This window comes from Halomonas sp. ABH4_019 (assembly GCF_056159885.1).
The window spans coordinates 730664-786077 of sequence record NZ_JBSWWC010000002.1 but is presented as its reverse complement, the minus strand read 5'-3'; the positions used below and the strand labels follow the sequence as shown (position 1 = coordinate 786077).

Genomic DNA, 55414 nt, shown 5'->3' with positions numbered 1-55414 from the left:
TGACTACGTCACCAAGCCCTTCCACCTGCCGATCCTGATGGCCCGCGTCCAGGCGCTGCTGCGGCGCGGCCAGCGTGCCGCCCCGGCGGAAGACGAGGTCGTGCCGGTCGCCCCGATCGTCCGGGGTGGGCTGGTCATCGATATCGACCAGCATCGCGTCACCCTGGACGAGCGGCCGGTACAGCTGACCGGCAAGGAGTTCGCCCTGCTGGCGCTGTTCGCCCGGCATCCCGGCCACAGCTTCAGTCGCGGCGAGCTGCTCGACCGGGTGTGGGGGAAGGAGTTCGATGGCTTCGACCATACCGTGAACACCCATATCAACCGGTTGCGCAACAAGGTCGAGGCCGACCCGGCTCGGCCGCGCTTCATCCAGACCGTGTGGGGCGTGGGCTATCGCTTCGTGGCCGAGGAGGAGGGCGCATGAGGGCGCTGGGTTGCCGCCTGGTGGCCTGGGGACGCAGCCTGTTTGCGCGGATCGCGCTGGTCTACCTCAGCGGGCTGCTGTTGCTGTCGGTGGCGGTGGCCTGGCTTGCCATCAGCCAGTTCGACCAGCTGAGCCGGGAGCTCCAGCAGCGTCAGGCGGTGGGCCTGGCCGACGACCTGGCCCGGGTCATGCGCCCGGCGCTGCACGAGGGGGCCGACAGCGCCGCGGCGCGGCAAACGGCCCGCCATATCCTGGCCATCAACCCCTCGCTGTCGCTCTACGTGATCGACGCCGAGGGCCGGGTGATCGTCGACTATACGCCGCCCGGCTGCGGGCTGGGCAGCCGGGTCGAACTCGATGCCCTGGAGGCGCTGCTCGGCGATTCGCCGATGCTGCCGGTGACGGCCGCCTCGCCGTGCGGCGGCGAGCCGGGCGTGTTCTCGGTGGCGCGGATTCGCTACGGGGCCGATGACCGGCCGGGCTACCTGTATGCCGATCTCAACAAGGCCAGCCAGGCGTCGATGCTGGCCATGCTGCGCACCAGCTCCATCACCCGCACCCTGGTGGCGGCGGGCGGCCTGGCGGTACTGATCTCGGGCCTGCTGGGCCTGGTCTGGTTCGCCCTGCTGACGAGGCGCTTCTCGCGGCTGACCGCCGCCGTGCGGCGCTTCGCCGGGGGGCAGCTCAAGGCCCGCCTGGCCGACCCCGGCCACGACGAGCTGGGTCGGCTGGGAGAGGCCTTCAACCACATGGCCGGCACCATCGAGGCGCAGGTTCGCGCGCTGCGCGAGACCGACCGCCAGCGCCGCGAGCTGGTGGCCAACCTCTCCCACGACTTCCGCACGCCACTGACCTCGCTGCGCGGCAACGTCGAGCACCTGCTCGAGCGCGACGACCTGCCGGTGGAGGAGCGTCGCCGGCGGCTGGTCGGCGTGCTCGACAACGCCTCGCGGCTGACTCGGCTGGCCCAGCAGCTGTCGACCCTGGCGCGGCTCGATGCCTATGACCGGCCGCTGCAGTGCGAGGCCTTCTCGCTCGCCGAGCTGGCCCACGACATCGTCGGCAAGTTCCAGGATCAGGCCCGGGAGGCGGGCGTCGGCCTGGTGGTCGAGGTCGCCCCCGAGCTGCCCTGGGTCGAGGCCGATCTGGGGCTGATCGACCGTGCCCTGGCCAATCTGATCGACAACGCGCTGCGGGCGACCCCGGCGGGCGGGCGAGTGTGCCTGTGGGCCGAGGCGCAGCGAGATCGGGTGCGTGTGGGGGTGAGCGACGATGGCGTCGGCATCGCGCCGGAGGAGCTGCCGCTGGTGACCCAGCGCTTCCATCGCACCGAGGCAAGCCGACGCCGGGGCGAGGGCTCGGGGCTTGGCCTGTCGATCGTGCGCGAGATCGGCGAACGCCATGGCGCTCGGCTGACGATCGACAGCCGCCCCGGGCACGGCACCACGGTCGATTTTCGCCTGGCCCGTGCCGATCGGGATGGAGAGCGCTCGATGCCCTACGGCTGAGGCTCGGCCGCGGGAGGTGGCTCGACCAGGCGCAGCAGCTGTTCCAGTTCGGCGCGATGGGGGCCGAGCATATCGGCCAGGGTGTAGCGGTCGAGCACCGCGAGGAAGGCGGCCAGGGCCTCGCCGAGCACCGACTTGAGGCGGCAGGCCGGGGAGATGACGCAGGCGCTGTGGTCGCCGAAGCATTCCACCAGGCAGAGGTCGGGTTCGGTGTCGCGTATCAGCGCGCCGAGCGAGATGTCGGCGGGCTCGCGACCCAGCAGCAGGCCCCCGTGCTTGCCGCGCACGGTGGTGAGGTAGCCGAGTCGGTTCAGCCCCTGCACGACCTTCATCAGGTGGTTGCGCGAGATGTCGAAGCGTTCGGCGATCTCGGCGATGGTCGCCCGGCGCTCTCCCTTGACGGCCACGTGGATCAGCACACGCAGCGAATAATCGGTGAACTGGGTCAGGTGCATGGGGCCTCCGGGCGCGTCGTCGCCGACGATTCTACCAGCAAGCCCGGGGACTGGCCCGGCGTCTCGCGAGGCCCCGGGGTGCAGCCGGGCGTGGCCGACAGTGGCCATGAGAGCCCGGTATGGGTTTTCTGATCATTTCGCTGCAAGAGTGCGCCTGATACTTCTCCCTCAATTATCAGCCTCTTTTCTGATGGTGAACTTTGCAGTTGATTACGATGCTTGAGCTGTATGTAACAAAATGTTGTCTGGCGTAATGTGTCGTCGACGGTTCCTGGCCGGCGACGAAGGAGGGGGTAGCTATGCAAGGGTTCAAATTGGCTGCCTTGGTCGTTGCGGTAGGCTGTTTGTCAGCTTCCGGGGTGCAGGCCCAGTCGGCTTCGGCGCAAGGAACGAGTGGCACGCTCTCGGACGATGAGATGGCAGGCATTGCCAACGATCAGCTGACGCAACCGGCTGAGGGAACGGGGGCGGGTCGCCTGACCGATGAGGAGCTCGCCGAACTGCTCGACGATCTACCGGCACCCGCTGCCGGTGGCGGCGGCGGGGGGGGCTGCGGTGGCGGCTATCTGGAGGGCTGCGATGGATCGTCCTTCCTGAGGCTGGTGGCCGTGGTGCCTTCCGAGCCGGAGCCGCCCTCCGACGACGACGAGGGCGACGACGGCGGCGATGACGGCGGCGATGACGGCGGCGACGACGGCGGCGATGACGGCGGCGATAACGGCGGCGATAACGGCGGCGGTGACGGCGGCGATAACGGCGGCGGTGACGGCGGCGGTGATGGCGGCGGTGATGGCGGCGGTGATGGCGGCGGCCCCGGCGGCGGCGGTGACGGCGGCGGTCCCGGTGGCGGCGGTGACGGCGGCGGTCCCGGTGGCGGCGGCGGTCCCGGTGGCGGCGGTGACGGCGGCGGTCCCGGCGGCGGTAACGGGAACGGCGGTGGCGGTAACGGCGGATCCGGTGGCGGTGGTGGTTCCAGTGGAGGTAGCGGCTCTGGTTCCGGTGGTGGCTCCGGCAGTGGTTCCGGCAGCGGTTCCGGAGGCAGCGGCTCAGGCGCCGGCGGCAACGGCGGCAGCCCCGGTGGCGGCGGCGGTGCCGGTGGCACCGGATCCGGCATGGGCGGTGGCAGTCCCGGTGGCCCCGGTGGCGGGGCAGGCGGCCGCTTCTAGGCCGGCCATTCGGCAAGCCGACACGGCAGGGCGCTCGATCGAGACGATCGGGCGCCCTTTTCTGTGGGCACGCCGGTGACGCTCCCGCTCGGAAGCCTATATCGTGTGCTAGATTCGGTCCTATCATCTATATGTGGTGTATCGGTCTCGTAATAGACGCGACATGACCATGGAGGCCCCATGGTCGAGGGGAGCGATCAATGCGTACGACGGCCAGGGGTGCCCCATCCGTCGACGAGGTGCCGAGGCAGGCGCCGTCTCTCGACATCTGGGACGCCAAGTATCGCCTCAAGGATCGCCACGGCGCTCCGCTGGATGCGGATATCGACGCCACCCGAGAGCGCGTGGCCCGGGCGCTGGCCGCGGTGGAAGCCGACCCTCGGGCCTGGCGGGCGTGCTTTCGCTGGGCCCTGGACAACGGCGCCATTCCCGCCGGGCGCATCCTGGCCAACGCCGGCGCCGAGTCCGTCAAGCCGGCGGTCAGCCTGATCAACTGCACGGTGTCGCGGACCCTCCGCGACTCGATGCGCGACATCCTCGAGGGCGTGGTGGATGCCGGGATGACGCTGAAGAGCGGCGCGGGGATCGGCTATGACTTCTCACCGCTGCGGCCCCGCGGGGCCTTCGTGTTCGGCGCCGGCGCCGGCACCAACGGCCCCCTGGCGTTCATGGATATCTACGACCGGATGTGCTTCACGGTGGCCTCGGCGGGCGGGCGTCGCGGCGCCCAGATGGGCACCCTCGACGTGGGCCATCCGGACGTTCGAGCCTTCATCGAGGCCAAGCGCGAGGCCGGCCGCCTGCGCCAGTTCAATCTCAGCCTGTTGATCAGCGACGCGTTCATGGAGGCGGTACGCGCCGACGCCGACTGGGCGCTGGCCTTTCCCCTGCACCCCGCCGAGAAGGCCGATGTCGACGAGCGCGAGCTGGTCTATCGCGACTGGCCGGTGGTCGAAGAGGGCTACACCCTGGATGCCGACGGTCGGGTGGCCTGTCGCATCGTCGAGGTGGTGCGCGCCCGCGCGCTGTGGGACATCATCATGCGCTCCACCTACGACTTCGCCGAGCCGGGCTTCATCCTGATCGACCAGGTCAACCGCATGAACAACAACTGGTTCTGCGAGGAGATCCGGGCGACCAACCCATGCGGCGAACAGCCATTGCCCCCCGAGGGCGCCTGCCTGCTGGGCTCGATCGACCTGACCCGCTTCGTGCTCGAGCCCTTCGGCGAGGCGCCGCGCTTCGACTGGGCCCGCTACCGCCGGGTGGTGGCGATCTTCACCCGCATGCTCGACGACGTGGTGGAAATCAGCGGCCTGCCCCTGGAGGGCCAGCGCCGGGAGCTCGAGGCCAAGCGACGCCATGGCATGGGCTTCCTGGGGCTGGGCTCGGCGCTGACCCTGCTCAAGATTCCCTACGGCTCGCCGGAGTCGCTGGCCTTCACCGAGGAGGTCAGCCGGGTGCTGGCCGTCGAGGGTTGGAAGCAGGCGTTGGCGCTCTCCCGGGAGAAGGGCATGGCCCCGGTGCTGGCCGAGGCGTTCGAGCTGACCCCGCGGATGCTGCGCGAGCGGCCGGAGCTGGCCCGCGACGGCTTCGCGGTGGGCGACCGGCTTCCCGGCCGGATCCTGCACGCCCGTTACAGCCGCTACATGCAGAAGCTCGCCGAGGTGGAGCCCGAGCTGGTGGCCGAGCTCGCCGAGCATGGGGCGCGCTTCACCCATCACAGTTCCATCGCGCCTACCGGCACCATCTCGCTGTCGCTGGGCAACAACGCCTCCAACGGCATCGAGCCGTCCTTCTCGCATCGCTACTTTCGCAACGTGATCCACGCAGGGCGCAAGACCAAGGCGCAGGTCGAGGTGGTCTCCCTGGAGTTCGCCGCCTACCGCCATTGGGTGGCGCCGGAGGCGGTGGAGAGCGATCTGCCGGACTATTTCGTCACCGCCGACGGCGTCTCGCCCGCCCAGCATGTGGCGGTGCAGGCCGCGGCCCAGGCCTGGGTGGACTCGGCGATCTCCAAGACGGTGAACGTGCCCAGCGACTTCGCCTTCGAGGACTTCAAGGACCTCTACCTGGAGGCCTACGCCAGCCGGCTCAAGGGCTGCACCACCTTCCGCTTCAACCCCGAAGCCTTCCAGGGCGTGCTGGTGCGCGAGGACGACCTCAAGAACACCCTGTACGTCTTCGAGCTGGAGAACGGCGAGACCGTCGAGCTTTCCGGCGACGAGTCGGTGATCTACGAGGGCGAGGAGCACACCGCGGCGAACCTCTACGAGGCCCTGAAGGAGGGCACCTATGGCAAGTGGTAAGCCGATGCTCGCTCAGTTGCCTGTTGCGAGGCGCGCCGGGGGCAAGTCGAAGAGGAGGTCCTGCGCCATGGGTGAGGAGCATCGCTCCGAACGGGCTGGCCATGGATGGCCAGCACCGGTCCTGCGAGCGGCGTAGGACGCGAGAGCGGAGCAGGGCGCCGGTAGCGTACAGGGAGGTATTTACAGCGCCTCCTCGCTGGTCCGGCACCCCGGGACTTGTTGCCGGATCAGCGCCGAACAGCGGAAACCACAGATATCAGTTGCGATGCCACCCTCTTTCACAGGAGCCCCGTCATGAGCGTCGAGATCACCTCGAGGATCGTGTCGTCCCGCGTCAAGCGCGGGGAGGACACTCCGCCGCCGGTGGACGAGGACCCGCTGACGGTGCGTATCGCCTCGCGCCCCGAGGGCACCCTGGAGGCCGTCTCGGAGAAGATCGCCTATGTCGGCGCCGAGGGCCGCAAGAAGGTCTACCTGCTGGTGTCCTTCATGCCGGTGGAAGGCGTACTGGGCGGCAAGCGGGTGGTCATCGAGCGCCCGGTGGAGTTCTTCTTTCCCTCCGGCCAGCTGTCCAGCGAGCACCAGTGGATCACCGCCACCATGCGCAGCCTGTCGTTGGCCGCCCGGGGCGGTTATGTCACCCAGGCAGTGGCCGACCTGCGCAAGGTGGCGTGGGACAAGGGGCTAGTGCGCTGCGGCATGAACCGCTGGGGCAAGCCGATGTTTCACGACTCCGAGGTCGCCGCCATCGCCTGGTCGATCCAGCGGATCCTGCATCGGCGCGGCTTCCTCGATCAGGAGGGGCATCAGGTGCCGGTGGAGACGCTGGTGGCCCGTTATGCCCGGCGCCAGGCGGGCCAGGCCAGGCCGCCGCCGAGCGCCGAGGAACCGGCCCGCGGCGAGCACGACGCCGAGACGCGGTCGGGCCAGCCCGCCGTGGTTGGCCGATGCCCCGAGTGCCGGGGCGACCTGATCATGCTGGATGGTTGCCCGACCTGCTATGCGGGGTGCGGCTGGTCCAGGTGTGGATAGAGCCTCGGATGATCGTCGGCGTTCGGGATGCCGGGCCGGAAGCGAGACAAACGTTTAATGGCAAGCCGGCCTCGAGGCCCCCATGGTCTGTTATGTTCGGAAGTGCTGAACCAAGGCACGAATCGTATAACACCAGCCATGGAGTCATAGGCATGCGCCACAACAACAAGACGCTCATCGCACTGTCCATCACGACCCTCGGCCTGGGAATGGCCAGCACCGCCTCGGCGGCCACCCTGGACGAAGTGACCTCCCGCGGCGAGCTCCACTGCGGGGTCAACGTGGGCCTGTCCGGCTTCTCCTCGCCGGACGAGAACGGCAACTGGCAGGGGCTCGACGTAGAGACCTGCCGAGCGGTCTCCGCCGCCGTGTTCGGCGACGCCGACAAGGTGGTCTATACCCCGTTGACCGCCAAGGAGCGCTTCACCGCCCTGCAGTCCGGCGAGATCGACGTGCTCTCGCGCAACACCACCTGGACGGCGACCCGGGACAACTCCCTGGGCCTCAACTTCACCACCACCACCTTCTACGACGGCCAGGGCTTCATGGTGGCCAAGGAGCTCGGCATCGAAAGCCTGGAGGACCTTAACGGCGCCTCCATCTGCATCCAGTCCGGCACCACCCACGAGCTGAACCTGGCGGACTACTTCCCCGCCAAGGGCATCGACATCAACACCGTGACCTTCGATACCCCGGACCAGACCGCCTCGGGCTTCGCCAGTGGCCGCTGCGACGTCCTGACCTCGGACACCTCCCAGCTCAGCGCCCTGCGCCTGCAGCTGCCGGAGCCCGACAGCGTGGAGATCCTGACCGAGCTGATCTCCAAGGAACCGCTGGGGCCGGTGGTCGCCCAGGGTGACGATCAGTGGTTCGATATCGTCAAGTGGACGGTCTTTGCCATGGTCAATGCCGAGGAGCTGGGGGGTCACCCGCGACAACGTCGAACAGATGAAGAACGATCCGCCCAACCCCCAGGTGGCGCGCCTTCTCGGCGTCGATGGCACCTATGGCGAGCAGCTGGGCCTGTCCAATGACTGGGCCTACAACATCGTCTCCCAGGTGGGCAACTACGGTGAGGTGTTCGCCGACACCGTGGGCGAGAACTCGCCGCTGGGCATCAGCCGTGGCATGAACGCCCTGTGGAACGACGGCGGTATCCTCTACGCCCCGCCGGTTCGCTGATTCGATGCTTGTACGAAGCGTGCCGGCATTCCTTGGCGTTTCGTACCGAGCCTAGCCCGATGCGGCTCCGGCCTTGGCCGGGGCCGCTTGACCCATCTGGACCGAATGACGGCGCCAGGCCCCGGATCGGCCGCGGGAGGATCCCCGCGAGCCGCCCGAGTCCGTGCGGGCGTCGTCCAACGAGAGGCTCGCCATGTCCACGCCCCCCATCGAAAGGACGCCGCTATGGCGGCGTCCCGCCTTTCGTGCGCTGATCATCCAGGCGCTGCTGCTGGCAGGCCTCGCCGCCCTGATCGCGATGATGATCGGCAACGCCCTGACGAACCTGGAGGCCAGGGGCATCACCACCGGTTTCGATTTCCTCGGCGAACGCGCCGGGTTCTCGATTCCCCAGACCTTGATCGACTATACCGGCGACAGCAGCTACGCCCGAACCTTCGTGGTGGGGCTCCTGAATACCCTGCTGGTGTCTGCACTGGGCATCCTGGCCGCGACCCTGATCGGTTTCGCCGTGGGCATCGCCCGCCTGTCGCCCAATTGGCTGCTGGCCCGCCTGGCGGCGGCCTTCGTCGAGACCTTCCGCAATATCCCGCTGCTGGTGCAGATTCTGTTCTGGTACTTCGCCGTGCTCCAGGCGCTGCCCAGCCCGCGCCAGAGCCTGTCGCTGCTCGAGGCATTCTTTCTCAACGTGCGCGGATTGATCGTGCCGGCGCCGGTGCCGGAGCCGGGCTTCGGCCTGACCCAGCTGGCGCTGGTGGCGGCGATCCTGGCGGTGGTCGTGCTCGGCACCTATGCCAAGCGACTGCAGCAGTACACCGGCAGGGCGCTGCCGGTGTACTGGCTCGGCAGCGCCCTGCTCATCGGCCTGCCGCTGTTGACGTTCCTGGGCAGTGGCAGCCCGCTCGGCTGGGAAGTGCCCTCGCTCAAGGGCTTCAACTTCGCGGGCGGCATCACCGTCATTCCGGAGCTGATGGCGCTGTGGCTGGCGCTGTCGATCTACACCGCCTCCTTCATCGCCGAGATCGTGCGCTCGGGGATCCAGTCGGTGCCCAAGGGCCAGATCGAGGCCTCCCGGGCGATCGGCCTGCCGGGCAACATCACCCTGCGCAAGGTGGTGATCCCCCAGGCGATGCGAGTGATCGTGCCGCAGATGACCAGTCAGTACCTGAACCTGATCAAGAACTCGTCGTTGGCCACCGCCATCGGCTATCCCGACCTGGTGGCGGTATTCGCCGGGACCAGCCTCAACCAGACCGGCCAGGCCATCGAGATCATCGCCATGACCATGGCGGTCTACCTGACCATCAGCCTGGTGGTGTCGGCGCTGATGAACGTCTACAACGCCCGTACCCTGCTCAAGGAGCGCTGAGATGACTGACTCCCCCAAGCCTCCTTCCCAGTCCCCGATCAATCCGCCGGCCGACGGTCCCGTCGTGCCGGATGCGGTATCCACCGAACACACCATGATCGCGGCCCGGCCGGCACCGGTGTCGCGTCATGGGGTCACTGGCTGGCTGCGCAGCCGGCTGTTCTCGACGCCGCTCAACTCGCTGGTCTCCTTGATGACCCTGGCGGTGCTGGTGTGGGCGCTGACCCCGCTGCTGCAGTGGGCCATCATCGACGCCGACTGGATCGGCACCACCCGCGAGGCCTGCAGCGGCGAGGGCGCCTGCTGGGTGTTCATCAGCGCCCGCTTCGAGACCATCGTCTACGGCTTCTACCCCGTGGCGGAGCGCTACCGGGTCGACATCACCCTGGCCTTGCTGGTCGCCACCATCGCCTGGCTGATGATCCCCCGGCTGCCGGCCAAGCGCTGGGTGGTGATCTTCGCCCTGGTGGGCTTCCCGCTGATCGCCTGGCTATTGCTGCTGGGCGGCCACTTTGGCCTGCCGGCGGTGCCGACCCGGGAGTGGGGCGGCCTGATGCTGACCCTGACCGTGGCCATCGTCGGCATCGTCGGCTCGCTGCCGCTGGGGGTGATCCTGGCGCTGGGTCGGCGCTCGCAGATGCCTCTGGTGCGCAGCCTGTCGGTGGTGTTCATCGAGTTCTGGCGAGGCGTGCCGCTGATCACGGTGCTGTTCATGGCCTCGGTGATGCTGCCGCTGTTCGTGCCCAGCGAAGTCGAGTTCGACAAGCTCTTGCGTGCGCTGATCGGCATCATGTTCTTCTGGAGTGCCTATATGGCCGAGGTGGTGCGCGGCGGCCTGCAGGCGATTCCCAAGGGCCAGGAAGAGGCCGCCAAGGCACTGGGGATGGGCTATTGGCGACGCATGGGACTGATCGTGTTGCCCCAGGCGCTGAAGCTGGTGATCCCCGGCATCGTCAATACCTTCATCGCGCTGTTCAAGGACACCTCGCTGGTGCTGATCATCGGCCTGTTCGACCTGCTGGCGATCATTCGCGCCGGGCTCACCGACACCAACTGGCTGGGTTTCGCCACCGAGGGCTATGTGTTCGCCGCGCTGATGTTCTGGATCTTCTGCTTCGGCATGTCGCGCTACAGCCAGTACATCGAGCGGCGCCTGCATACCGGGCATTGAGGCTCTGCGGCGCCGAGGAGAAGGGGCTCGCGAGCGCGTGTGTCGCGCTTCCGGGCTCACAACATCGAACGGCGCCTGCATACCGGCCACTGACCACCAGGGCCTCGAGGAGCGCGTTTGTCGCGCTTCCGGGCTCACGGCATCGAGCGGCGCCTGCATACCGGGCATTGAGGCTCTGCGGCGCCGAGGAGAAGGGGCTCGCGAGCGCGTGTGTCGCGCTTCCGGGCTCACAACATCGAGCGGCGTCTGTATGCCGGCCACTGACAACCAGGGCCTCCAGGAGCGCGTTTATCGCGCCTCCAGGCCCACAACAACACATTGATCGGGAGGCAGCCATGTCTGCTCAAGCGGCCACCACACAAGATTCGAATACGCCGATGATCGAGATCGCCGGCCTCAACAAGTGGTACGGGGACTTCCACGTACTGCGCGATATCGACCTGACCGTTCAACCGGGGGAGCGCATCGTGGTGTGCGGGCCCTCCGGGTCCGGCAAGTCCACCCTGATTCGTTGCATCAACCATCTGGAGGAACACCAGCAGGGCAGCATCAGCGTGGGCGGGGTGCGCATGACCCAGGACGTCAAGCGCATCGAGCAGATCCGCCGTCACGTGGGCATGGTGTTCCAGCACTTCAACCTGTTTCCCCACCTGTCGGTGCTCGACAACTGCTGCATCGCCCAGACCTGGGTGCAGAAGAAGCCCCGGCGCGAGGCCGAGGCCACCGCCATGGAGTTTCTCGAGCGGGTACAGATCGCCGACCAGGCCCGCAAGTACCCGGGCCAGTTGTCCGGTGGGCAGCAACAGCGCGTCGCCATCGCCCGGGCGCTGTGCCTGCGCCCGGAGGTGATGCTGTTCGACGAGCCCACCTCGGCGCTGGACCCGGAGATGATCAAGGAGGTGCTGGACGTGATGATCGAGCTGGCCCAGGACGGCATGACCATGCTCTGCGTGACCCACGAGATGGGCTTTGCCAAGACCGTGGCCGACCGCGTCATCTTCATGGACCAGGGGCAAATCATCGAGCAGGCCCCGCCGGAGACCTTCTTCAACCATCCGGAGTCGGACCGCACCAAGCTGTTCCTGAGCCAGATATTGGGCCATTGATCGAGGTCCGGGCTCCCACGACAACGGCCCGGACGCCAAGGCGTCCGGGCCGTTTTGGTTGTCAGCAGCGATCAGGCGGCGTCGAGGGCGCGCGCCGGGCCGAAGTGCTCGTAGTGGCGACGCTCGTCGGGAATGCCCAGCTCCTTCAGGTAGCGATCCACGGCGGACATGAAGCCCTGGGGGCCGACGAAGTAGCAGCGCGCGCCCTCTGGCAGGTAGCGGGCCAGCAGGTCGCGGTCCACGCGGCCGGCATGCTCGGCCGCCTCGCCGCGCTCGTGAATGGCCACCGAGGTCAGGCGCTCGGGATGCTCGGCGGCCAATGCCTCGAGTTCATCGGTGAAGGCGTGATGTTCGGCGTCCAGGGCAGCGTGCAGGTAGATCACCCGGCGACCCTGGGCCAGGGCCTGGCGGGCGATCGGCAGCATCGGTGTCTGGCCGACGCCGCCGCTGGCCAGCAGCAGGGGCTCTTCGCCGGCCACCAGGGTCAGCTCTCCGGCGGGCGGCAGCAGCGCCAGGGTGTCGCCCACGGCCATGGCATCGTGGAGGTGGCGGCTGGCCGTGCCGTCGGCCTCGCGCTTCACCGAGATGCGAACGCTGCGGCCGTTGGGCATCGCCGAGAGGCTGTAGTGGCGATGCACCGGCTGGCCGTCGATGGTCAGGCGCACGCCGATGTACTGGCCGGGCGCATGATCGGCCACCGGGCCGCCGTCGGTGGGTACCAGTACGAAGGAGCGGATCGCCGCGCTCTCCTGGCGCGTCTCGGCGATGCGGAACTCGCGGGGCCCGCGCCAGCCGCCGGGCTGCTGCTCGAAGGTCCGATAGCGCCGCTCCTCCAGCTCGATCAGCAGGCCGGCCAGCTCCTCGTAGAGCGCGCCCCAGGCGTCGGCGATCTCCGGCGTCACGGCATCGCCCAGGACCTCGCCGATCGCCGCCATCAGGCACTCGCCGACGATCGGGTACTGTTCGGGGCGAATATCCAGCGATACGTGCTTGCCGACCACCGTGGCCAGCACCTCGCGCACCCGGGCGGGGTCCTGGCGCAGCTGCACGTAGGCCAGTACCGCGGCGGCGAGCGCCCGAGGCTGGCCGCCGTTGGTCTGGTGGGTCTGGTTGAACAACGGAGCGACCGCGGGATAGCGAGCGAACATCAGCGGGTAGAAGCGCTGGGTGATGGCGTCGAGGTGCTCGGCGACCACCGGGGCGGTGGCGGCGATCAGGCGTTCCTGGTCTTGGGTCAGCATGGGATGGCTCCGGGCATCGTTTAAAGATGCATATAAAATACCTCTATGTGTGGCGTCGGACCAGCCGCCGAGGTGGTCAAGATTGTCGCAGTCCGCCCCGGCTTGATCTGCATCAAGTCCGGAGCGGCGCCGGTGGGGCTCGACGGCACCGCGCGACGACGTCGGACGGTCGGCTGGCTTCTATACTGAGGCCGTCAGTCATCGTCCCAAGGAGCCCCCCATGACGAGACAGGAGCTTCCCGCCGGTGCCGGCCAGGTGGCCGAGCGTCATCCCGAGGTATGGCGTGCCTTCGCGGCACTGGGCAAGGCCTGCGCCGAGAGCGGTCCGCTGGATGCGCGCACCCGTCGCCTGGTCAAGCTGGCCCTGGCGGTGGGCGCCGGGTCAGAGGGCGCCGTGCACTCCCATGTGCGCCGAGCCCTGACCGAGGGCGAATCCCCCGAGGCGCTCGAGCAGGTGGCGCTGCTGGGCATCCCCACCCTGGGGCTGCCGGCGAGCGTCGCGGCAATGACCTGGATCGGGGACATCACCGAAGATACATGAAGTCGTGACGCGCTCACCGTGGAGGCCGGCAGTTGTATCAGAGAGGTGATCGTCAGGCCGATTGCCAGCGGGATGCGCGGGGTGAAGTCGCCGCAACGGAAGATCTGTACCCCGATAGCGACGAGGGTCAGGCTCACCGGGGCAGTGCCGACACCCCGGTGCCTGGCGATGGGCAGACGATGTTGTTGGGTCGGTCATGTGATTGCTTCTGTCTCGATGGCGCGTCAAGGCGATCGATCAAGCGTGACATCCTGGTGCCATTTCTCCTGGCGGGGTGGCACTCAGATCAATACCCGCAGGCATTGGCCGGTGTGATAGAGGGTGAAGCCACCCTCGTAACAGGTACTCCACAGCGGCTTGCCGCGAACCGGCTTCGGGGTGCGTATCGGCAGCGGCAGCAGGGCGTCGTCGCCGCGGGTGAGATAATGGGCGAAGCCCTTGCCTACCACCGTGCCGGTGGTGATGCCGCGACCGTTGTAGCCCGAGGCGGCCAGGATCCCGGGCGCGGGTTCGAATAGCCGCAGGGTGTGGTCGGGCGTGAAGGCGATTCGTCCGGTCCAGGTACATTCCCAGTCGACGCGCCCCAGCTGGGGGAAGTAGTGGCGCTGGATGCGGTCGGCCCAGCCGCGGACATAGGCCTGAGGCCGGCCGTCTCCCTTGCCCAGGCTGCCGAGAATCAGGCGACCCTCGTCATCGCGTCGCATGCTGCTGAGCACCATGCGGGTGTCCCAAGCGCCCTGGCGCTCGGGCAGGATCTCTCCGGCGATATCGTCTGGCAGTGGGCGCGAGGCGACCTGGAAGAAATGGCCGGGGAAGAAGTGCCGGCGTACCTGGTTCCAGTGGTCCTCTGTGTAGGCGTTGGTGGCGATCACCAGGCGCGGGGCGATGACGCTTCCCTCGGCGGTGGTGACGCGCCAGTCCGAGCCGTGTCGCGCGATCCCCGTCGCCGCGCTGTGGCCGTGCAGCCGCGCCCCGGCCGCGGCGGCGGCCTGGGCCAGCCCGCGGGTATAGGCAGCGGGGTTGATGGTGCCCGCCCGACGATCGAGCAGGGCGCAGCGAATACGTGGGGTGCCCGTCTTCTGCCGGCAGGACTCGCCTTCCAGTAGCTCGACCGGCGCGCCGCGGCGCTGGAACTGGTCTACGCGGCGAGCCAGTTCCTGCTCTCCCTTGGCGTTGTGCGCCAGGTGCAGGGTGCCGCTGCGAGTTGACCGGCAATCGATGGCGTGGCGATCGATCAGCGAGAAGACCTCGGCGGGGGCACCGCCGAGGATCGCATTGGCGCGCTCGCCGTCCCGCTCGCCCAGCGCCTCGCAGATATCGTCCGGAGGGATCCACAGCCCCGCGTTGACGAGGCCCACGTTGCGCCCCGAGCCGCCGCTGGGGATATCGCCGGCCTCGATCAGCACCACATCGGTGCCGGCCTCGGCGAGATGCAGGGCGGTACTGAGCCCGGTGATGCCCCCGCCGATTACCACGATTTCGGCGGTGTGATCGCCTCGCAAGGTATCCAGACTCAGGGAGGGCTCGAGCGAGGTGTAGTACCACAGGCAGTGTTGCTTCATGACGCCTTCCTCTGGCTGAGTCGGTGGCGGTCGAGAAACCAGCCTGCGGCGGCCAGGTCCTCGATGGCGGTGCCTACCGACTTGAACAGGGTGATGTCCTCGGGTGAACGGCGCCCGGATACCTCGCGGCGGCACAGCTCTTTCAGGGTGCCGCGTATATCGCCGTGTGCGATGGCGCCGCTCTCGAGGCTCGCCAGGAGGTCGCCGGCCTCCTCCAGGCAGCCGTCCATCGTATCCACGTGCACCTCGGCGCGACGCATGGTCGTGTCGTCGCACTCGCGCATGTCGGGGCGGAAGGCGCCCACCAGGTCGACATGCGTACCCGGGCGGAGCCAGTCGCCGTTGAACAGCGACTCGTTGGCCATGGTGGCACAGCTGACGATGTCGGCAGTCGGAACGGTGTCCGATAACGACTCCGTGGTGGAGATCTCGAAGGGCCGGTCGCGGAACTCTTCGACGAGGCGATGCGCCTTGGCAGAGTTGCGCCCCCAGACCGAGACCGTTTCGATGGGCCTGACCGCCGCATGTGCCTCGATCAGCGTCCGAGCCATGCGGCCGGTACCGAGCAATAGCAGGTGCGACGCGTCTTCGCGAGAAAGGTGGCGCGAGGCCAATGCTGAGGCAGCGGCCGTGCGCCAGGCGGTGAGCTGGTCGGCCTCGAGGGTCGCCAAAGGCTGGCCAGTGTCGCCGTCGAACAGCACATAGATGGCATGCACGCCTGGCAGATCGAGGCGGACGTTATCGGGCGACACCGTCGCGCATTTGATGCCGAAACGGTGCCCCGATCGGTGGGCGGGCATGGTGAGTAGGGTGATGGCGGGGCCGCTCGATCGTGGTATCTCCTGTTGGGTCCTTACTGGTGCCTCGAGCCCCGCGATGAATGCGTCCTCCAGGGCCTCCACCAGTCCCGGCCAGTCCATCAGCGACGCCAGGGTCGCATTGTCGAGATACTGCATGTCTTTGCCTCCCTGGCTCAGTGGTCGGGCGCGGAGTTCTGTCCCGACCAGGCATAGAAGTGTCGCGGATTGTCACGCAGGGTCTTGTGCTGCAGGTCGAGGAGCTCGCGTATCTCTCGAGCCGGCTCGCCTTTTGGATGATGTTCGAGCCAGCACTCGAGGTCACGTTGAGCGGCGGGGGAGAAGGGCTCGAAACTACCCTGAGCCTCGATCAATGCCAGCTTACGCTCCTCCTGGCGCATCGAGTGGACCAAGGTAAGGCTGGCCACTCCCCAAAGAGCAGCGATGGAGGCGAGCATGACGATAATGGCGGAAGGGCTCATGAGGTCCGACCTCCGGCGATAGTGGTGGAATAGCTGCCGTTCTGACGGCGGTTCATGATCCACATGCACAGCGGGATCATCAGCGTCAGCAGGGTCAGCCCGCTGAGCGTCTTCCAGGGCGTCGTGCCGAGGTTGCTGTAGAGGAAGTAGGCCATGATGCCGAGCATGATGGCGGGGATCTGGTAGCGCACGATGGCTTCCCAGAGGCTCGGCACATAGAGATCGGCGCCGCGGTTCAGGCTCAGGATGCGTAATCGGTTGGCATCGAACTTCCACCCGATAGTGATCATGATGATGAACGTCGCCAGCGGCAGGCCCCAGTTACCGACCACGAAGTCCAGGTAGCCGAGAATATCGGCATTCATGGCGCTCGGGATGCCCAGCAGCCAGATGATGCCGCAGATCGTCAACACGGCCTTGGTGCGGGGCAGATTGCGCTCCTCCTTGTAGGTGGTAACGCCGACCTCGGTGATGGCGGTGGCGGTGGTCAGGTTGGCGAAGAAGAAGCTCATGAAGAACAGCAGCGCCCATATATAGCCACCGGTCATGCTGCCGAAGGCGCTGGCAAGGGCCACGAAGGCCAGCTCGGCGCCGGAGGTCGGTGATATGCCGAAGGCGAAGACGATGGGAAAGACGGCGAAGATGGCCAGCAGGCCGAAGCTGGTGTTGCCCACGGCGGTGAAGACGCCGCCGCCCAGCGGGATATCGTCGTTGCGTCCCAGGTAGCTGCCGTAGGTCAGGGCGATGCCCCAGCCGAGACCGGTGGAGAACAGCGCCTGACCGAGGGCGGCGAGCCAGGTTTCGCCCCGGGCGAGGTAGGCCCAGTTCGGCGAGAAGCTGAACTCCAGTCCGGCGATGGCGCCCGGCAGGGTCAAGCCGCGGATGGCGATGGCGATCAGCGAGATCGTCAGGATCGGCATCATCCATTTTGCCAGCCGCTCGATACCGCCCTTGATACCGAGTAGCAGGATGCCGGTGACCATCAGCATGGCGACGCTGTGCATGCCGACATTCAGCACGGTGTTGCCGCTGAAGGCCTGCCACAGGGCAGCGGTGTCGAAGTCGGTCTGGGTGAAGGTGCCGATCAGGGCATGGTAGGCATAGTAGATCGACCAGCCGACGATCGACGAATAGTACGACATCAACACGATGTTGAAGATCAGGATCACCAGCCCGAAGCCAACGAAGCGGTTGTTGCCGTAGATCTTCCGGAAGGTGCCGAGAAGGCCCTGGCGAGTGTAGCGGCCGAGGCTGGTTTCGCCCATCAGGCCGGGCACGGCGATCAGGTAGAGTAGCAGGAAGTAGGCGATCAGGAAGGCGCCGCCGCCGTTCTCGCCGGTGACATAGGGCATGCGCCAGATGTTGCCGGCGCCGACCATGGCTCCGACTACGGCCATCAGGTAGCCGAAGCGGCTACCCCATTGTTCTCTCGAGATTGTTGTTGTCATTTCGTGGCTCCATGACTCGTCGTTGGGAAGCACGCACGAAGCCGTCGCCACGCCGCTCGAGCGGCGTGGCGACGGTCGTGATCAGTCGAACTTGATGCCCTGGGCCAGCGGCAGTTCGCGGGAGTAGTTGACGGTGTTGGTCTGGCGACGCATGTAGCTCTTCCAGACATCGGAGCCGGACTCGCGGCCGCCGCCGGTCTCCTTCTCGCCGCCGAAGGCGCCGCCGATCTCGGCGCCGCTGGGGCCGATGTTGACGTTGGCGATGCCGCAGTCGCTGCCCTGGTCGGAGATGAAGGCCTCGGCCTCGCGCACGTCGGTGGTAAACACGCAGGAGGAGAGCCCCTGGGGGACGTCGTTCTGCAGGGCCAGCGCCTCGTCGAAGTCGCGGTAGCTCATCACGTAGAGGATCGGGGCGAAGGTCTCGTGCTTGACCAGCTCGTTCTGGCGCTCGACCTCGACGATGGCCGGGGCCACGTAGTAACCGTTGGGATAGTCGTTGGCCAGCTTCCGCCCGCCGCCGAAGACGCTGGCACCCTGCTCGCGGGCCTTGCCCAGCACCGACTGCATCTGGTCGAAGGCCTGGGCGTCGATCAGCGGACCGACCAGGCTGCCGCCCATCGGGTCGCCGATGGTCACGCCGGCATAGGCCTTCTTGACCCGCTCGACGACCTCATCGCGCACGGATTCGTGGACGATCAGGCGGCGCAGAGTGGTGCAGCGTTGGCCGGCGGTGCCCACCGCGGAGAACAGGATGGCGCGCACGGCCATGTCCAGATCGGCGCTGGGTGCCAGGATCATGGCGTTGTTGCCGCCGAGCTCGAGGATGCTGCGACCGAAGCGCGCGGCCACGCGGGGCGCGACCTCGCGGCCCATGCGGGTGCTGCCGGTGGCGCTGATCAGCGGCACGCGGGGGTCGTCGGTGAGCACCTCGCCGGCCTCACGCTCGCCGATGATCACCTGACTGAGGTCCGCCGGTGCCTCGTCGCCGAACTCGGCCATGGCGCGCTCGAGCAACGCCTGGCAGGCCAGGGCGCACAGCGGGGTCTTCTCGGAGGGCTTCCACAGCAGGCTGTTGCCGCACACCAGCGCCAGGGCGGCGTTCCAGGCCCAGGGCGCCACCGGGAAGTTGAAGGCGGTGATCAGGCCGATCGGGCCCAGCGGGTGCCAGCTCTCCCGCATGTGGTGACCGGGGCGCTCGGAGGCGATGGTCAGGCCGAAGAGCTGGCGGGACTGACCGACGGCGAGGTCGCAGATGTCGATCATTTCCTGCACTTCGCCGAGGCCTTCCTGGTAGATCTTGCCGCACTCCAGGGTGACCAGGGCGCCGAGATCCTCCTTGTGGCGACGCAGCTGCTCGCCGAACAGGCGCACCAGCTCGCCGCGGCGCGGTGCCGGCACCTGGCGCCATTGAGTGAAGGCCGCCTGGGCGCGGTCGATGCGTGCCTTGACCTGCTCGCCGCCTTCCAGTGCCACCCGGCCGAGCTCGCCGCCGTCGGTGGGTGAGGTCACGGCATAGCCGCCGCCACGGTACAGGGATTCGCTGACCCCGAGGCGTTGCATGATGGACTCGATCATTCTTCCTCCTACTGCTCGAATGCGTGTGATGGGAACGCGAGCAGTATTGCTAGGGTTGCGAGCGGGCCTCAAACGACGTTTTATACGGAGGTCATTCTATTTTTTCTTGTAGGGGTCGAGATGAGCCGTCGCCACCTGCCCACCCTCTCCGCCATGCAGTGTTTCGAGGCTTCGGCCCGGCACCTGAGTTTCACTCGGGCAGCCGAGGAGCTGAGCCTGACCCAGAGCGCCGTCAGCAAGCAGGTCGCGCAGCTCGAGTCGGTGCTCGAACATCCCCTGTTTCGCCGGGTTCGCAAGCGGCTGCAGGTCACTCCGGAGGGGTCGCTGTATCTGACCGAGGTCCGTAAGGTGCTGGCCCAGGTCGAGATGTCCACTCGCTATATGCAGTCCTACGGTGGCCAGAGCGAGGTGCTCAACGTCACCACCTTGCCGACCTTCGGTGCCCGCTGGCTGATCCCGCGGCTCAACGGTTATCGCTTCCGCCATCCCGGGGTCTACCTGAACATCGCCAACCGGGTGGAGCCCTTCGACCTCGAGGAGGAGCGGGTCGACGTGGCCTTCTTCTTCGGCCACGGGGCCTGGCCGAAGGCGGAGTGCATCAAGCTACTCGACGAGACCATGGTGCCGGTGTGCGCTCCAACGGTGGTGCCTGCCGGCGGCATCGACGACCCGCTGGCCTTGACCGAGCTGGTGCTGCTGCAGAGTGCGACGCGGCCCGAGGCGTGGCACGACTGGTTCGAGGCTCAGGGCTGCTATACCGCCCACAGCTATCACGGGCCGCGTTTCGATACCTTCTACATGGCGGTGAGTGCCGCCCGGGCGGGCTGCGGTGTGGCGCTGGTGCCCCGCTTCCTGGTCGAGGAGGAGCTGGCGGCCGGCCAGCTGACGATTCCCTGGGGGTTTGCGCTGACCAGCCGGGATGCCTATTACCTGGCCTACCCCGAATACAAGGGCGAGGTAGCCAAGGTCCGGGGTTTCATCGACTGGATCCTCGAGCACCACGAGGCCCCGGCCGTTGGTGCCTGTCCGGGGCCGGTCGTGACGGGAGCCGAGGTCGGATAGCGCGCCGGGCGCGGGATGAGGCGATCAGCCGGTGTTGCGAGGCGTGGCGCAGCCCAGCAGGTGGGAGACGAAGTGACGCACCTTGGCCAGTTCGCCCAGGTGCTCGGGATAGACCAGGTAGTAGGCGTTGGGGCCGCGCAGTATCGACGGCCAGGCCGTGGCCAGGGTCCCCTCCTCCAGCTCCTGCAGGATCATGAAGCGCGGAATCAGCGCCAGCCCGCCGCCGGCCATGACGGTGCGGATCAGTGTCTGAAAGGTCTCGACGCGGGTGCCATGGTAGCTGCGGTCGGTGCGGATGCCCTGGTCGTCGAACCAGCGGTGCCAGGCGTCGGGGCGCGTCGACAGGTGCAGCAGCCGGCACCCCGCCAGGTGGGCGGGGTCGGTGAGGCGCTGTTGGGCCAGGTAGCCTGGCGCGCCGACCGCCACGACCTCCTCGTCGAGCAGCTTATGGCACTCGAGGTTGGGCCAGCTGCCGTGGCCGTGGAAGATAGCCGCGTCGATACCCTCGTTCTCCAGATCGAAGGTTTCGACACGCTCGGTGAGGTGCAGGGTGATGCCCGGATGGGCCTCGAAGAAGGCCGGAAGATGCAGCGACAGCCAGCGCGCCCCGAAGGTGGGCAGGGTCGCCACCTTCAACACGTCACCATGGCCGCTGTAGGTCATGATGGCGTTGGCCGACATCTCGAGATGAGCGAGGATCTTGCGCACCTCGGTCAGGTAGAGCGACCCCTCCGGGGTCAGCACCAGGGTGCGGCGCAGCCGACGAAACAGCTTGTGCTGCAGGTAGTCCTCGAGCTGCGCCACCTGCTTGCTGATGGCGCTCTGGGTGATGCTCAGCTCATCCGCCGCGCGGGTGAAACTGAGGTGCCGGGCGGCGGTTTCGAAGCACTGCAGTGTCGTGGTCGAGGGGAGATGGCGGGCCTTCATGAGACGCTGACTCCAGCGCAAAAATCCTCATTCTACCCTAATCCGGGGCCCCGCCGCCTGAGGCGGCGGGGCCTCGGCCCACCCTCTAGCGAGAGAGCGCGACGACGTCGGCCATCGGCGTCTCGGGGCGGCGAGATTGCCACCAGGCGATCAGCGCCAGCGCCACCAGCCCCAGGGTGCTGGTGACCGGTTCAGGGGCGACCATCGCCAGGCCTGCGACCAGCAGCACCAGTCGCTCCCAGGTGTGGGTGTCGCGCACGAAGTGGCCCATCAGGGCGGCGCTCACGCCGACCAGCCCGACCAGCAGGAAGCCCACCGCCATCACCAGGCCGAGCGGTGTGGCATCGATCATCACCAGTGCGGGGTTGTAGATCAGCGCGTAGGGGATGATGAAGGCGCCGATCGCCAGCTTCAGTGCCGTTACCCCGGTCTTCATCGGATTGGCCCCGGCGATGCCGGCGCCGGCATAGGCCGCCAGGCACACCGGCGGGGTGATGTCCGCCACGATGCCGAAGTAGAACACGAACAGGTGCACGGCCATGGGCGCCAGGCCGAACTCGTTGATCAGCGCCGGCGCCGCGATGGTGGCGGTGACCACGTAGTTGGCGGTGGTCGGCAGGCCCATGCCCAGCACGATGCAGGCCAGCATGGTGAAGAGCAGCGCCAGGATCAGGGTGCCGTCGGCCAGGCTGATGATGCCGGCGGCGAACTTGGAGCCGAGTCCGGTCATGCCCACCACCCCGGCGATGATGCCGGCGGTGGCCACGGCGGCGATCACCGGCAGCGCCACCCGAGCGCCCTTGTCGAGCAGGCGCACCAGGTCGGGCAGCGAAGGACGCGTTTCCTTGCGCAGCAGGCTGACGGCCAGGGCGGCGGCGATGCCAAGCAGGGCGGCGCGCTGAGCGGTGAAGCCGACGCTGACCGTGGTCACGATCACCGCCAGTGGTAGCAGCATGTAGCCCTGACGCATCAGCAGCTTGCGCTTGCTCGGCAGCTGATCCTTGGGGATGCCCAGGATGCGGCTGCGCTTGGCCTCGAAGTGCACGCCGATGAAGATGCCGGTGAAGTACATCAGCGCCGGGATCAGCGCGGCGTACATGATCTCGCGATAGGAGACGCCCACGTACTCCACCATGATGAAGGCGGCGGCGCCCATCAGCGGCGGCATGATCTGCCCCCCGGTGGAGGCCGAGGCCTCGGTGGCGGCCGCGACCTCTGGACGGAAGCGGGCATTCTTCATCATCGGAATGGTGAAGGAGCCCGACGCCACGGTGTTGCCAACCGAACTGCCCGAGATCATGCCCTGCAGGGAGCTGGCGATCACCGCGGCCTTGGCGGTGCCGCCCGTGAAGCGGCCGGTGGCGGCGAAGGCCAGGTCGTTGAAGAAGCGGCCGACGCCGGTCTGGATCAGCACCACGCCGAAGAACAGGAACAGGAAGATGAACTTGGCCGAGATCTGCAGCGGCGTACCGAACACCCCGCTCTCGCGGAACCAGAGGTAGGGCGCCACCTCGTCCAGCTGGAAGCCCGGATGGGAGAGCAGCGGCGTGGGGATATGGTTGCCGAGCAGGGCGTAGCTCAGGGCCAGCAGGGCCACGATCACGATCGGCAGGCCCACGGTGCGTCGCGTCGCCTCCAGCACGAACAGCACGCCGAGGCCGGCGACGACCAGATCCAGGGTCGAGTAGCCGGTGATGCGGGCCCGCAGCACCTCGTCGTAGAAGAGGATCTTGTAGTAAGCGCCGAAGGTGGCGACGAAGGCCAGGACCACGTCGTACCAGGGTACGCCGCGGCGTGCCCGTTCACCGCGGTGCGCGGGGAACAGCAGGAAGATCATGCCGAGCGCCAGGCCCAGATGGATCGCGCCCTGCTGCTGTGAGGGGAGGGTGCCGAAATAGCCGGTGTAGAGGTGAAAGGACGTCAGGGCGATACCGAGCAGCGACACCGCCCAGCCCCAGTGGCCGAGGGTGCCACGAAAGCTGGATTCGCGGTCGTACTTCTCTAGCAGGCCCTGGGGGTCGTCAGGGCTTTTTTTTTAACCATAGTGAGAGTCTCTCGAGGGCCGCACGACCCCGCCGAGGCGTCGTCGTGCGGCGGCATGGTTTACTTGGCGAGGCCGTCGAGGCTCGTGATGCCGCTGGCGTCGCGGGTCACGATCTGGATGACTTCCGGGTAGATGTGGCCGATGAAGGCGACGTTGCCGATGGCGTTGCCCTCGAACTCACCGCGGCCGACGACCGCATCCTTGGCCGGCGCGTGCACGGTCATGCCGAGGTCCATGCGGTCATCGCGGATGCTGACCAGGTTCTCGATGGAGGCGCCGGTCTCGATGTTGGTGAAGTTGGCGTCGTCCAGATAGTTGTTCCAGATGGTCGCCATCTCGCCGCCCAGCGGGTAGTAGGTGCCCCCCTGGCTGCCGGTGCCGAGGATGAACTCGCGCTTCTCCTCGCGGATGTCGAGCTCGGCCACCGGGTTGTCGACCTCGAGCCCCTGCTCCTCGTAGTAGCGCTTGGCACCGGGATGGATCGGCATGCCGCCGGCGCCGTTCAGGGCGTTCTCGAGCGTCATGAATGCCGACTGGGCGTGGGTGTTCTCTTCGGCCTTCTCGTGCATCAGGCGGGCCAGCTCGTAGCCGAGTTCCTCGTCGATGCTGTGGGTGTTGCCCACCAGCACGGCGTAGGCGGTTACGGTGGTCACGTCCTCGTCGAGGAAGTCGTAGCTCTCCTGGGGAATGACGAAGCGCCGGTACTCGCTGTTGGCCTCGATGTATTCCACGGCGTCATCGTTCAGCCCGATCATGCGGACGTCGCCGGCCGCGGCCTGGAGGTTCTCGATGCTGCCCGAGGGGAGGCCGAGGATGCCGATGGAGAGATCGATGTTGCCGTCCTGGACGCCGTTCAGGGCGGCGCCGAAGCCCTCCTGATAGGCGCTGTAGTCCTCTTCCTCGACGCCGTTGGCCCCGAGAATCAGCTTGGAGACCAGCTGGGTCGTGCTGGCGGGTGGACCGATGGCCACGTTGGGCATGGAGGAGCCCGCGTCGCTGCAGGCGCTGAGCAGGGTGGCAGCCGCGATCGCGACGGTCGCCGGCATCAGGGGATGGGGCATGGGACGTTTCCTGTCGTCAGGGTTATGTTTTAGGCCGTGAAGGCTTTTTCAGTTATTTCATCTGTCAGTCGTGCAGATCGGCCGGCATTGTTATCACGATGTTACGTCGCCCTCAAAAGAAATCTGGTACTCGATCCATTCCCGTTCGTCATTGCTGTGCCGATGAGGGGGGCGGTGGGCGGCGTCGGAGGCTTATGTCAGTCGTTTTTGGAATGCATTGGGCGCTTTTTTTCGTTTGAAGCCCAGCCGCGGCGCTGGTTTCATCGTGGGCATAACTCTCCCCCGACGAATCGACAGGAACCGGACATGGACCTCTCTCACGTCAGCGCCTCGCTGGGCATCGTTCATCCGCTGTGCGTGGAGCGCGGCCGTAACGCCGAGCTCTGGGACGAGCAGGGCAGGCACTACGTCGACTTCATCGGCGGCATCGGCGTGCTCAACCTCGGCCACGGCCACCCCGCGGTGGTGGAGGCGGTCAAGGCGCAGGTCGACCGGCTCATGCACTCGGCTTTCAACGCCCTGCCGCATCGCGGCTATCTGGAGGTCGCGAACGCGCTCGATGATTTCGTGCCGGTCTCCTATCCGCTGTCCTGCATGCTCACCAACAGCGGCGCCGAGGCGACCGAGAACGCCCTCAAGGTGGCCCGCGCCGCCACCGGTCGTCAGGCCGTGATTGCCTTCGACGACGGCTTCCACGGCCGCACCCTGGCGGCGCTCAACCTCAACGGCAAGGTCAAGCCCTACAAGCATCGGCTCGGGGCCCTGCCGGGGCCGGTGTTCCACCTGCCGTTTCCCAGCCGTGACAGCGGCGTGGGGGCCGACGAGGCCCTGGCGGCCCTGGCGCGCCTCTTCGAGGTGGAGCTGCCCGTCGACGAGGTGGCGGCGATCATCGTCGAACCGGTGCAGGGCGAAGGGGGCTTTCGCCTGCTGGATGCCGACGTCGCTGCCCACCTGCGCTCGCTGTGCGACGAGCACGGCATCGCGCTGATCTTCGACGAGATCCAGTCCGGCTTCGGGCGTACCGGCGCGCGCTTCGCCTTCTCCCACCTGGGGATCGAGCCCGACCTGCTGCTGATGGGCAAGAGCATGGCGGCGGGGTTGCCCCTGGCCGCGCTGGCCGGCAAGGCATCGCTCATGGACGCCCTGCCCAAGGGCGGGCTGGGCGGCACCTATTCGGGCAATGCCGTGGCCTGCGCCGCCGCCAGGACGGTCATGAACCTGATGAGCGAAGATCGCCTGCACCAGTGGGGCGAGGCCCAGGAGGCGGCCATCGTCGCGGCCCATGATGACTGGCGCGAGCGCTTCCCGATGGTGGGTGCCTTGACCGGGGTTGGTGCCATGCGCGGCATCGTCTTCGAGGATACCGAGAACGCCACGGGCGCCGAGCACCTGGCGGCGCTGCTGGCGGCCGGCCGAGAAGCCGGCGTGCTGCTCATGCCCAGCGGGCGGCGGCGCAACGTGCTGCGTCTGCTGGCCCCGCTGACCATCGAGCCCGAGATCATGGCCGAGGGCCTGGCGCGCCTGACCCGGGCCCTGGAGTCGCTGACCCCATGATCGCTCGGCTCGAGGCGGGGGAGGCGATAGCCGGAGAGTACCGAGACTTCCTCGAGGCCCTGCAAGACTCGGGCTTCGAGGGCGAGATCGCCCCGGACTACGCCAACCGCACGGTGCTGGCCACCGACAACTCGATCTACCAGCGCCTGCCCCAGGCGGTGCTCTATCCCAGCAACGCCGACGACCTGGAGCGCATCGCCCGGCTCGCCGCCCGCGACGACTTCCGCCGCGTGGCACTGGCCCCCCGCGGCGGCGGCACCGGCACCAACGGCCAGTCGCTCACCGACGGCCTGGTGGTCGATGTCTCCAAGCACATGAACGCCATCCTCGACATCGACGTCGAGGCCCGCCGGGTGCGCGTCCAGGCCGGCGTGGTCAAGGATCAGCTCAACGCCGCGCTCAAGCCCCACGGGCTGTTCTTCGCCCCGGAGCTCTCGACCTCCAACCGCGCCACCCTCGGCGGCATGATCGCCACCGACGCCAGCGGCCAGGGCAGCTGCGAGTACGGCAAGACTCGCGACCACGTGCTCGAACTCGACAGCGTGCTGCTCGGCGGCGAGCGCCTGGTTACCCGCCCGGTCGATGAGGACGAGCTCGAGGCGCTGTGCCGGCGCGACGACGCCGTGGGCCGGGTGCACCGCATGGCCCGCGAGATCATCGACACCGAGCGCGAGCGCATCCGCGACACCTTCCCGCCGCTCAACCGCTGCCTGACCGGCTACGATCTGGCGCATTTGAGAACGGCGGAAGGAAAGTTCGATCTCAACAGCGTGCTGTGCGGCGCCGAGGGCTCGCTGGCCTTCACCAGCGAGGCGGTGCTCAACGTGCTGCCGATCCCCAAGCACTCGACCCTGGTCAACGTGCGCTACGCCGGCTTCATGGACGCCCTGCGCGACGCCAAGGCCCTCATGGCCAGCAGCGCCTCTCCAACGTCTATCGAGACCGTGGACGACCAGGTGCTGGGCCTGGCCCAGCAGGACTTCGTGTGGGACAGCGTGGCCGAGTTTTTCCCCGAAGAGGAGGACGAAGATGACCGAGTCCGAGCCGAGCGGGATGACGGGCTAGGCGCGAGGCGCGCCGACGACGAGACATATCGGGGTGATAGGCGAGTCGGTGAGCACCGCGCAACGACGTCCGTCGCCCGCGCAGGCCGGACGACCCGATGCCACGGCATCAACCTGGTCGAGTTCAACGACGACGACCCCGAGCGTCTGGCCGAGCGGGTCGCGGCCTTCTGCGAACATCTCGGAAAGGACGACAGCGTCACCCGGCTGGGCTACACCCAGGCCGTGGGCCGCGCGGCGATCACCCGGGTCTACGGCATGCGCAAGCGCGCCGTGGGCCTGCTCGGCAACGTCCAGGGCGAGCAGCGCCCGCTGCCCTTCGTCGAGGACACCGCGGTACCGCCGGAGCAGTTGGCCGACTACATCGCCGAATTCCGCGCCCTGCTCGATGCCCGCGGCCTGGCCTACGGCATGTTCGGCCACGTCGACGCCGGGGTGCTGCACGTGCGCCCGGCGCTGGACATGAAGGACCCGGCCCAGGAGGCGATGATCCGCGAGATCTCCGACGAGGTCGCCGCGCTGACCCGGAAGTACGGCGGTCTGCTGTGGGGCGAGCACGGCAAGGGCGTGCGCTCGGAGTACGCCCCGGCCTTCTTCGGCCCGCTCTACCCCAGTCTGCAGCGGCTCAAGGGCGCCTTCGACCCGCATAACCAGTTGAATCCGGGCAAGATCGCCACGCCTTTCTCTTCATTTCCCCCGCCCGAAGACGCGTCGCTTTCCATCCCGCCCGAAGACGCGGGTAGGGCTACTATCCCGCCCGAAACCGCGGCTCTTTCCCACCCGCCCGACGACGCGGCACCCTCAATCCCGCCCGAAACCGCGGGGACGGCTCCCTCGGCAGAGAGCGAGACGTCCGACGCCGAGCACGACGACGAGCAGGCCGTGAAGTGGGTCGATCCGGGGCTGCTGGCCATCGACGGGGTGCCGACCCGCGGCCAGCTCGATCGCCGGATCGACGAGCGGGTCTGGCAGGCCCACGGCGATGCCGTCTACTGCAACGGCAACGGCGCCTGCTACAACTACGATCCCGACGACGCCATGTGCCCGTCGTGGAAGGCCACCCGCCAGCGCATCCACTCGCCCAAGGGCCGCGCCAGCCTGATGCGCGAGTGGCTGCGCCTGCAGGGCGAGGCCGGCGTCGACGTGCTCGAGGCCTCGCGCGACGCCCGACGCGGTGGCGCCTGGGGCGCGCTCAAGGCCTTCCCCGGCAAGCTCAGGAACACCCTGGCCAAGCGCCGCGGCGAGGACGACTTCTCCCATGAGGTCTATGACGCCATGGCGGGATGTCTGGCCTGCAAGTCCTGCGCCGGCCAATGCCCGGTGAAGGTCAACGTGCCGACCTTCCGCTCCCAGTTCCTCGAGGTCTACCACGGCCGCTACCTGCGTCCGCCCCGCGACTACCTGATCGGCGGGCTGGAGTTCATGGTGCCGACGCTCGCCCGCGTCGCGCCGCTCTACAATGCCGCCCTGGACAATCGCTGGATCGGCCGCCTGCTGGCCGGCCCCGTGGGCATGGTCGACAGCCCCCGGCTGTCCCGGGCGCGCCTCGACAAGCAGCTCCGGGCCTGGGGCGTGGCCGAGGCCACGCCGACCTCGCTTGGCCGACTCACCGAGGCCCAACGCGCCAACAGCGTGGTGCTGGTGCAGGACGCCTTCACCAGCCACTTCGAGTCCCGGCTGGTGATGGACGTGGTCGAGCTGCTCGAGCGCCTCGACATACGCGTCTTCGTCGCGCCCTTCGCCCCCAACGGCAAGCCGCTGCACGTGCAGGGCTTCCTCGGCGCCTTCACGCGCACCGCCGAGAAGCAGGCCGAGCGCCTGCGGACGCTGGCCGAGGCCGGCGTGCCGCTGGTCGGCATCGACCCGGCGATGACCCTGACCTACCGCCAGGAGTACGTGAAGGCGCTGGGCGCCGAGGCCGTGCCCGAGGTGCAGCTGCTGCCGGAATGGCTGAGTGAGCGGCTGGCCGAACGCGCGCCCGAGCTGGCACCGGAAGGCGCCCGTCTCGACGATCCCGGCTACAAGCTGCTCGCCCACTGCACCGAGAAGACCGGCGCCCCGGGCACGCCCAAGGCCTGGCAGCGGCTGTTCGCCGCCTTCGGCCTGGAGCTCGAGGTGCTGGCCAGCGGCTGCTGCGGCATGTCCGGCACCTACGGCCACGAGGCGCGCAACCTCGCGACCTCGAAGACCATCTACGCTCAGTCCTGGCAACCCAAGGTCGAGGATCCGGCCAACGCCGGCCGGCTGCTGGCCAGCGGCTACTCCTGCCGCAGCCAGGCCAGGCGGCTCTCGGACGTCAGCCTGCCGCACCCGCTGCAGGGCCTGCTGGCGGCGCTCCAGCGGGCCGACAAGTCGCCGCGGCACGGGCTCGACGACTATCGCTCAGACAATAGACCCAAGAGGTAAACGACATGACGACCACATCCCTCGTCTCCACCGACGCGATCCGCGACCGCTTCTCCCGGGCCATGTCGGCCATGTACCAGGCCGAGGTGCCCCAGTACGAGGCCCTGCTGGCGCTGGTCGACGAGGTGAATCGCGAGACGCTGGCAGGTGACGCCGAACTGGCCGAGCGCCTGGTGGCCTTTGATGAGCTGAACCGCCTCGGCGTCGAGCGTCATGGGGCCATCCGCGTGGGCAGCGCCGAGGAGCTTTCCATGCTGCGTCGGCTGTTCGCGGTGATGGGCATGCATCCGGTGGGCTACTACGATCTCGCCGAGGCCGGGGTGCCGGTGCATTCCACCGCCTTCCGCCCGGTCGACGACGCGGCCTTGGCCCGCAACCCCTTCCGCGTCTTCACCTCGCTGCTGCGCCTGGAACTGATCGAGAACGAGGCGCTGCGCGAGCGGGCCGCGGCGATCCTCGCCCAGCGCGACATCTTCACCCCCGGCGCCCGGGAGCTGATCGAGCTCAGCGAGCACCAGGGCGGGCTGACCGAGGCGCAGGCCGAACGCTTCGTGGCCGAGGCGCTGGAGACCTTCCGCTGGCACCGCGACGCCACCGTGGACCTGGACACCTACGAGGCGCTGCACGCCGAACACCGGCTGATCGCCGACGTGGTGTGCTTCCGCGGGCCGCACATCAATCACCTGACGCCGCGCACCCTGGACATCGACGAGGTCCAGCGGCGCATGCCGGCGGCGGGCATGAACCCCAAGGCGGTGATCGAGGGCCCGCCGCGCCGCGACTGCCCGATCCTGCTGCGCCAGACCAGCTTCAAGGCGCTGGAGGAGCCGACCCGCTTCGCCGGCGATCGCCAGGGCACCCATACCGCGCGCTTCGGCGAGATCGAGCAGCGCGGCGTGGCGCTGACCGCCGAGGGTAGGGCGCTCTACGACCGTCTGCTTGCCGCCTCCCGGGAGAAGACCGCCGGGCTCGCCAACGAGGATCACCAGCGGGTGCTGGCCGAGGCCTTCGCCGACTTCCCCGACGATGAGGCCACGCTGCGCCGCCGCGGCCTGGCGTTCTTCGAGTACCGGCTCACCGACGTCGGGCGAGCGTCCGCGCCCTTGGGCCCCGACAGTGAAGAGCGCGATCTCGAGGCGCTGATCGAGCGCGGCCTGGTGGCCGCCCGGCCGATCACCTACGAGGACTTCCTGCCGGTGAGCGCGGCGGGGATCTTCCAGTCCAACCTGGGCGACGGCGGCGGTGGAGCCTATGCCGGCAACGCCAACCGCGAGGCCTTCGAGGCCGATCTGGGCGCGTCGGTAACCGACGAGCTCGCCCTGTACGCCGAGCGGGAGCGCGCCTCGGAGGCCGCGGTGCACGAGGCGCTGGGCGGCTGATCGCCCTCGCGTCGTGACCGCCGTGCTCGGCCCTTGGCCGGGTCGGGCATGGCTCGGCTATGATGGCGGCTCGCCCATGGACCGGGATGCCCCATGCCCTTCCTGCCTGCCCTCGATGCGTTGTCGCCGCTCCCCGGGGGCCTCGGCCTCGCGCTGATCCTGCTCTCGGTGCTGACCTCGGCCTTCACCGCCGCCTTCGGCGTCGGCGGCGGGGTATTGATGATCATGGCGCTGGCCCAGGTGATGCCGGCGGCGGCCTTGATCCCGGTGCACGGCATGGTGCAGCTGGGCTCCAACGTCGGCCGCGCGGGCCTGACCTGGCGCCATGTCGACCGCGCCACCCTGCTGGCCTTCCTGCCCGGGGTGGCGTTGGGCGCCCTGGCCGCCGCCTGGCTGCTGATCCGCCTGCCCGCCGGGGTGCTGGAGCTGTGCATCGCCGCCTTCGTGCTGTTCACGCTGTGGGGCCCGGGCCTGTCCGGCCGCGCCCTGGGCGGGCTCGGCACCCTGATCGTCGGTGCGGTCACCACCCTGCTGTCGAGCCTGGTGGGGGCCAGCGGCCCGGTGGTCGCCGCCTTCATCAAGCAGCGCCAGGCGGGGCGGCTGGCCAAGGTGGCGACCTTCGCCGCCTGCATGGTGGCCCAGCACCTCAGCAAGGCCTTCGTGTTCGGGGTGGCCGGCTTCGTGTTCCACGACTGGCTGGGGCTGATCCTGGCCATGGTCGGAGCGGGATTCCTCGGCACCTGGCTGGGCCTGCGCCTGCTGCGCCGGCTCTCCGATCGGCGCTTCGATCACCTGTTTCGCCTGGTGCTGACCCTGCTGTCGCTGCGCCTCGCCTGGCTGGGGGCGGCGCGGCTGTGGAGCGGTTGAGTCGCCCTCGCTGATCGCCCGGAAACCGCGTCGCTCGGCGGCGGCTTGGCATATGCTGAGAGGCATCGTCGGCCAGGGATCGCCGATGCGCTTCCCGGTCGCCGCGGAGGTCGCCCATGCGCCGCTCGCTGTCCCTCCAGTCGTTGACCGCCCTGTCGATCGTCGGGCTGATGCTGATCGTGGCGGGCGTGTTGCTGTGGCACGGCGCCCGCGGCGCGGATCGACTGCTGGTCAGCGCCGTGCACGACACCGGCCGTCAGCTCGCCCTGACCACCGAGGAGCGGGCCCGGCGACTGCTCGACCCGGCCCGGGTGGTGGTGCGTCTGCTGGCCCAGGACGACCTGGCGGCCGAGCGACGGCTCGCCGGGCGTCTGGAGAACCTGCCGCTGCTGGTCGCCGCCCTGGATGCCCACGAGGTGGCCAGCGCCGTCTTCATCGGCTACGACGACGGGGATTTCCTGCTGCTGCGGCGCCTGTCGGGGATGCCCGAGTCGCAGCGGCCGCCCCTGGCCCGGGTCGGGCGTGCGCATTTCCTGGTACAGGTCGCGTCCCGCGACCCGGGCGAGGCGTCGCCCCGCATGGAATGGCGGGTCTACGACCGCGACCTGGTGCTGCTCGGACGGCGCGCCATGCCGGAGATCGCCTTCGATCCGCGCACCCGGCCCTGGTACCGGGAGGCCATGGCGGCGTCGGGCGAGCGGCTCACCGATCCCTATGCGTTCTTCACCACCCGGGAGATCGGCGTGACGCTCTCCCGGCGCAGCCGCGATGGCGATGCCGTGGTGGGCATGGATGCCTCGCTGGTCGACCTGGGCGAGGAGATGGCCTCACTGGGGCTGACGGCGAACACGCGGCTGGCCGTGGTCGGCCGGGGCGGTCGACTGCTGGCCTATCCCGACGTCGAACGGCTGCTCGTGGCGAGCCCCGAGGGCCTGCGGCTGGCGACCCTGGCCGAGCTGGGCGACCCGGTGCTGAGCCGGTTGGGGGACTTCGCCGAGGCCGGGGAACCGACGCGCTTCCGGGTGGGCGGCGAGGCCTGGTTCGGCATGCGGCTGCCGTTCCAGATCCCCGGCGTGGCACCGTCCCAGCTGCTGGTGGCGGTGCCGGAAGCCGAGCTGCTGGCCGGTACGCGTCGACTGCTCTGGCAGCGCTCCCTGGTGGCCGGCCTGCTGGTGCTGGCCCTGCTGCCGCTGGGCGTGTGGGTCGGCCATCGCCTCGGCCAGCCGCTGTACGCCCTGGCTGAACAGGTCAGGGCCCTGGCCGACTTCGACTTCTCGGCCTGCCGGGGCGTGCGCTCCCCGGTGCGCGAGGTGCAGCGGCTGAGCCGGGCCCTGGAGGGCATGGCCGGCAGCATCTCCGGCTTCCAGCGCATGACCCGGGCGCTGAGCAGCGAAGCGCGCCTGGAGACGATGCTCGCCGGCATCCTCGAGGATCTGCTGAGCATCACCGACAGCCGCCACGGCGCCATCTACCTCGAGGACGAGGTCGATGCCACGCGCTTTTCCTGCCTGGCCGAGCGGGGCCAGGGCGAGCTCGGCGAGCCGCTGCCACCGCGCCTGACCCTGACGGCCCCCGGGGAGGACGGCCTGGCGACCCTGAGCCGCAAGCTGGAGGCCAGGGGCTATCTGGTGCAGCCGCTGTGCAACCGCAGCGGCCACCGCCTGGGGCTGCTGCTGCTGGCGCTGCGCGAGGTCGAGCCGGGCGAGGATCGCCCGTGGCGACGCTTCGTCGAGGAGATCTCCGGGGCGGCGGCGGTGGCGATCGAGACGCGACGCCTGCTGGAGGGCGAGCAGCGCCTGCTGGACGCGATCGTCGAGCTGATCGCCGGGGCCACCGACGCCAAGTCGCCGCATACCGGCGGGCACTGCTCCCGGGTACCGCAGCTGGCCGAGATGCTGCTGGAGGGCGTGCATCGCACGACCTCGGGCCCCTTCGCCCTGGAGAGGGTGGACGAGCAGCGGCGCACCGCCTTCCACCTGGCGGCCTGGCTGCATGACTGCGGCAAGCTGACCACCCCGGACGAGGTGATGGAGAAGGCCACCCGGCTGGAAACGCGCTACAACCGCATCCACGAGATTCGTACCCGCTTCGAGGTGCTGTGGCGCGATGCCGACATCGCCTACTGGCGGGGCCGTGCCGAGGGCGGCGACGCGGCGGCCCTGGCCGCCACGCGGCAGGCGCGCCAGGCCGAGCTGCAGGCGGCCTGGCGGCTGGTCGCCGAGCTCAACCTGGGCAGCGAGCAGGCCGATCAGGCCCGCACCCAGCGCCTCGAGGAGATCGCCGGATGGCGCTGGTGGCGCCACTTCGACGACCGGCTCGGGGTCTCCGACGACGAGGCCGAGCGACTGGCCCGGGAGCCCGTGGTCGAGCTGCCCGCCGAGGAGCCGCTGCTCGCCGACCGCCCGCGCCATCGCATCGACTGGGTGGCGTCGCCGCCGCCGGTGGCTCCCGAGGACCCGGCCAATCGCTGGGGCTTCGCCATGCGACCGCCGGCGGTGGCCGGCCACCAGGGCGAGCTCTACAACCTGCGGGTGGCCCGCGGCACCCTCAACGACGTGGAGCGCTTCCGCATCCAGGAACACATCGTCCAGACCATCATCATGCTCGAGTCGCTGCCCTGGCCAGGGCACCTGCGGCGGGTGCCGGCGATCGCCGGCAACCACCACGAGCGGATGGACGGCCGGGGCTATCCGCGCCGGCTGAGGCTCGCCGAGGCCAGCCTGGAGGAGCGCATCATGGCGGTGGCCGACGTCTTCGAGGCGCTGACCGCCGCCGACCGGCCCTACAAGCCGGGCATGACGCTGTCGCGTTCGCTGGCGATCCTGGCCGGCATGGCCCGCGACGGCCATCTGGACCCCGACGTCTTCGCGCTGCTGATCGACAGCGGGGTGTGGCGGGAGTACGCGACCCGTTTCCTGGCGCCCGAGCAGGTCGATGCGGTGGATGTCGCGGCGCTCAAGGCCGTCGCCGGTCGTTGACCCCGAAAAGTGGAAATGCCCTCGAGGCGCGTTTTCCCCCTGTACAGGGCGGGCCCCTTGGTCATAATGCACTCATGTAGAGAGTCATTTTTCAGGGGAATATCGATGCTGCCCACTCCGGTCCCAGGCTGGCGACCCTTCGTCCTCGCCGGTCTCGTCCTGGTCGCCCTGCTGCTGACGACCACCGCCCAGGCCGACAATCCCCGCTATGCGGGCATCGTCATCGACGCCGACACCCACGAGATCCTGTACGCCGAGAATGCCGATGCGCCGCGCTACCCGGCCTCGCTGACCAAGATGATGACCCTCTACATGCTGTTCGAGGCCCTGGAGGAGCGCAGCCTGAGCCTGGGTCAGCCGCTACCGGTCTCGGCGGCCGCCGCGGCCATGCCGGCCACCAAGCTCTACCTGAAGCCCGGCGACACCCTTCCCGTGGAGACGGCGATCGAATCGCTGATCGTCAAGTCGGCCAACGACGTGGCGGTGGTCGTCGCCGAGGCGCTGGGCGGCAGCGAGCGGCGCTTCGGGCAGTTGATGACCCAGCGGGCCCGGGAGCTGGGCATGCGCAATACCACCTTCCGCAACGCCTCCGGCCTGCCCGACGATGCCCAGGTCACCACTGCCCGCGACATGGCGGTGCTGGCCCGGCGGCTGATGCTCGATTTCCCCCAGTACTATCACTACTTCTCGCTGCAGCGCTTCACCTGGCGCGGCAACCGCTACACGGGCCACAACCGCCTGCTGGCCAACTACCCCGGCGCCGACGGCCTCAAGACCGGCTTCATCCGCGCCTCCGGCTTCAACGTGGCCACCTCGGCGGTCCATGCCGGCCGGCGCATGCTCTCGGTGGTGATGGGCGGCTTCACCGCGGCGTCGCGTGACGAGCACATGGCCGACCTGCTGGATCGCGGCTTCGCCCGGGCCGCCCTGGCCGATGGCCATGGCTGGCTGGCCCGTACCGAGATCGCCGGCGAGCGTCTGATGCCGCTGCCGGCCCGCCCGATGGCGCCGCCCACTGGCCAGATGCTGGCGAGCCTCGACGCCGAGGCCTCTCCCACGACGCCGGCGGCCGCGGCATCCCCGACGCCTTCGACGGCCGCGAGCGTCGCGCCATCCCCGGCCCCGGCGGCCGCCGCCACCGTCGCTTCGGCGCCTGGGCCCGTAGTGAGTGAATCGGCCAGCGAACCGGCCGCGGTCGCCCGCGAGGCCGCCGTGCCCTCGCCGGACGAGGCCATCGTGGCAGCGTCCCGGGCGCCCGAGGCCGGCGGTTCGGTCGAGCGACACGATGATCCCCTGCAGTCGCTGATCCCCGCCAATCGTGGGGCCGGCGGCGGCTGGGGCGTGCAGGTCGGTGCCTTCAGCGACGCCGAGCACGCTCGCCGCCTGGCCGACCGCGCCGCCGCCCGCCTGGCCACCGAGCTGGCCGATGCCCGGGTCGCGGTGCCCCGGGTGGAAGGCGCCGGGGTCTACCGGGCGCGGCTGGTGGACCTGCACGAGGGCCAGGCCCGCCAGGCCTGCCAGCGTCTCCAGGCCCAGGGCATGGACTGCATGGTGGTCCAGGCGTCCCTGTGACCGGCGGGCCCCGGCGGTCGTCGGGGTTGCCGTTGCCGGGCAAAGCGCTTAGCGTAGGATGAACCACCCCGCCGGTCCCGCCGGCGGGGTGGTTTCGTCTTCCATCCGCGGGCGTGCAAGGAGGCATCGCATGGCACCTTCCCTCAAGGGCATCCTGTTCATGTGCGGCGGCGTGTTGTGCCTGGCCCTGGGCGATGCCGTCACCAAGTGGCTGGGCGAGGTCCACTCGCCGCTGCAGATCATCTTCTTCCGCACCCTGGTCTCGCTGCCGCTGATCGTGCTGATCGCCCGCTTCAACGGCGGCCTGCGTACCCTGGGCACGCGGCGCCCGGGCGTGCACCTGCTGCGCGGCCTGATCTTCACCGCCACCATGGTCACCTTCATGTGGGGCCTGGTGCTGCTGCCGCTGGCCACCGCCACGGCGATCGCCTTCGCCGCCCCGCTGTTCGTGACGCTGCTCTCGGTGCCGCTGCTCGGCGAGCGGGTCGACCGCCCGACCTGGCTGGCCACGCTGCTCGGCTTCGTCGGCGTGCTGGTGGTGGTGCGCCCGGGGTCCGGCGGCTTCCAGCCCGCCATGCTAGTGGTGGTCGCCGCGGCGCTGTTCTATGCCCTGACCATGATCACCGCGCGCCGCTACGGCGAGGGCGAGCATCTCTGGGCGATGGTCTTCTACACCACCTCGGTGCCGTGCCTGTGCGCGGCCCTGACCCTGCCCTGGGTGTGGCAGACGCCGGCCCCGCTGCACTGGATCGGCTTCCTGGCCGGCGGGGTGCTCGGGGTCGGCGCCATGGTGGGGCTCACCCAGGCGTTCCGCTATGCCCCGGCGGCCATCGCCGCGCCCTTCGACTACACGGCCCTGCTGTGGGCGGTGCTGTTGGGCTGGGGGTTCTGGGGCGAGCTGCCGGACCCCTGGGTGTTCGCCGGCGGCAGCCTGATCATCGTCAGCGGCCTGGCCATCGCCTACCAGGAGCGCCGCGTGGCGCTGAACCGCCGCCCCTCTCTGTGACGACCGGCCCTCGGCCCCGATGAACGGCGGCCCCGCGCCTTCCGCGCGGGGCCGCTGGCGTCGGGGGCTCGCGCCCGAGCGTCAGCCGCCCAGGCGCGGGAAGGCCCGGGCCGCGGCCTCCGGGTCCGGGGCGGCGCAGATCGCCGAGACCACCGCCAGGCCGCCGGCGCCGGCGCGGCGCACCGCCTCGGCGTGCTCGGCCTTGAGCCCGCCGATGGCCACCGTGGGCAGCGGGCTGGCGGCGGCGAGCGCGGCCAGGCCATCGAAGCCCAGCGGCGCGGCGTGGTCGCGCTTGGTGGGCGTGGCGAACACCGGGCCCAGCCCCAGGTAGTCCAGCCGCTCGGCGTCCAGCCGGGCCAGCTGCTCGTGGGTCTGCACCGAGAGGCCGAGGAGGGCCTCCGGGCCCAGCGCCGCCCGGGCGTCGGCCACCTCGCCGTCGTCCTGGCCGATGTGCAGCCCGTCGGCGCCGCTGGCCAGCGCCACCTCGAGGCGGTCGTTGATGATCAGCGGCACGCCGCTGCCGGCCAGTCCGGCCTTCAGGCGCCGCGCCAGTGGCACCAGCTCGGCGTCGCTGGCCTGCTTGTCGCGCAGCTGGACGACGCTCACGCCGCCGCGCACCGCGGCCAGCACGGTCTGCTCCACGCCACGGGCGGCGCACAGCTCGGGGTCGGTGACCAGATAGAGGGACAGATCAAGGCGCATCGGTGAGCTCCAGGCGGGCGGGGTGGGTGGTGGGGCCGGAGAGGGTGGACAGCGCGTCGGGATCGAGGCCGTACAGGGCATCGAGGAAGGCCACCGCGAAGCTGCCGGGGCCGGCGGCGGTCTGGCCGGCCGCCTCGCCGGCGGTGGCGTAGGCGGCCAGCGCCGCCACCGTGGCCGCGAACGGGTCCTCGGCATCGGCCAGGAAGGCACCGACCACGCCGGTCAGCGCACAGCCCAGGGTGGTGACGCGCGGCATCAGGGCATGGCCGCCGCGGACCCGCGCCAGTCGGCGGCCGTCGGTGACCAGGTCGACCTTGCCGGTGACCGCCACCACGGCGCCGCTGTCCCGGGCCAGGGCCACGGCGGCGCGCTCGGCGCTGTCGGCGCTATCGGTGCTGTCCACGCCGCGTCCTCCGCCGCCCTGCCGGGCCAGCGCGAGAATTTCCGAGGCGTTGCCGCGAATCGCGCTCGGCCCGAGCGCCAGCAGCCGGGCGCCGGCCTCGCGCCGGAAGCGGGTGGCGCCTACCGCCACCGGGTCGAGTACCCAGGGCGTGCCGGCCGCATTGGCGGCGCGGGCGGCGTCGTCCATGGCGTCCAGCCAGTGGGGCGAGAGGGTGCCGATGTTGAGCGTCAGGGCGCCGGCCAGGCCGGCGAATTCGGCGGCCTCCTCGCGGGCGTGGACCATGGCCGGCGAGGCGCCCAGGGCCAGCAGCACGTTGGCCATGGTGTTCATCGCCACGTGATTGGTGATGTTGTGGACCAGCGGGGTGGTCGCGCGCACCCGAGCGAGGTGCGAGGCGGGATCGAGGGATTGCATCGGGCCTCCTGGCGGACGGGAGGCGCGGGCCCGGGGGCCGGCACGACTCCCTCCGCCGGCATTATCCGGGTCAGGTGATGAGGGTGCCTCTCAGCCGGAACGGTATGGTGTGCCGGCGCCCCTGTCGTCGGGTCTCACTATCCCCCTTCGTCCCGGGCTTGTAAAGCCGCCGGGCGGGGCAGCCAGACCCGCACGCTCAGGCCGCCGCCGGGCGCGGCCGCAAGCGCCAGGCGCCCGCCGTGGCGCTGCACCAGGCGGTCGACGATGGACAGCCCGAGGCCGGCGCCGGCCCCCGGGCCGGCGCGATGGAAGCGCGCCAGCACCTGCTGGCGGCTCGCCTCGGGAATCCCAGGCCCTCGGTCGTCCACCCGCAGCGTCAACCACTCGGCCTCGCCGCCGAGGGCCACGTCGATGCGGCTGCCGGCCGGCGAGTGATGGATGGCGTTGCCGACCAGGTTCTGCACCAGGGTGGCGAGCGCGCCGGGCTCGGTGCGCAGTCGCCAGTCGGCGCCTTCGTCGGCCTCGAGGTGCAGCGCCTGGCCGTGATCGCCGGCCAGCGGCAGCAGCTCGGCCAGGGCCTCGCGCACTTCGTGCAGCAGGTCGGCATCCTGGTTGGGGGTGTCTTCCTGCTCGGGGTCCAGGCGCGCCAGGGTCAGCAGTTGTCCGACCAGTCGGGTGGCGCGGGCCACGCCGGCGCGGAGTTGGGTCAGCGCCTCGCGGCGGTCGTCGGGGTCCGCGGTGGCCAGGGCGTTCTGGGCGTGCAGGTCGAGCACCGCTAGTGGCGTGCGCAGCTCGTGGGCGGCATCGGCGATGAAGCGCTTCTCGCGGCTGCGTAACTCGCGAAGCCGCGCCAGCAGGCGGTTGAGGGCCCCGGCGATGGTGGCCAGCTCCTGGGGCAGCGGATCGTCCGGCAACGGCTGGAGGTGATGGGGGTCCCGGCTGCGGATCTGGGCGGCCATGCGCGACAGCGGCCGCAGCCCCCAGCCGATGGCCCACCACAGCAGCGCCGCCAGCACCGGCAGGCCGAACAGGTCCGGCCACAGGGTGCGCAGGGCGATGTCGGCGACCAGCTCGCCGCGCACCTCGCCGCGCTCGCCGACCAGCACCCGCAGGTCGTCGGGGGCGCTCAGGGCGAAGACCCGCCACTCGCGGCCATCGAGCACCACGTCCGCATAGCCGTCCTGCCGTTCGCTGAAGGGCGCAGGCGGGGCGCCGGCCGAGCGCAGCAGCAGACGGTCGCCGCGCCAGGCCTGGAAGGCCACCTTGCCCTCGTAGCGGTGGCCGGCGATGTCGTCGGTGTCGGCCCGCTGCAGGGCGTTGTCGAGGCTCGCCAGCAGGGCGTCGCGCCGGGCCTCGGGCAGCGGCGCCCGCATCAGTCCCTCCAGCAGGCGGGCGTTCTGGGTCAGGCGGGCGTCGAACAGTTCCTCCACCTCGTGGGCGGCGTCGCGATAGCTGGTCACGCCGATCGTCAGCATGCACAACGCGACCACCAGCAGCACGATGCCCAGGGTGCGGCGGCGGATGGAGCTCATGCGTCCTCGTCCGCCGGGGCCTTGTCCATGATGTAGCCGATGCCCCTCAGGGTGCGGATCAGCTCGGGGAATAGCTTGCGGCGCAGGTGGTGAACGTGGACCTCGATGGCGTTGCTCTCCACGTCCTCGTCCCAGCCGTAGACCAGGCGGGTCAGGGTATCGCGGGTGAAGGCGTGGCCCGGATGGCTGAGGAATTCCTGCAGCAGGGTGAACTCGCGGCGCGACAGGGCCACCGGCGCGCCGTGGCAGGTGACGCGGCGGTTGCCGGGGTCGAGCGCCACGCCGCGGTGGCGCAGTTCGCTGGTGACCTGGCCCTGGCTACGGCGCAGCAGGGCACGCAGCCGGGCCTTGAGCTCGGCGACCTCGAAGGGCTTGGTCAGGTAGTCGTCGGCGCCGGCGTCGAGGCCCTGGATGCGCTCCTCGATGCCGTCGCGGGCGGTCAGCACCAGCACCGGCACCCGGTGGCCGGCGTGGCGCAGGCGTTCGAGCAGGCCGATGCCGTCGAGCCTGGGCAGGCCGAGGTCGAGGATCACGGCGTCGAAGGGTTCCTCGTCCTGCAGGGCATGGAGGGCATTGACGCCGTCGTCGAGGATGTCGACGGTGTAGTGCTCCGGTTTCAGCGCCAGGCGAATGCCCGACGCCAGGCTGGGGTCGTCCTCCACCAGCAGTATGCGCATGGCCGGTCCCTTTTCGGTGATCGAGCGATCCGATGGTAACCCAGGGCAGGCCCCGGCCGGCAGCCCGACGCGACGACGCCGGCTCGAAGGCCGGCGTCGTGCGAGGCGAGAACCCCCTTACTTGCCGGGCTGCTTGACCAGGCGCAGGTAGGGCTTCTGCTCGTCCCAGCCGTCGGGGAACAGCTTGGCGGCCTCCTCGTTGCTGACCGCGGGCACGATGATGCAGTCGCCGCCCTGCTGCCAGTTCACCGGGGTGGCCAGCTTGTGGGAATCGGTGAGCTGCAGGCTGTCGAGCACGCGCAGGATCTCGTCGAAGTGGCGCCCGGTGCTGGCCGGGTAGGTCAGGGTCAGGCGGATCTTCTTGTTGGGATCGACGACGAACACGCTGCGCACCGTCAGGGTGTCGTTGGCGTTGGGGTGGATCATGTCGTAGAGGTCGCTGACCTTGCGGTCGGCGTCGGCCAGCAGCGGGAAGTTCAGGGCGCTGCCCTGGGTCTCCTGAATGTCGCCGGCCCAGGCCTTGTGATCCTCGAGGGGATCCACCGACAGCCCGATGACCTTGGTGTTGCGCTTCTCGAACTCCGGCTTGAGCCGCGAGACCTCGCCGAGTTCGGTGGTGCACACCGGGGTGAAGTCCTTGGGGTGGGAGAACAGGATCACCCAGCTGTCGCCGGCCCAGTCGTGGAAGTGGATCGGGCCCTCGGTGCTTTCCTGGGTGAAGTCGGGTGCGATGTCGCCGAGTCGCAGTGACATGGTGTCCTCCTGGGGTCGAAGTGTCGGCATCGTCCGGCGATGCCGGAGGGTCAATGACACAGGATTGCACCCTCGGGGCGAGGGGGGAAACAATCCCTGATCATATTCTTAGCGCTCGATGTTTGCTTATGGCGCCGGCGCAGCGGCGCCCAGGAAGCGTTCCTGCCAGTAGTCCAGCGACAGCGCGGTCACGCTGACCCGGCGGCCGCGCCCCGGGGCGTGGATCATCTCGCCGTCGCCCAGGTAGATGCCCACGTGGCTGGCGTCGCCGCGTCCCGCGGTATCGAAGAATAGCAGGTCGCCGGGCCGGGCCTCGTCGATCGGCGGCAGGCGCGCGAACTGGCGGCGCGAGGTGCGCGGCACGCCGATGCCGGCCCGGGCATAGACCCGCTGTACCAGCCCGGAACAGTCCAGGCCGCGCGCATCGTTGCCGCCGAAACGGTAGGGCGTGCCCAGCGCCTGGCGTGCCTCGGCGAGAATCAGCGCCCGGTCCACCGACAGCCCGCCGCCGTCGCGCGTGGCGAGGTCGGGGCCGGCGCAGCCGGCCAGCACCAACAGCATCGCCAGCACGACCAGAGGCATCATCCGTTCGAGGCGGGTCGCGACGCATAGCGCCGGGGCGGGTGAAGCTGGAGTCGCTGGCATGGGCATCTCGCGGGGCGTCCGTTTTCCCTCTTGTCGTTCCCAGCCTAGCTGGCCCGCACGGCTCTGTGAATATCAGCGGAAGGCGATCCTCGTGCCGTGGGTCAGCATCTCGTCCGGGGTCATGGCATGGCCGGGCACGCCGATCATCTCGTCGCCGCACTGGTCCGACCAGGTCAGCACCCCGTGGGTCAGCCCCAGGCCGCCCAGCAGGTCGCGGATCTCCCCGGTGCCGAGGAAGGTGCAGGTCTTGCCCTGCTTGTCGGAGAGGGTGGAGACGCCGTTGGCATGATGGAAGCGGACCGTGTAGATGCCGTCCATGGATTCCACCTCGACGATCGGCGAGAAGCCGTGTGAGAGGGCGCGGGAGAGCTGCTTGAGGGTGATGTGGTCCCCCAGGGACATGTCGATGGCGGTCATCTCGGGCTCCGGCTGGTGGGATGGCGTATAGATAATGTAGAACCTTGCCGATAGGCTCGCCAGTGTCAGTAAACATGGGTGATTCTGGTCGGTTAAAGGGCAAGGATGAGCCGCTTGGGTTGTCGTTTTCTCTCGCTGCGCATAGTTTTTGTATAGGAATGGGGCGAGCGGGGCGCTGCGGTGGGGTGGAAAAATGCCCCCCTCGCCTCCATACCCGTCCTATCGGCCCATCGCGGACAAGGAGATTCCATGAGCTTCACCGGCGAGCAACATCCCGGCGTCAAGACGGCGACCGGCGACACCGACGGCTTTCGCCTCAATCACACCATGCTGCGGGTCAAGGACCCGGAAGCCGCACTGGCCTTCTACTCCCGGGTCTTCGGCATGCGCGTGCTGCGCCGGCTGGACTTCGAGGAAATGCGGTTCTCGCTGTACTTCCTGGCCAAGCTCGAGGACGGCGACCGGGTGCCGGAAGACGTCGATGAGCGCACCGTCTGGACCTTCGGCCAGAAGGGGCTGCTGGAGCTGACCCACAACTGGGGCACCGAGGAGCAGGCGGACTTCGCCTACCACGACGGCAATGCCGAGCCCCAGGGCTTCGGCCACATCTGCTTCTCGGTGCCGGACCTGGATGCCGCCGTGGCCTGGTTCGATGCCAACGAGGTCACGTTCATCAAGCGCCCCGACCAGGGCAAGATGAAGGACGTGGTCTTCGTCAAGGACGTGGATGGCTACTGGATCGAGGTGATCGAGGCCGCCCGCATGGTCGGCAAGGGCGATTGAGTCGCCGGGCCGTCGATGAGCGTTGACGGTCCGGCTTGTCGATATGGCGTCCTGGCATTAGGGTCTGCAGCGTGTTTCACCATGGCGCATCCCGCCAAGGAGTCCCAATGAACTTGCCCCACCGTTCCCTCCCGCTGGCCCTGGCCGGCTCCCTGCTGGCCATGAGCGGCCTGGCCCAGGCCGAGGAGCCGGCCGAGGTCCGCTTCTCTTCCCCGGCCTGGCCCGGGGTGACCGTCAAGACATCGCTCGCCTCCACCCTGCTCGAAGCGCTGGGCTACGAGCCCCGCTCGGAAGAACTCGGTTCCACGATCACCTACGAGGCACTGAACCAGGACGAGCTGGACGCCTTCCTCGCCGGCTGGCTGCCCGCCCAGCAAGGCATGTACGACACCGCCATGGACGAGGGCAGCCTGGTCGACCTGGGCAACAACGTTGATGGTGCCCGCCTCGGCTTCGCCGTGCCCACTTACGTCTATGACGCCGGCCTGACGTCGGCCGAGCAGCTGGACGATCCCGAGTTCGCCGACAAGCTCGAGCGCACCATCTACTCCATCGAGGTGGGCTCCGGGATGAGCGACACCCTCAACGAGGCGGTGGAGGCCGACACCTATGGCCTGGGCGACTGGACGCTCTCCGAGACCTCCACGCCGGGCATGCTCAGCGCGGTGGACAGCGCCATCGACCGCGAGGAATGGATCGTCTTCGCCGGCTGGACGCCGCACTGGATGAACATCGAGCATGACGTGCGTTACCTCGACGATACCCAGGACATGTGGGGGCCGGACGGTGGTCGCAGCGATGTGAAGACCCTGGTGACGACCAGGTTCGCCGAATCGAACCCCAACGCCACCAAGCTGCTCGACCAGCTGAGCTTCACCGCCGACCAGCAGAGCGCGATGATTCGTGGCTTCAGCTTCGAGGAACGAGAGCCGGAAGCGGTGGCCCTGGAGTGGCTGCGTGAACACCCGGCGGAGGTCGAGGCCTTCCTCGAGGGCGTGACCACCCGCGACGGCGAGCCGGCCTGGCCGGCGGTGCAGCAGGCACTGGAGATTCCCGAGGGCTGATCCCCGCCCATCGCCATCCTGCACGACGAGGCCGCCCTTCGGGGCGGCCTCGTTCGTTGGGGGGCTCGACGGCGCGCGTCAGGCGAAGGCGTAGAGGTCCATGGCCAGCACCCCGTGCTCCACGCTGTGGTGGCGCCGCTCGGCGTGGCCGCCTGCCCCCATGGCCACCAGCAGCGGCTGGAAGTGCTCGGGCGTGGGGTGGTTGGCGAGCGCCTGGGGAGCGCGTTGCCAGCCTAGCAGGGCCTCGCGGTCGCCGGCGGTCAGCCGGGCGTGGACCCAGTCGCTGAACTCGCCGACCCAGCCGGGCATCGGGGCCTCGAGGCTATCCAGCGAACGCAGGTCATGGGTCAGGCTGCCGGAGCCGACCACCAGCACGTTCTCCTCGCCCTCGCGTTTTCGCAAGAGCGCGCCGAGCCGCTCGCCGAGGGCGGCCAGCTCGGCGTTGGACCAGTTGGTGGGCAGCGACAGCGACACCACCGGGACGTCGGCCTCGGGGAACATCAGCGACAGCGGGACCCAGGCGCCGTGGTCCAGGCCGCGCTCCACCGGCACGGCGTTGAGCTCGCGGGCCAGTCGCCTGGCCAGCTCGGGCTCGCCCGGCGCCGGGTACTGGCATTCGAACAGCGCGCGGGGGAAACCGCCGAAATCGTGAAGCGTCTCCGGGTGCTCGCTGGTGCTGACCATCAGGCGACGGCTGGCCCAGTGGGCCGAGACGACCACCACCGTGGAGGGGCTCAGGGTCCGGCCCAGCTCGCGCAGGAAGTCGTGGGCCGGCGTGGGCGTCAGGGCCAGCATCGGCGAGCCGTGGGAGATGAACAGGCTGGGCAACATGATCGTGGTCTCCTGCAAGGGAAGACGCCGCCCCGGGGGCGGCGTGGTGCGCGGTCGAGGGATCGCGGGTTCAGGCGACGCGGGGATGCAGGACCAGGCGTCCGCCGCCCAGCCCGGCCTGCACCAGCAGGGCGATGGCCCAGAACACCGGGAACTCCCAGCCACCCCCCTCGTTGGAGAATACCCAGCCGTTGTCGGCATGCACCCAGGCGGCGCCGAGCAGCGTCGGGATCAGGGCCAGGCTGATCCAGCGCGTGTAGACGCCGAGCAGCAGGGCCAGGCCGCCGCCCACCTCGGCGAGGATGGTCAGGTAGGCGAAGACGCCGGGCAGGCCCAGGGACTCGAAGTAGCCGACGGTGCCGGGCACGGTGAAGACGAACAGCTTGAGCAGCCCATGGGCCAGGGTCATGGCGCCCAGCGCCAGGCGCAGCAGAGTGACGGCGGAGGGCTGAAGGCGGTCGAGTGACGTGGTCGGGAGGGGGTGGCGGGTCATGGTCGGATTCTCCGTCGGGGATGTCGTATGTGGTGATGTGGTCACTCTAGACGCGACGAAGAAGGAGATAATCTGCGGTCTTGGCACAAAACTATTGCGCTTTTAGCAATAAAAAGTGGCCGTCGGGAAAGCTTCGGAAAACGCCACGCGCCTTGCCCGTCACAGCCCCAGCTCACGCTCCCAACTGGGCGGATCGCCCCAGGCCTCGGCGAGGCGCGCCAGGAAACGATCGACCTTGGCCGGCAGGTGGCGGCGGGCGGGATAGAGGCCGTGAACGTCCAGCGTGATCGGGGGCTCTTCGGTGAGGATGGGCACCAGGCGGCCACTCTTGATGCTGTCGGTGACCAGGAAGCTGGGCTGTTGGGCGATGCCGAGCCCGGCTTCGGCGGCGTGGGTCAGCACGTCGCCGTTGTTGCTCTCGAGGGGGCCGGACACCGCGAGGCCGCGGCCGCCGAACTGCCAGTCGCCGCCGCGCCCGCCGGTGCGATAGCGCAGGCAGCGATGGTGCGCCAGGTCCGCCAGGCGACGCGGCGCGCCGTGTTCGGCCAGGTAGCCCGGGGAGGCGCACAGCAGCAGCCGGCAACGGGTCAGGCGGCGGGCCACCAGGCTGGAGTCGGGCAGGCTGCCGATGCGGATCGCCAGGTCGTAGCCCTCCTCGAGCAAGTCGACCCGGCGGTCGTTGAGGTCCAGGCGCACCTCCAGCGCCGGGTGCTCGACCATGAAACGGGCCACCAGCGGGGCCAGGTAGCGGGTGCCGAAACTCATCGGCCCATTGAGGCGCAGCCGGCCGCGCATCTCGGTGGCGCCGCTGCCCACCTCCGCCGCGGCCTCCTCCAGCGACTGCAGGATGCCCTGGGCGCGCGTCAGGTAATGTTCCCCGGCCTCGGTAAGATGCAGGCGGCGGGTGGTGCGCTGCAGCAGGCGCACGCCCAGGTGCTCCTCGAGCGCCATGACCTGGCGCGAGACGCGGGTCCGCGACAGGTCCAGCGCCTCGGCGGCGTGGGTGTAGCTGCCCAGTTCGGCGACTCGCACGAAGGCGGTCATGGCGTCCAGCAGGTTCATGGGCGGGGCTCCAGGGCGTGGCCGACGGACGACCATCGTCTCACACGACGACAACGCCGCCCGAGGGCGGCGTCGTGCGGGGGCGCGTGGCGCGACTCAGTGGTCGTGGTCGGCGTGCTCGTGGGCCGCGTCGTCGGCGGCCAGGGCGTCGTGAAGCAGCTCGGCGTTGTGGCGCATCATGCCCAGCCAGGTGCTGGCCTCGCCCTCGGCCGCCAGGGCGCCGGAGTAGAGGGTGCCGGCGATCGGTAGGCCGGTCTCCTCGGCGAGCTGCTCGATCATCGCCGGGCTGGTCATGTTCTCGTGGAAGAGCGCGTGCACGTCGCTGTCGGCGAGGATGTCGATCAGCCGCGCCATGTTGGTGGCGCTGGGCTCGGTCGCGGTGGACAGCCCGGCCGGCGAGAGGACGTCGATACCGTAGGCCCGGGAGAAATGGCCGAAGGAGTCGTGGCCGGTCACCACCGTGGTGTGTTCGGGCAGCTCGCTCATCAGGCCGCGCAGCTCGGCGTCCAGGGCGTCGATCTCTTGCTGATAGCGGGCGGCGCGCTCGCGGTAGTCGGCCTCGTGGGCCGGGTCGGCGGCGATCAGGCCGTCGCGAATGTTGTCGACGTAGAACTGGCCGAGCCCCAGGTCCAGCCAGGTGTGGGGGTTCAGGCCGCCATGGTCGTGGGCATGGCCGGCGTGGTCATGATCGTCATGGCCGTGTTCGTCGTGTTCGTCGTGGTCATGCGCCTCATGATCATGGGTCTCATGGTCATGGGCGTCAGGCGCGTGGTCATCGTGGCCATGGGCCGAGTGATCATGGCCGTCGTGGTCAGGGTGGTCCGCCTCGGCGAGCGCCGCCTCGATGCCGTCGGTGGCCACCACCGTCGGCCCGGCGTAGTCGCTGGCCTCGACCAGTCGCGTCATCCAGCCCTCGAACTGCAGGCCGTTGAGCACCACCAGGTCGGCCTCGGCCAGGGCCCGGGCGTCGGTGGGCCGCGGCGAGTACACGTGGGCGTCGCTGTCGGCGCCGACCAGGGCGGTGACCTCGACGTGGTCGCCGCCGATCCGCTCGACCATGTCGGCGAGCACGCTGAAGCTGGCGAGCACCTGGACGCGCTCGTCGGCCTGGGCGGTGGGCAGGGTCAGCAGCGCGGCGGCGCCGGCGGCGAGGGCGAAAGGCTTGGCGAAGGGCATCGGGTCGGACTCCGGCGGTGGCAACGAAGGTATCGGTAGAAGCGTGGGGAAAGGGGCGTCAGGGCGTGGCGTCGGCGTTCAGGGGCGCGGCGCGGCGCCGGAAGCGGGCGCTCAGGCTGTGCTGGCGGCCGAACAGCGCCGAGCCGATGTAGGCCACCCCGGCCAGAAGGATGATCGCCGGGCCGGATGGCAGGCTCAGGTGGTACGAGAGCAGCAGGCCGCCGGCGCTGGCCACCAGGGCCACGCCGATGGCGATGGCCATCAGGCCTTCCAGGCGGTTGCTCCAGAAGCGCGCGGTGGTGGCCGGCAGCATCATCAGGCCCACCGCCATCAGGGTGCCCAGCGTCTGGAAGCCGGCGGTGAGGTTGAGCACCACCAGCCCCAGGAAGACTCCATGCACCAGGCCGCCGCGCACGCCCTGGCCGCGCAGGAACAGCGGGTCCAGGCACTCCACCACCAGGGCGCGGAAGATCACCGCCAGGGCGAGCACGATCAGGCTGGCGATGCCGGCGATCAGCAGCAGCGCGGTGGAGTCCACGGCCAGGATCGAGCCGAACAGCACATGGGTGAGATCGACGCTGCTGCCGCCCAGCGACACCATCATCACCCCGGCGGCCAGCGAGATCAGGAAGAAGCTGGCCATCGCCGAGTCTTCCCGGTGGCCGGTCATCTGCGAGACGCTGCCGGCCATCACCGCCACCAAGAGCCCCGAGAGGATGCCGCCGAGGCTCATCATCGGCAGCGAGAAGCCGGCGAACAAAAAGCCCAACGCCACGCCGGGCAGGATGGCGTGGGACATGGCGTCGCCGATCAGGCTCATGCCACGCAGCATCAGGAACACGCCCAGCGGCGGGGCGGCCAGCGACAGCGCCAGGCTGGCCACCAGGGCGCGCTTCATGAAGCCGTAGTCGAAGGGGGCCACGAACCAGGCATCAAGCAGTGCCAGCATGGGGTACCTCGGAAAAATCGAAGGGCAGGCGCGGGGCGCGGGGCGCCTGGCCGACATGATGCTCGAGCAGCGCCTCGGGGCTGACCCAACGGCCGTGGCCGCCGGCCAGCAGCAGCACGTCGTCGGCCAGGCGGGCCAGCTGCTCCATGTCGTGGAGCACCACGATCAGGGTGGCGCCTTGGCGAGCCATGTCGCGCAGCACCTCCATCAGCACCTCGACGGTCTCGATGTCGACGTTGGCGAAGGGCTCGTCGAGCAGCAGCAGCTCGGCCTCCTGCATCAGGGTGCGGCCCAGCAGGGCGCGCTGGCGCTGGCCGCCGGAGAGCTCGCCGAGCTGGCGATGGGCCAGGTGTGAGATGCCCAGCCGCGCCATGATCTCGCGGCCGCGGCGATAGTGGGGGCCGCAGTAGCCCTTGAAGGCGCCGTGGCTGGGCCAGGTGCCGCTCATGATCAGCTCTTCCACGCTCATCGGGAAGGTCAGGTCGAGGGCCAGCTGTTGGGGCAGCCAGGCGCATCGCTCGCGGGGCACCGCGCATTCCACCCGGCCGGCCACCGGCTTCAGCATGCCCATGATGGCCGAGATCAGGGTGCTCTTGCCGGCGCCGTTGGCGCCGATCAGCGCGGTCACCGCGCCGTCCTGGAAGCGGCCGTCCAGGTGCTCGAGCACCGTCTGGCCGCCGCGGGCGAGCTGCAGGTCGTGGAGCTTGAGGCGGGCCATCAGGACAAGCCTCCGGTCGCCCAGGCCACCGCCAGCCACAGCGCCGCCAGCGGGGCGGCGACCAGCAGCAGCCGGCGCGGTGCCGACAGCGACATCAGCGAGAAATGACAAGGCCCCTCGGGGCGATGACGGTGGGGGCGATGCGCCATGGTGAAACGTCTCCGCGGAAGTGGCGTGGTTATAACATAACAATATCGGCGCCCGCCAGCGCCGCGTGCCGGCGGACCGCCGGATCAGTAGCGCAGCACCACGCCCAGCCGCTCCGGCGTGACCAGCCAGGCGTATTCGCCTTCCAGGGTCAGCTCGCCGAACGTCAGCCGCGCGGGCTGGAAGCGATTCACCGCCGCCATGGCCTGGCCCGGCTGGGTGCGCAGTTGCAGCTCGCCGACCAGCATGCCGGTGGCGAAGTTGAGCGCGCCGTCCTCGGGGCGGTCGTCGCCGACGCCGATCGCCAGCCCCGCCGCGGTGTTGACCGCCAGCGACCCCAGCCGGGCCTGCCAGCTGCGCCGGCGGCGTTCCTCCTCGGCCACCGCCTGGATCAGCCGGCGCGCGGCGTCCACGTCGCCGTCGCTGTCCCGGAGCCGCTGGTAGGCCGCGGTGTGAGGCTGGCGGTCGACCAGCAGGCCGCCCAGGGCGATGGCCGACTTCAGGGTGCCGACCCGGGCGTCGAAGCGGTCGTGGTCGTCGTCGGCCTCGCTGGCCTGCCAGGCGTTCCACGCCAGGCTGCCGGCGTAGATGCCCGACCAGCCCCACTGCCACAGCTCGGCCTGGCGGGCGCCGCGGGACAGGGCGTCTTCATAGGCCTGCCACTCGGCCGAGGCCGACTGGGCGAGGGCCGGCAGGGGCAGGCAGAACAGTAGCGGGGCGAGGCAGTGCAGCAGGCGGCGGGGCATAAGGAATCTCCTGGGGGAACGGGCCCATGAATCCTAGCATCGCGGCGCCCCCCGCTGCCGCCCGCGACTGACCGCCGCCCCCTCGGCGCGCTACACTGCCGAGCTTCATCCCAAGCGTTCGGAAGGAATCGACATGTCCCGCACGACCCCTCTGCGTTCCCTGCTGGCCGTCTCCCTGGCCGCCGGCCTGACCCTGATCGCCGCCCCGGCGCTGGCCACCGGCGCCACCGGGCTCTACCTCGGCGGCGGCGTCGGCCAGATGCACGGCGACGACGACTTCGACGACGAGGCCGGCCTGTGGAAGCTGACCGCCGGCTACAACTTCGGCTGGCTGCCGTTCCTCGACCTCGGCGCCGAGCTCGGCTATGCCAACGGCGACACCCTGAACGGCGAGGTGGACGGCCGCTCGGCGACCCTCGAGGTGGAGAGCCTCCAGGCCATGGGCGTGGCCGGGCTGAGCTTCGGCCCGCTGGGCGTCTACGCCAAGGCCGGCATGGCCGACTGGGACGCCGAACGGCGCGGCCGCGGCCTGACCCACGACTATTCCGGCACCGACCCGGTCTACGGCCTGGGCGCGCGGGTCGAACTGCTCGACCTCACCGGCCGCCTCGAGATCGAGCGCCTCGACGCCGACGAGATCGGCGACATCGACATGGTCACCGCCGGCGTCGTCTACACCTTCTGATCGGCCCCGGGCGAGTGGGGGGAGGCCTCGGCTAGACTGAACCCCACCAGCCACGGGGAGAGACGCCATGGACCTCGAGGTCATCACCCTCGCCAAGGCACGCGACCGGCTCAAGCAGCTGTGCGACAAGGTCTGCGAGCGGCATCGGCCGGTCGTCATCACGCGCCGGAACGGCCACCACGCGGTGTTGATGTCGCTGGAGAATTACCAGCGGCTGACGGGCGAGACGACGCCCCGCGCCGATCACCTGGACAACCTCTACAGCGACCTGGAACGCGAGCAGGACGCCTGAGATCGGGGCCGCCGACGTCGCCGGTGCGAGGCGGGCTCAGTCGGCGAATTCCTCGGTGTCGACCTCCGCCTGCTGGGCCGCGCCGTAGCGGCCGCCCAGCACCTGGTCGGGGGTCAGCATGGCGTCCAGCCGGGCGACGGTCGCGGAGTCCAGGCGCAGCGCCTCCGCCGCCAGGTTCTGGCGCATGTGCGCGACGGAGCGCGACCCGGGAATCGGGAGGATGTCGTCGCCCTTGGCCAGCAGCCAGGCCAGGGCCAGTTGGCCGGGCGTGGTGTCCCGCTCCTGGGCCACGGCCTTGACGTCGTCCAGCAGGCGCAGGTTGTGCGGGTAATGCTCGGCGCTGAAGCGCGGCATGCCGCGGCGCATGTCGCTCTCCTCGAGGCGGGGGGGATCCTCCACCGCCCCGGCCAGGAAGCCCCGCCCCAGCGGGCTGAACGCCACCAGCGCCGTGTCCGACTCGCGGCACGCCGCGATCAGCCCGATCTGCGGATTGCGCGTCCACAGCGAGTACTCCGACTGCACCGCGGCGATGGGATGCTCGGCCCGGGCACGGCGCAGGGTCGCGGCCGACACCTCGGACAGGCCCAACGCGCCGATCTTGCCTTCCTCCACCAGGCGCCCCAGCTCGCCCACGCTCTCCTCGATGGGCACCGTCTTGTCCCAGCGATGCAGGTAGTAGAGGTCCAGGTGGTCGGTGCGCAGCCGCGAAAGGCTCGCCTCGCACTGCCGGCGCAGCGTGGCGGGGCGCCCGTCGATCACTTTCTTGCCTTGCTCGGGATCGATGGCCATGCCGCACTTGCTGGCCAGCAGGAGCTCGTCGCGTCGGCCCGCCAGCGCCTTGCCCACCAGCGACTCGTTGGCCGTGGCCCCGTAGAGGGTTGCGGTATCCACGTGGCGATAGCCCATGTCGAACGCCGCCTGCAGGGCGCGCAGCGCCTCGGGCTCTGGCAGCGGGCTGCCGTAGCCGTGAGAAAGGTTCATGGCGCCCAGGCCGATGCGGGGCGAAGCGACTTCCTTGAGGCGAGCGAAGAAGGGCGACATGGCGACTCCTCGTTGGCGATGTGGCTAAGAGAGGGCAAAGCGGGAGAGGGCATCATGCCGGCTCAGGCCCAGTGGATCCACTCGGCCAGCGCCTGGCGATTGGCGATCTCGATCTGCTGGGCGCGGGGCTCACCCTCTACATGGTGCGGATTCACGCCCAGCTCGCGCAGGGCATAGAGCACCAGCGGTCCGCGGCAGTGGAGTATCAGCTCACCGTCGTGCATGCCGTAATCCACCGCCAGCATCTCGCGTTCCTCCGGGGGAAGGCGTCGGTCGGGGATGAGCCGCACTTCTACCCGCGTCTGCCAGGCATCGTCGCCGTTCTTGCCGTGTTCGCCGAGCATTTCACCGCTATCTTCCGGAATGCCGCGGAAGCGGCTCAGCACGAAGTCCCGATAGCCGCGGTGCTTCTCGCAGTAGGCCCGCACGTGCCAGCGCCCGGCGGCGAACACCAGGGTGTGCGGTACCAGGATGCGCTCCTCGCCGGCCGGGTTGCTGAAGGAGGCGTAGACCACTTCCAGGCGGCGCCCCGTTCGGGCCGCTTTCACCACCTCGCGCACCACGTGCGGATCCACCGCACGGCTCGGTAGCGGCAGCGACTCGGTGTCCGCCGCGCCCAGCCCCAGGCCGGCGAAGGGCGAGTCCAGATCCGCGTGTGCGCCGAGCAAGTGTAGGTACTCCTCGACCCGGCCCCAGGTGAAGTGGGGCTGGAAATCCGCCGTGGGCAGGAAACCGCGGCGCGACTCGTCGTAGGCCAGGTTGTCAGGCGCCTGCTCCCGATAGCGACGCAGCGCCTTCTGGGCCTGCTGACGGCCAATGCCGAACGCCTCGCCGATCTGCGCGGCCACCACGCGCCCCTCCCAGAACGCCAGGATCTCGATCAGCCGAAAGCGGGCCAGGATGTCCCAGGGAAGCGGGTCGCGAGCGTCCATTCAGGTCTCCGTCCGTGGTAACCGATCAGGGATGTGGGTGACCCGCATCAAGACCGGGTTGATAAATATTGTGGATGAATCTTCAGGGTGGCGGCAGTTTGTTAAGGATGCTTTGATGTTGGTGTCGCCGATTCGATACAGGGAGGCCCAAGGCGGTCATGGACGATTTCTCCCCTACCGAGCTCAAGACCATCCTGCACTCCAAGCGGGCTAATCTTTATTATCTTCAGCACTGCCGAGTGCTCGTCAATGGTGGGCGTGTCGAATACGTGACGGATGAAGGGCGACAGTCGCTGTACTGGAATATCCCCATTGCTAACACCACGTCGCTGCTGCTGGGCACCGGCACCTCGATAACCCAGGCCGCGATGCGAGAGCTGGCCAAGGCCGGTGTGCTGGTCGGCTTTTGTGGTGGCGGTGGTACGCCGCTATTTGCTGCCACTGAGGTCGATGTAGAAGTCGCCTGGCTGACGCCGCAGAGCGAATACCGTCCCACCGAGAATCTTCAGCGCTGGGTTCGTTTCTGGTTCGATGATGAAAAGCGCTTGGAAGCGGCCCGCACGTTTCAGCTGGCGCGATTGGCCCGGATCGAGGGGTTGTGGATTGGTCGGCCGCTCAGGGAGGCCGGCTTCTCCGTGACGTCTGAGGCCTTGCCGGATGCCCTTGATCATCATCGTGAAGCCATCAAAAAAGCGCCCAGCACGACCGATCTGCTGATGCTGGAGGCGCGGCTGACCAAGACCCTCTTCAAGCTTGCCACCCGGGCTGTGAACTATGGTGATTTCACTCGCGCCAAGCGTGGCAGTGGCACCGATCCTGCCAACCGTTTCCTCGATCATGGCAACTATCTCGCCTATGGGCTGGCCGCCACGGCCACCTGGGTGCTGGGTATCCCGCATGGTCTGGCAGTGCTGCATGGCAAGACCCGTCGTGGCGGCTTGGTCTTCGATGTGGCCGATTTGGTCAAGGATGCGGTTATCCTGCCCCAGGCCTTCATCTCGGCCATGCGAGGTGACGAAGAGCAAGAGTTCCGTCAGGCCTGCATCGAGCGGCTGACCCGAACTGAGTCCCTCGATTTCATGATCGATACCCTCAAGGCCGTCGCCGACGACTTGGGAGGGCCAGGCGCATGAACGTGCTACTGGTTTCCCAGTGCAGCAAGAACGCGCTCAAGGAGACGCGACGCATCCTGGACCAGTTCGCCGAGCGTCGAGGCGACCGGACCTGGCAGACGCCGATCACCATGGAAGGGCTCACTACGCTCAGGAAGCTCTTGCGCAAGACAGCACGCAAGAACACCGCCGTGGCCTGTCACTGGATTCGCGGGCGGGACCATAGCGAGCTTATGTGGATCGTTGGCAATGCCGCCCAGTTCAATACGAAGGGAGCGTCTCCGACCAATACCACACGCCGCAATATCCTGCGTGCCGAGGATGAGAATGACTGGCACAGCGGGCGTCTGATTCATCTGCTGGCGTCGATGGCCGCCCTGTTTCATGACCTCGGCAAGGCTAGTCGCGCATTCCAGGATCGGCTCCATGGGCGTCTGGAGGGGCGCAACCGCTATCGGCATGAATGGGTGTCGCTGCGTTTGCTGGAAGCCTTCGTAGGCGATGACGATGATGATACCTGGCTTGCTCGGCTCGAAAAGCCCTCATCCGACG

The 55414-nt window shown here is 69.1% G+C and carries 50 protein-coding genes, 1 pseudogene and 1 riboswitch (2 of these 52 cut by a window edge); of the genes and pseudogenes, 24 read left to right on the top strand and 27 right to left on the bottom strand.

The genetic code is table 11. The features are described 5' to 3' along the window. Window positions 1-424, top strand: partial view of a response regulator transcription factor gene (locus ACXAFN_RS10800; protein WP_474988591.1) — the 3' portion only. Its footprint begins 302 nt before the window's first position; only the last 424 of its 726 coding nucleotides appear in the window; the start codon falls outside the window, past its left edge; its stop codon occupies window positions 422-424. Beyond that, window positions 421-1932 carry a sensor histidine kinase gene (locus ACXAFN_RS10795; RefSeq protein WP_474988589.1) on the top strand — a complete coding sequence of 504 codons (1512 nt, stop codon included), beginning with the start codon at window positions 421-423 and terminating at the stop codon, window positions 1930-1932. Before ACXAFN_RS10800 ends, ACXAFN_RS10795 begins: the two co-directional genes overlap by 4 nt. Here the strand turns inward: ACXAFN_RS10795 and ACXAFN_RS10790 are convergent. Continuing rightward, complete coding sequence (locus ACXAFN_RS10790) at window positions 1923-2387, bottom strand: Rrf2 family transcriptional regulator (protein WP_474988588.1); 465 nt, start codon at window positions 2385-2387, stop codon at window positions 1923-1925. The two genes, ACXAFN_RS10795 and ACXAFN_RS10790, sit on opposite strands and share 10 nt — an antisense overlap. Window positions 2388-2686: 299 nt before the next feature. On the opposite strand from ACXAFN_RS10790, the gene ACXAFN_RS10785 reads away from it, so the two are divergent. The 7 genes and pseudogenes from ACXAFN_RS10785 to ACXAFN_RS10755 all read left to right on the top strand — a co-directional run bounded on the left by ACXAFN_RS10785 (window position 2687) and on the right by ACXAFN_RS10755 (window position 11722). Beyond that, a complete protein-coding gene (locus ACXAFN_RS10785) occupies window positions 2687-3553 on the top strand; it encodes a hypothetical protein (RefSeq protein WP_474988586.1) in 867 nt (288 codons plus the stop codon). A 200-nt stretch (window positions 3554-3753) separates the two neighbouring features. Next, on the top strand, window positions 3754-5862 hold the full coding sequence (locus ACXAFN_RS10780) for an adenosylcobalamin-dependent ribonucleoside-diphosphate reductase (protein WP_474988584.1): 2109 nt from the start codon (window positions 3754-3756) through the stop codon (window positions 5860-5862). Window positions 5863-6156: 294 nt separating this feature from the next. Next, window positions 6157-6894 carry a ribonucleoside-diphosphate reductase gene (locus ACXAFN_RS10775; RefSeq protein ID WP_474988582.1) on the top strand — a complete coding sequence of 246 codons (738 nt, stop codon included), beginning with the start codon at window positions 6157-6159 and terminating at the stop codon, window positions 6892-6894. A gap of 152 nt (window positions 6895-7046) precedes the next feature. Next, window positions 7047-8076: pseudogene (locus ACXAFN_RS10770) on the top strand (amino acid ABC transporter substrate-binding protein). 193 nt (window positions 8077-8269) lie between these two features. Next, on the top strand, window positions 8270-9445 hold the full coding sequence (locus tag ACXAFN_RS10765; RefSeq protein WP_474988580.1) for an amino acid ABC transporter permease: 1176 nt from the start codon (window positions 8270-8272) through the stop codon (window positions 9443-9445). Window positions 9446-9539: 94 nt separating this feature from the next. Next, window positions 9540-10616 (top strand): amino acid ABC transporter permease, encoded by a 1077-nt coding sequence (locus ACXAFN_RS10760; protein ID WP_474989099.1) that lies wholly within the window; start codon window positions 9540-9542, stop codon window positions 10614-10616. Between the two features lie 377 nt (window positions 10617-10993). Continuing rightward, the gene (locus tag ACXAFN_RS10755) at window positions 10994-11722 is read left to right on the top strand and encodes an amino acid ABC transporter ATP-binding protein (protein WP_474989098.1); all 729 of its coding nucleotides are present in this window, start codon (window positions 10994-10996) and stop codon (window positions 11720-11722) included. A 71-nt stretch (window positions 11723-11793) separates the two neighbouring features. Here ACXAFN_RS10755 and hmpA read toward each other — a convergent pair whose 3' ends face one another. Then, window positions 11794-12963, bottom strand: a complete 1170-nt coding sequence (hmpA, locus tag ACXAFN_RS10750) for an NO-inducible flavohemoprotein (RefSeq protein ID WP_474988578.1) — start codon at window positions 12961-12963, stop codon at window positions 11794-11796. Window positions 12964-13183: 220 nt separating this feature from the next. Between hmpA and ACXAFN_RS10745 the strand changes: the two genes are divergently transcribed. Continuing rightward, entirely contained in the window at window positions 13184-13504 is a 321-nt protein-coding gene (locus ACXAFN_RS10745) for a carboxymuconolactone decarboxylase family protein (protein WP_474988577.1), read from the top strand. Between the two features lie 281 nt (window positions 13505-13785). Here the strand turns inward: ACXAFN_RS10745 and amaA are convergent, their stop codons facing one another. From amaA to amaB, 5 genes are all read right to left on the bottom strand, one after another. Continuing rightward, a complete protein-coding gene (amaA, locus tag ACXAFN_RS10740) occupies window positions 13786-15066 on the bottom strand; it encodes an L-pipecolate oxidase (RefSeq protein WP_474988576.1) in 1281 nt (426 codons plus the stop codon). After that, window positions 15063-16022 carry a bifunctional Delta(1)-pyrroline-2-carboxylate/Delta(1)-piperideine-2-carboxylate reductase gene (lhpI, locus tag ACXAFN_RS10735; protein WP_474988575.1) on the bottom strand — a complete coding sequence of 320 codons (960 nt, stop codon included), beginning with the start codon at window positions 16020-16022 and terminating at the stop codon, window positions 15063-15065. The genes amaA and lhpI overlap by 4 nt, the downstream gene beginning before the upstream one ends. Window positions 16023-16039: 17 nt before the next feature. After that, window positions 16040-16345: a DUF8026 family protein gene (locus tag ACXAFN_RS10730; protein ID WP_474988573.1), complete on the bottom strand. Its 306-nt coding sequence runs from the start codon at window positions 16343-16345 to the stop codon at window positions 16040-16042. Next, complete coding sequence (locus tag ACXAFN_RS10725) at window positions 16342-17793, bottom strand: sodium-dependent transporter (RefSeq protein WP_474988572.1); 1452 nt, start codon at window positions 17791-17793, stop codon at window positions 16342-16344. The genes ACXAFN_RS10730 and ACXAFN_RS10725 overlap by 4 nt, the downstream gene beginning before the upstream one ends. Before the next feature lie 81 nt (window positions 17794-17874). Next, entirely contained in the window at window positions 17875-19368 is a 1494-nt protein-coding gene (gene amaB / locus ACXAFN_RS10720; RefSeq protein ID WP_474988571.1) for an L-piperidine-6-carboxylate dehydrogenase, read from the bottom strand. 120 nt (window positions 19369-19488) lie between these two features. On the opposite strand from amaB, the gene ACXAFN_RS10715 reads away from it, so the two are divergent. Then, window positions 19489-20430, top strand: a complete 942-nt coding sequence (locus ACXAFN_RS10715) for a LysR family transcriptional regulator (RefSeq protein ID WP_474988570.1) — start codon at window positions 19489-19491, stop codon at window positions 20428-20430. A 24-nt stretch (window positions 20431-20454) separates the two neighbouring features. On the opposite strand, the gene ACXAFN_RS10710 is transcribed toward ACXAFN_RS10715, so the two are convergent. The 3 genes from ACXAFN_RS10710 to ACXAFN_RS10700 form a co-directional block, all read right to left on the bottom strand. Beyond that, complete coding sequence (locus ACXAFN_RS10710) at window positions 20455-21357, bottom strand: LysR substrate-binding domain-containing protein (RefSeq protein ID WP_474988568.1); 903 nt, start codon at window positions 21355-21357, stop codon at window positions 20455-20457. Between the two features lie 85 nt (window positions 21358-21442). Next, a complete protein-coding gene (locus ACXAFN_RS10705) occupies window positions 21443-23302 on the bottom strand; it encodes a TRAP transporter permease (protein WP_474988567.1) in 1860 nt (619 codons plus the stop codon). Between the two features lie 158 nt (window positions 23303-23460). Next, window positions 23461-24462 carry a TAXI family TRAP transporter solute-binding subunit gene (locus ACXAFN_RS10700; protein ID WP_474988566.1) on the bottom strand — a complete coding sequence of 334 codons (1002 nt, stop codon included), beginning with the start codon at window positions 24460-24462 and terminating at the stop codon, window positions 23461-23463. Window positions 24463-24768: 306 nt separating this feature from the next. Between ACXAFN_RS10700 and ACXAFN_RS10695 the strand changes: the two genes are divergently transcribed. The 7 genes from ACXAFN_RS10695 to ACXAFN_RS10665 all read left to right on the top strand — a co-directional run bounded on the left by ACXAFN_RS10695 (window position 24769) and on the right by ACXAFN_RS10665 (window position 37288). Beyond that, window positions 24769-26016 (top strand): 2-aminoadipate transaminase, encoded by a 1248-nt coding sequence (locus ACXAFN_RS10695; RefSeq protein WP_474988565.1) that lies wholly within the window; start codon window positions 24769-24771, stop codon window positions 26014-26016. After that, window positions 26013-29486 carry an FAD-binding and (Fe-S)-binding domain-containing protein gene (locus ACXAFN_RS10690; RefSeq protein WP_474988564.1) on the top strand — a complete coding sequence of 1158 codons (3474 nt, stop codon included), beginning with the start codon at window positions 26013-26015 and terminating at the stop codon, window positions 29484-29486. Before ACXAFN_RS10695 ends, ACXAFN_RS10690 begins: the two co-directional genes overlap by 4 nt. 5 nt (window positions 29487-29491) lie before the next feature. Then, window positions 29492-30865, top strand: coding sequence for a 2-oxoadipate dioxygenase/decarboxylase HglS (gene hglS, locus ACXAFN_RS10685; protein ID WP_474988563.1), 1374 nt, complete (start codon window positions 29492-29494; stop codon window positions 30863-30865). Window positions 30866-30958: 93 nt separating this feature from the next. Further along, window positions 30959-31732, top strand: a complete 774-nt coding sequence (locus ACXAFN_RS10680) for a TSUP family transporter (protein ID WP_474988562.1) — start codon at window positions 30959-30961, stop codon at window positions 31730-31732. Window positions 31733-31848: 116 nt separating this feature from the next. Beyond that, the gene (locus ACXAFN_RS10675; protein WP_474988561.1) at window positions 31849-34710 is read left to right on the top strand and encodes an HD domain-containing phosphohydrolase; all 2862 of its coding nucleotides are present in this window, start codon (window positions 31849-31851) and stop codon (window positions 34708-34710) included. Window positions 34711-34815: 105 nt separating this feature from the next. Next, a complete protein-coding gene (locus ACXAFN_RS10670; protein WP_474988560.1) occupies window positions 34816-36282 on the top strand; it encodes a D-alanyl-D-alanine carboxypeptidase in 1467 nt (488 codons plus the stop codon). A gap of 130 nt (window positions 36283-36412) precedes the next feature. Further along, window positions 36413-37288: a DMT family transporter gene (locus ACXAFN_RS10665; RefSeq protein ID WP_474988559.1), complete on the top strand. Its 876-nt coding sequence runs from the start codon at window positions 36413-36415 to the stop codon at window positions 37286-37288. Window positions 37289-37369: 81 nt separating this feature from the next. On the opposite strand, the gene thiE is transcribed toward ACXAFN_RS10665, so the two are convergent. The 7 genes from thiE to ACXAFN_RS10630 form a co-directional block, all read right to left on the bottom strand. Beyond that, a complete protein-coding gene (gene thiE / locus ACXAFN_RS10660; protein ID WP_474988558.1) occupies window positions 37370-37990 on the bottom strand; it encodes a thiamine phosphate synthase in 621 nt (206 codons plus the stop codon). Then, window positions 37980-38807, bottom strand: a complete 828-nt coding sequence (gene thiM / locus ACXAFN_RS10655; protein WP_474988556.1) for a hydroxyethylthiazole kinase — start codon at window positions 38805-38807, stop codon at window positions 37980-37982. Before thiM ends, thiE begins: the two co-directional genes overlap by 11 nt. Before the next feature lie 30 nt (window positions 38808-38837). After that, a riboswitch (TPP riboswitch) is annotated at window positions 38838-38940 on the bottom strand. A 4-nt stretch (window positions 38941-38944) separates the two neighbouring features. Further along, window positions 38945-40339, bottom strand: a complete 1395-nt coding sequence (locus tag ACXAFN_RS10650; protein ID WP_474988554.1) for an ATP-binding protein — start codon at window positions 40337-40339, stop codon at window positions 38945-38947. Next, complete coding sequence (locus ACXAFN_RS10645; protein ID WP_474988552.1) at window positions 40336-41016, bottom strand: response regulator; 681 nt, start codon at window positions 41014-41016, stop codon at window positions 40336-40338. Before ACXAFN_RS10645 ends, ACXAFN_RS10650 begins: the two co-directional genes overlap by 4 nt. A 117-nt stretch (window positions 41017-41133) precedes the next feature. Then, on the bottom strand, window positions 41134-41769 hold the full coding sequence (locus ACXAFN_RS10640; RefSeq protein WP_474988550.1) for a peroxiredoxin: 636 nt from the start codon (window positions 41767-41769) through the stop codon (window positions 41134-41136). A 126-nt stretch (window positions 41770-41895) separates the two neighbouring features. Further along, on the bottom strand, window positions 41896-42354 hold the full coding sequence (locus ACXAFN_RS10635; protein WP_474989097.1) for a C40 family peptidase: 459 nt from the start codon (window positions 42352-42354) through the stop codon (window positions 41896-41898). Window positions 42355-42486: 132 nt separating this feature from the next. After that, complete coding sequence (locus ACXAFN_RS10630; protein WP_474988549.1) at window positions 42487-42831, bottom strand: DUF6482 family protein; 345 nt, start codon at window positions 42829-42831, stop codon at window positions 42487-42489. 249 nt (window positions 42832-43080) lie between these two features. On the opposite strand from ACXAFN_RS10630, the gene gloA reads away from it, so the two are divergent. Together gloA and ACXAFN_RS10620 are read left to right on the top strand one after the other, a co-directional pair. Continuing rightward, window positions 43081-43614, top strand: a complete 534-nt coding sequence (gene gloA / locus ACXAFN_RS10625; protein ID WP_474988547.1) for a lactoylglutathione lyase — start codon at window positions 43081-43083, stop codon at window positions 43612-43614. Window positions 43615-43721: 107 nt separating this feature from the next. Next, the gene (locus ACXAFN_RS10620; protein ID WP_474988546.1) at window positions 43722-44678 is read left to right on the top strand and encodes an ABC transporter substrate-binding protein; all 957 of its coding nucleotides are present in this window, start codon (window positions 43722-43724) and stop codon (window positions 44676-44678) included. Between the two features lie 78 nt (window positions 44679-44756). On the opposite strand, the gene ACXAFN_RS10615 is transcribed toward ACXAFN_RS10620, so the two are convergent. From ACXAFN_RS10615 to ACXAFN_RS10580, 8 genes are all read right to left on the bottom strand, one after another. After that, complete coding sequence (locus ACXAFN_RS10615) at window positions 44757-45509, bottom strand: dioxygenase family protein (RefSeq protein WP_474988545.1); 753 nt, start codon at window positions 45507-45509, stop codon at window positions 44757-44759. A gap of 70 nt (window positions 45510-45579) precedes the next feature. Then, window positions 45580-46002: a DoxX family protein gene (locus tag ACXAFN_RS10610; protein ID WP_474988544.1), complete on the bottom strand. Its 423-nt coding sequence runs from the start codon at window positions 46000-46002 to the stop codon at window positions 45580-45582. 159 nt (window positions 46003-46161) lie between these two features. After that, window positions 46162-47064, bottom strand: a complete 903-nt coding sequence (locus ACXAFN_RS10605) for a LysR family transcriptional regulator (protein WP_474988542.1) — start codon at window positions 47062-47064, stop codon at window positions 46162-46164. A gap of 96 nt (window positions 47065-47160) precedes the next feature. Next, a complete protein-coding gene (locus tag ACXAFN_RS10600) occupies window positions 47161-48240 on the bottom strand; it encodes a metal ABC transporter solute-binding protein, Zn/Mn family (protein ID WP_474988541.1) in 1080 nt (359 codons plus the stop codon). 58 nt (window positions 48241-48298) lie between these two features. Next, window positions 48299-49189: a metal ABC transporter permease gene (locus tag ACXAFN_RS10595; RefSeq protein ID WP_474988539.1), complete on the bottom strand. Its 891-nt coding sequence runs from the start codon at window positions 49187-49189 to the stop codon at window positions 48299-48301. Beyond that, window positions 49173-49907: a metal ABC transporter ATP-binding protein gene (locus ACXAFN_RS10590; RefSeq protein ID WP_474988537.1), complete on the bottom strand. Its 735-nt coding sequence runs from the start codon at window positions 49905-49907 to the stop codon at window positions 49173-49175. Before ACXAFN_RS10590 ends, ACXAFN_RS10595 begins: the two co-directional genes overlap by 17 nt. Then, window positions 49907-50056: a hypothetical protein gene (locus tag ACXAFN_RS10585; protein WP_474988535.1), complete on the bottom strand. Its 150-nt coding sequence runs from the start codon at window positions 50054-50056 to the stop codon at window positions 49907-49909. The genes ACXAFN_RS10590 and ACXAFN_RS10585 overlap by 1 nt, the downstream gene beginning before the upstream one ends. An 84-nt stretch (window positions 50057-50140) precedes the next feature. Then, window positions 50141-50800: a hypothetical protein gene (locus tag ACXAFN_RS10580; protein WP_474988533.1), complete on the bottom strand. Its 660-nt coding sequence runs from the start codon at window positions 50798-50800 to the stop codon at window positions 50141-50143. Between the two features lie 133 nt (window positions 50801-50933). Here ACXAFN_RS10580 and ACXAFN_RS10575 point away from each other — a divergent pair, with 133 nt between their 5' ends. Continuing rightward, the gene (locus ACXAFN_RS10575) at window positions 50934-51485 is read left to right on the top strand and encodes a porin family protein (RefSeq protein WP_474988531.1); all 552 of its coding nucleotides are present in this window, start codon (window positions 50934-50936) and stop codon (window positions 51483-51485) included. Window positions 51486-51552: 67 nt separating this feature from the next. After that, entirely contained in the window at window positions 51553-51777 is a 225-nt protein-coding gene (locus tag ACXAFN_RS10570) for a type II toxin-antitoxin system Phd/YefM family antitoxin (protein ID WP_474988529.1), read from the top strand. 36 nt (window positions 51778-51813) lie between these two features. Here ACXAFN_RS10570 and ACXAFN_RS10565 read toward each other — a convergent pair whose 3' ends face one another. Continuing rightward, window positions 51814-52818 (bottom strand): aldo/keto reductase, encoded by a 1005-nt coding sequence (locus ACXAFN_RS10565; RefSeq protein ID WP_474988528.1) that lies wholly within the window; start codon window positions 52816-52818, stop codon window positions 51814-51816. 62 nt (window positions 52819-52880) lie between these two features. Beyond that, window positions 52881-53750 (bottom strand): BrxR family helix-turn-helix transcriptional regulator, encoded by an 870-nt coding sequence (locus ACXAFN_RS10560; protein ID WP_474988526.1) that lies wholly within the window; start codon window positions 53748-53750, stop codon window positions 52881-52883. A gap of 158 nt (window positions 53751-53908) precedes the next feature. Here ACXAFN_RS10560 and cas1f point away from each other — a divergent pair, with 158 nt between their 5' ends. Both cas1f and cas3f read left to right on the top strand, forming a co-directional pair. Continuing rightward, window positions 53909-54883, top strand: coding sequence for a type I-F CRISPR-associated endonuclease Cas1f (gene cas1f / locus ACXAFN_RS10555; protein ID WP_474988525.1), 975 nt, complete (start codon window positions 53909-53911; stop codon window positions 54881-54883). Beyond that, window positions 54880-55414 carry the start of a type I-F CRISPR-associated helicase Cas3f gene (cas3f, locus tag ACXAFN_RS10550; RefSeq protein WP_474988523.1) on the top strand. 2807 nt of this gene lie beyond the right edge of the window, so only the first 535 of its 3342 coding nucleotides appear in the window; it begins with the start codon at window positions 54880-54882; its stop codon lies off the right edge, out of view. Before cas1f ends, cas3f begins: the two co-directional genes overlap by 4 nt.

Excerpts from the sequence above, each read along its gene's own strand:
- ACXAFN_RS10640 (WP_474988550.1), bottom strand. The coding sequence starts at position 41,769 with ATGTCACTGCGACTCGGCGACATCGCACCCGACTTCACCCAGGAAAGC.
- ACXAFN_RS10675 (WP_474988561.1), top strand. The coding sequence starts at position 31,849 with ATGCGCCGCTCGCTGTCCCTCCAGTCGTTGACCGCCCTGTCGATCGTC.
- thiM (WP_474988556.1), bottom strand. The coding sequence starts at position 38,807 with ATGCAATCCCTCGATCCCGCCTCGCACCTCGCTCGGGTGCGCGCGACC.
- ACXAFN_RS10680 (WP_474988562.1), top strand. The coding sequence starts at position 30,959 with ATGCCCTTCCTGCCTGCCCTCGATGCGTTGTCGCCGCTCCCCGGGGGC.
- ACXAFN_RS10645 (WP_474988552.1), bottom strand. The coding sequence starts at position 41,016 with ATGCGCATACTGCTGGTGGAGGACGACCCCAGCCTGGCGTCGGGCATT.
- ACXAFN_RS10760 (WP_474989099.1), top strand. The coding sequence starts at position 9,540 with ATGATCGCGGCCCGGCCGGCACCGGTGTCGCGTCATGGGGTCACTGGC.
- ACXAFN_RS10775 (WP_474988582.1), top strand. The coding sequence starts at position 6,157 with ATGAGCGTCGAGATCACCTCGAGGATCGTGTCGTCCCGCGTCAAGCGC.
- ACXAFN_RS10590 (WP_474988537.1), bottom strand. The coding sequence starts at position 49,907 with ATGGCCCGCCTCAAGCTCCACGACCTGCAGCTCGCCCGCGGCGGCCAG.
- ACXAFN_RS10700 (WP_474988566.1), bottom strand. The coding sequence starts at position 24,462 with ATGCCCCATCCCCTGATGCCGGCGACCGTCGCGATCGCGGCTGCCACC.
- ACXAFN_RS10580 (WP_474988533.1), bottom strand. The coding sequence starts at position 50,800 with ATGCCCCGCCGCCTGCTGCACTGCCTCGCCCCGCTACTGTTCTGCCTG.
- amaB (WP_474988571.1), bottom strand. The coding sequence starts at position 19,368 with ATGATCGAGTCCATCATGCAACGCCTCGGGGTCAGCGAATCCCTGTAC.
- ACXAFN_RS10570 (WP_474988529.1), top strand. The coding sequence starts at position 51,553 with ATGGACCTCGAGGTCATCACCCTCGCCAAGGCACGCGACCGGCTCAAG.
- ACXAFN_RS10715 (WP_474988570.1), top strand. The coding sequence starts at position 19,489 with ATGAGCCGTCGCCACCTGCCCACCCTCTCCGCCATGCAGTGTTTCGAG.
- lhpI (WP_474988575.1), bottom strand. The coding sequence starts at position 16,022 with ATGCAGTATCTCGACAATGCGACCCTGGCGTCGCTGATGGACTGGCCG.
- ACXAFN_RS10560 (WP_474988526.1), bottom strand. The coding sequence starts at position 53,750 with ATGGACGCTCGCGACCCGCTTCCCTGGGACATCCTGGCCCGCTTTCGG.
- ACXAFN_RS10565 (WP_474988528.1), bottom strand. The coding sequence starts at position 52,818 with ATGTCGCCCTTCTTCGCTCGCCTCAAGGAAGTCGCTTCGCCCCGCATC.
- ACXAFN_RS10600 (WP_474988541.1), bottom strand. The coding sequence starts at position 48,240 with ATGCCCTTCGCCAAGCCTTTCGCCCTCGCCGCCGGCGCCGCCGCGCTG.
- ACXAFN_RS10725 (WP_474988572.1), bottom strand. The coding sequence starts at position 17,793 with ATGACAACAACAATCTCGAGAGAACAATGGGGTAGCCGCTTCGGCTAC.
- ACXAFN_RS10620 (WP_474988546.1), top strand. The coding sequence starts at position 43,722 with ATGAACTTGCCCCACCGTTCCCTCCCGCTGGCCCTGGCCGGCTCCCTG.
- ACXAFN_RS10795 (WP_474988589.1), top strand. The coding sequence starts at position 421 with ATGAGGGCGCTGGGTTGCCGCCTGGTGGCCTGGGGACGCAGCCTGTTT.
- ACXAFN_RS10595 (WP_474988539.1), bottom strand. The coding sequence starts at position 49,189 with ATGCTGGCACTGCTTGATGCCTGGTTCGTGGCCCCCTTCGACTACGGC.
- hglS (WP_474988563.1), top strand. The coding sequence starts at position 29,492 with ATGACGACCACATCCCTCGTCTCCACCGACGCGATCCGCGACCGCTTC.
- ACXAFN_RS10690 (WP_474988564.1), top strand. The coding sequence starts at position 26,013 with ATGATCGCTCGGCTCGAGGCGGGGGAGGCGATAGCCGGAGAGTACCGA.
- ACXAFN_RS10585 (WP_474988535.1), bottom strand. The coding sequence starts at position 50,056 with ATGGCGCATCGCCCCCACCGTCATCGCCCCGAGGGGCCTTGTCATTTC.
- ACXAFN_RS10605 (WP_474988542.1), bottom strand. The coding sequence starts at position 47,064 with ATGAACCTGCTGGACGCCATGACCGCCTTCGTGCGAGTCGCCGAACTG.
- ACXAFN_RS10665 (WP_474988559.1), top strand. The coding sequence starts at position 36,413 with ATGGCACCTTCCCTCAAGGGCATCCTGTTCATGTGCGGCGGCGTGTTG.
- ACXAFN_RS10670 (WP_474988560.1), top strand. The coding sequence starts at position 34,816 with ATGCTGCCCACTCCGGTCCCAGGCTGGCGACCCTTCGTCCTCGCCGGT.
- ACXAFN_RS10730 (WP_474988573.1), bottom strand. The coding sequence starts at position 16,345 with ATGAGCCCTTCCGCCATTATCGTCATGCTCGCCTCCATCGCTGCTCTT.
- hmpA (WP_474988578.1), bottom strand. The coding sequence starts at position 12,963 with ATGCTGACCCAAGACCAGGAACGCCTGATCGCCGCCACCGCCCCGGTG.
- ACXAFN_RS10765 (WP_474988580.1), top strand. The coding sequence starts at position 8,270 with ATGTCCACGCCCCCCATCGAAAGGACGCCGCTATGGCGGCGTCCCGCC.
- thiE (WP_474988558.1), bottom strand. The coding sequence starts at position 37,990 with ATGCGCCTTGATCTGTCCCTCTATCTGGTCACCGACCCCGAGCTGTGC.
- ACXAFN_RS10755 (WP_474989098.1), top strand. The coding sequence starts at position 10,994 with ATGATCGAGATCGCCGGCCTCAACAAGTGGTACGGGGACTTCCACGTA.
- ACXAFN_RS10650 (WP_474988554.1), bottom strand. The coding sequence starts at position 40,339 with ATGAGCTCCATCCGCCGCCGCACCCTGGGCATCGTGCTGCTGGTGGTC.
- ACXAFN_RS10610 (WP_474988544.1), bottom strand. The coding sequence starts at position 46,002 with ATGACCCGCCACCCCCTCCCGACCACGTCACTCGACCGCCTTCAGCCC.
- ACXAFN_RS10790 (WP_474988588.1), bottom strand. The coding sequence starts at position 2,387 with ATGCACCTGACCCAGTTCACCGATTATTCGCTGCGTGTGCTGATCCAC.
- ACXAFN_RS10575 (WP_474988531.1), top strand. The coding sequence starts at position 50,934 with ATGTCCCGCACGACCCCTCTGCGTTCCCTGCTGGCCGTCTCCCTGGCC.
- ACXAFN_RS10695 (WP_474988565.1), top strand. The coding sequence starts at position 24,769 with ATGGACCTCTCTCACGTCAGCGCCTCGCTGGGCATCGTTCATCCGCTG.
- ACXAFN_RS10630 (WP_474988549.1), bottom strand. The coding sequence starts at position 42,831 with ATGACCGCCATCGACATGTCCCTGGGGGACCACATCACCCTCAAGCAG.
- ACXAFN_RS10745 (WP_474988577.1), top strand. The coding sequence starts at position 13,184 with ATGACGAGACAGGAGCTTCCCGCCGGTGCCGGCCAGGTGGCCGAGCGT.
- amaA (WP_474988576.1), bottom strand. The coding sequence starts at position 15,066 with ATGAAGCAACACTGCCTGTGGTACTACACCTCGCTCGAGCCCTCCCTG.
- ACXAFN_RS10615 (WP_474988545.1), bottom strand. The coding sequence starts at position 45,509 with ATGTTGCCCAGCCTGTTCATCTCCCACGGCTCGCCGATGCTGGCCCTG.
- ACXAFN_RS10635 (WP_474989097.1), bottom strand. The coding sequence starts at position 42,354 with ATGATGCCTCTGGTCGTGCTGGCGATGCTGTTGGTGCTGGCCGGCTGC.
- ACXAFN_RS10780 (WP_474988584.1), top strand. The coding sequence starts at position 3,754 with ATGCGTACGACGGCCAGGGGTGCCCCATCCGTCGACGAGGTGCCGAGG.
- gloA (WP_474988547.1), top strand. The coding sequence starts at position 43,081 with ATGAGCTTCACCGGCGAGCAACATCCCGGCGTCAAGACGGCGACCGGC.
- ACXAFN_RS10785 (WP_474988586.1), top strand. The coding sequence starts at position 2,687 with ATGCAAGGGTTCAAATTGGCTGCCTTGGTCGTTGCGGTAGGCTGTTTG.
- ACXAFN_RS10710 (WP_474988568.1), bottom strand. The coding sequence starts at position 21,357 with ATGAAGGCCCGCCATCTCCCCTCGACCACGACACTGCAGTGCTTCGAA.
- cas1f (WP_474988525.1), top strand. The coding sequence starts at position 53,909 with ATGGACGATTTCTCCCCTACCGAGCTCAAGACCATCCTGCACTCCAAG.